Source organism: Pseudomonas sp. BN606 (genome assembly GCF_029873115.1).
Taxonomy (GTDB): domain Bacteria; phylum Pseudomonadota; class Gammaproteobacteria; order Pseudomonadales; family Pseudomonadaceae; genus Metapseudomonas.
In genome coordinates this window covers 1-57,671 of the sequence record NZ_SSOF01000024.1, presented here as the reverse complement: position 1 = coordinate 57,671, position 57,671 = coordinate 1, and the positions used below count along the sequence as shown (strand labels likewise).

Here is a 57,671-nt window from a genome sequence, read left to right as displayed (position 1 = left end):
GCAACGAGTGGATTCCAGCATCGCCCAGGGCGAAGCCGAACGCGCAGAACTGCGCCAGCACATCGCCGAACTCCAGGCCAAGCTGGATGCTATGCAGCAGCAATTGAGCGGCAGCGACCAGCAGATGACCTCGCTGCAGCAGCAAGTCCAGCAGATCACTACTGCCCCGGTGGCAGGTGAGGCTCCGCAAGCTCAGCCAGTACCCGCTCCTGCGATCATTCCTGCCGCCCAGGCCACGGAACGGACTGTGCTGGCGCCGGTGCAAACAGGCAGTTCCGGTATCAGTCCAGTCTGGTGGGCGATCATGGTGTCCGGGCTGGTGCTGTTGTTCCTTCTGGATTGGGTGCTGCTGCGCCGCTCCCGTCGCGAGGCCCAGGAGCAGGAGCTGGAAGAAGCCCAGACCACCGGAAAGGCCAAGGTGGCCTTCCAGCATCGCCACGAAGAGGTACAGCCAGTTGCCCCGGTAATGCCGAAACTGGTGCCGGTCGCAGCCGTCGCAGCATCGCCGATGGTCGTCGCGATGCCCGCTGCCAAGCTCAATCCCGATGCACTGGAAGGCGCCAACATCTATATCGCCTATGGCCGCTGGCGCGAAGCCCTGGCCGTGCTGCGTCCGGCCGTTGCGCTGGAACCCCAGCGCCTGGATCTGCGCTACCGCCTGCTGGAAGTGCTGGGCGAGTTGCGTGACACGGTTGCCTTCACCCTCGAAGAAGCTGCCCTGCGAGACCTGCATGCCGATGCAGGGCGCCTGGCTGCTATTTGTGCCCGTTATGCAGACTTGGGTGCGGTGGCTCCGAGCGAGCCGGTGTTCGTACTGGATGAAGCAGCTCCGGCTCTGGCCGAGGCCAGCAACGCGCACATCGAGAGCGCGCAATCCGATTTCGATGGCTATCCGCTGGATGCCGATTGGGAGCAGGTCAGCCCGTTCAAGACGGCCGAGCCCAAGCGCAAGGCAACTGTGGTCCAGGCCTTCGCGACCGTGGAGGACGACCTGGGCTTCCCGACCAATCTCCAGGAGCTGCCGGAAGTCTTCGAGTTGACCCTGGACGCAGATACCCTGAGCCCCTTCGGCGAGCTGCCAGAGCTGCCACAGGCCGAGAACCTGGACGAGCTCACGGCCGAGTTCGTCGATCCGATGGTCAGCCTGGAAGAACTGGACATGCTGGATGCCCGTCAGGAGAACCTCACCAAGCTGAACCTGGCGCTTGCGTACATCAAGCAAGGCAATATCGAGGCGGCCTGCAGCATCCTCAACCAGGTCATCAGTGAAGGTGACGACCAGCAGAAACAGGAAGCGCGTGACTTGCTGGCGAAGATCGCCTGAAGCGTTTCAGAACCAATGAAAAAGCCCGGCCACAAGCCGGGCTTTTTCTTTTTGCGGCCGGCTCATCCAGCCAGGTTCCAGCTACAAGGTTCGCGACGGCGCAGGTTGTGCCAGCCCCATCATTCGCTTGGCCACCAGCACCAGCCAGCATGCAAGGATAAAGGGAGCGGTCATGGCTGGCAGGCCAAGGGCGGCGAAACCGGGTTGAAGGGCAATGCCCAGTAGGATGCCGGCCAGTGCGCACCAGGGGCGACGCAGATCTTTGCCCAGTGCAAGGGCGATCAGCGCTCCGTTGAGGCTGAACAGTCCAACCAGCACCGCCTGCATCGGCATTCCCTGGAGAAGCGCCAGGACCAGCGCAGTACTGGATCCCAGCAGCGCCCAGAGCCCCACTCGCCATCCCGCTAGGAAAAGAGCTCCCAGTACCAGCGCGCCGGCTGTTGGCTGGTCGAGAAAAATCACCTGGCCGATGCCCCGGATGATCGCCATAGGCGTGTCTATCCACCCGGAATGCAGCGTAGTGCCAGCGGTGGTAGTGGGTGTCAGTTCCAGCGGTCCTCCCAGGGCCAGCAGTATCCAGCCGAGACCGACGAAGGGTGCGGTATAGGCGGGAAGCCAGTTGTGCTGGCGGACTGCCTTGAGCAGGGCGTTGAGCAGCAGGCTGGACAAGCCGCTGGCGCAGAGGATCAGCAGCGCCAGGTAGAGCGAGGGTTCGAAGCGCGCACTCAGTAGCAGGCCAAGCAGCACACCGTTGTAGCCGTAGAGCCCGGCCTCGATGTCGTCGGGGGCATAGCGGCGGCGTACTGCGGTGAGCCAGGAAGCAGCTCCGCCGAGCAGGGCGCCGCCCAGCAAGTTGGGAGCGCCCACCGCGATGGCAAGCAGTATCAGCGCGCCGCAACCGGGGTGGCGCTGGAGGAATATCTGGCTGAAACCGTTCAACTGGGCAGAAGCCCAGCTACGGACTTCGGGTCGTAGGGGCAGTCGGTACATGGCAGCTTGAAAAAAAATGGGGCGCCCCGGTAGAGGGCGCCGATTAACTGGCGGTAGCCAGATGGGATTTCTGTTATCGCCCGGCATCGAAGCCGGTGCGTGGAGCGCGGGTTCTCTTCGGAAACCGTCGCTCCGGATGTTTCACATCAATTCAAGGTCTCGATCCGCAGGCTGTTGGTGCTGCCCGGCTGGCCGAAAGGCACGCCCGCGGTGATCACCACGGTATCGCCACGCTTGGCCATGCCTTGGGCCTGGGCAATCTCCAGTGCAGTGCTGGTGACTTCTTCGACCTTGTGCAGGCGTTCGTTGACGACCGAGTAGATACCCCAGGCCACGGTCAGGCGACGTGCGGTATGGAGATTCGGCGTCAGGCTGAGGATCGGCGCCTTGGGCCGCTCGCGGGAAGCGCGCAGGCTGGAACTGCCGGACTCGGTGTAGTTCACCAGTGCGACTACCGGCAGGATGCTGCTGATTCGGCGGATGGCGCAGCTGATGGCGTCGGACGCGGTAGCTTCGGCCTGCGGGCGGCTGACATCGAGCTGGTTCTGGAAGTCCGGGCCGTTCTCCACCTGGCGAATGATCTTGCTCATCATCTGCACGGTCTCCAGCGGGTAGTCGCCGGAAGCGGTTTCAGCGGACAGCATCACAGCGTCGGTGCCCTCGGCCACGGCGTTGGCGACGTCGGTCACCTCGGCGCGGGTCGGGGCAGGGGAGAAGCGCATGGATTCCAGCATCTGGGTGGCGACTACAACCGGACGGCCCAGTTGGCGGCAGGTGCGGATGATGTCTTTCTGAATGCGCGGCACATTCTCTGCCGGCACTTCGACGCCCAGGTCACCACGGGCGACCATGATGGCGTCACAGAGGCGCGCGATCTCTTCCAGATGCACGACGGCCGAGGGCTTCTCGATCTTGGCCATGAGGAAGGCGCGGCCCTTGATCAGCTCACGAGCTTCGATGATGTCTTCAGGGCGCTGTACGAAGGACAGGGCGACCCAGTCCACACCCAGGTCCAGACCGAAGTCCAGGTCGCGACGGTCCTTGGCGGTCAGCGGCGAGAGCTGCAGCACTGCTTCCGGCACGTTGACGCCCTTGCGATCGGACAGTTCGCCACCGGCGATCACAGTGGTTTCCACTGCATCGGCGTGACTGGCGGTCACTTGCAGGCGCAGGCGACCGTCGTCCAGCAGCAGGTTCATGCCGGGCTCCAGGGCTTCGATGATCTCCGGATGAGGCAGGTTGACTCGGCGAGCGTCGCCGGGAGTGCTGTCCAGATCCAGGCGGAAGGCCTGACCACGCTCAAGGTTGACCTTGCCGTCGGCGAAGCGGCCGACGCGCAGTTTCGGGCCTTGCAGGTCCATCAGGATGCCGATCGGGTAGTTCAGTTGGCGCTCGACCTCACGCACCCACTGATAGCGCTGGGCGTGATCGGCGTGCTCGCCGTGGCTGAAGTTCAGGCGGAACAGGTTGACGCCGGCTTCCACCAGTTGGCGGATGTCGTCGATGCCTTTGATCGCCGGACCGAGGGTGGCGAGGATTTTTACTTTCTTGTCAGGCGTCATTTTCAGGGCTCTCGAGAATCAGGATGGCGCGGAAGTCGTTCACGTTGGTACGGGTCGGTTCAGTGACGATGAGGTCACCGAGTGCGGCGAAATACCCGTATCCGTTGTTGTTGTCCAGTTCGTCGCTGGCGGACAGATCCTGCCTGGCGGCGCGGGCGTAGCTGCAGGGAGTCATGATGGCGCCGGCATTGTCTTCGGAACCGTCGATGCCGTCGGTGTCGCCGGCCAGGGCGTAGACGCCCGGCAGGCCCTTCAGGGCATTGGTCAGGCTCAGCAGGAACTCGGCGTTACGCCCGCCCCGGCCACTGCCGCGTACGGTCACAGTCGTTTCGCCGCCAGAGAGGATCACGCACGGCGGCTTGATCGGCTGGCCATGCAGTACGACCTGGCGGGCGATGCCGGCATGCACCTTGGCGACTTCGCGGGATTCGCCTTCCAGATCGCCGAGGATCAGCGGGGTGAGGCCGGCGGCGCGGACTTTCTCGGCGGCGGCATCGAGGGACTGCTGGGGGGTAGCGATCAACTGGAAGTGACTGCGGGACAGGCAGGGATCACCCGGTTTGACGGTTTCCGAGCGCGGGTCCTGCAGCCAGGCGTGCACGTGGCGTGGTACGTCGATTTCATAGCGGGCGAGGATCGCCAGGGCTTCGGCTGAAGTGGTCGGGTCGGCTACGGTGGGGCCGGAGGCGATCACGGTGGCCTCGTCGCCCGGTACGTCGGAAATCGCGTAGGTATAGACGGTTGCCGGCCAGCAAGCCTTCGCCAGGCGGCCCCCCTTGATCGCCGAGAGGTGTTTGCGCACGCAGTTCATCTCGGAGATGGAGGCGCCGGACCTCAGCAGGGCTTTGTTGATGGCCTGCTTGTCCTTGAGGGTCAGGCCCTCGGCGGGCAGGGCGAGCAGCGAGGAACCGCCGCCGGAGAGCAGGAAGATCACCCGGTCGGATTCGTTGAGGTTGCTCACCAGTTCGAGCACACGCTTGGCGGTTTCCAGGCCGGCGGCGTCAGGTACTGGGTGGGCGGCTTCGACCACTTCGATCTTCTTGCAGTTCGCGCCATGGCCGTAGCGGGTTACCACCAGGCCGGAGATTTCACCCCGCCATTCCTGCTCGATAACCTCTGCCATGGCCGCGGCTGCCTTGCCGGCGCCGATGACGATTACGCGGCTGGAACGGTCGGCGGGCAGGTGGTCGGCCAGGACCTGGCGTGGATGTGCGGCGGCGATGGCAGTGGCGAACAGGTCGCGCAGGAAGGCTTTGGGATCGAGGGACATGGCAGGCTCCGTGGCGCTGGATTCTTGTTGGAACTTGCTCAAGATCGGCTGCGCGTCGGAATAACTGCGTTGAGAGATGACTCCGGACTGCTCATTTACGGCTCGTAAACTCCGCGTCTCCAGCCATTCTCGCCTTGTTCTTCTCTAGCTCGCTCGATCTTGAACAGGTCCTTTGTAGTCTGTCTGCCAGGCATCTGCATACCTGGCCTTCAGGCCGATTACAGTCCCGAACCGCCGCACGCAGCGGTTCGGGACTGGAATCGACCTTCCTGGTCGTTGGCGCCGTGTCACCGCGGACCAGGAGGGTCGAAAGGGGGTCGTAGGACGGGGAAAGCGGGCGCTGGCCATCGCGGGAGCTGCCGGCTCGATGGGCAGCGCTGACGCTCAACCCGTCCTACGAAACATCACTCCTCGCGAATCGAGAAGTTGGACATGTGCTCCAGGCCCTTGATCAGGCCGGAGTGGTCCCAGTTGCTACCACCAAGGGCCGCGCAGGTGCTGAACACTTGCTGGGCATTGGCGGTGTTCGGCAGGTTCAGGCCCAGTTCGCGGGCGCCGGACAGTGCCAGGTTCAGGTCCTTCTGGTGCAGGCTGATGCGGAAGCCCGGATCGAAGGTACCCTTGATCATGCGCTCGCCGTGGACTTCCAGGATCTTGGAGCCAGCGAAGCCACCCATCAGGGCTTCACGTACCTTGGCCGGATCGGCGCCATTTTTGGCGGCGAACAGCAGGGCTTCGGCTACGGCCTGGATGTTCAGGGCAACGATGATCTGGTTGGCCACCTTGGCGGTCTGGCCGTCACCGTTGCCACCCACGCGGGTGATGTTCTTGCCCATGGCCTGGAACAGCGGCAGGGCGCGTTCGAAGGCATTCGGGCAGCCACCGACCATGATGCTCAGGGTCGCGGCCTTGGCACCTACCTCACCGCCGGATACCGGGGCGTCCAGGTAAGCGGCGCCAGTCGCCTTGATTTTCTCGGCGAAGACCTTGGTGGCGGTGGGGGAGATGGAGCTCATGTCGATCACGACCTTGCCGGCGCCAACGCCTTCAGCCACGCCGTCCTTACGGAACAGGACGTCGTCGACCTGGGGGGTGTCCGGCACCATGACGATGATGAATTCGGCTTCCTGGGCAACCTCTTTCGGGTTGGCCAGGGCGATGCCGTTGTCACCCAGCAGGTCGGCCGGAGCCTTGTCGAAGTGCTCGGAGAAGAACAGGGTGTGGCCGGCTTTCTGCAGGTTCTGAGCCATGGGCTTGCCCATGATGCCGGTGCCGATGAATCCGATCTTGGCCATGTGGATTACCTCTTTTTTAGATGGCGTTATGGGTTTTCAGCCAGCCCAGGCCGGCAGCGGTGGTGGTGGCCGGCTTGTATTCACAGCCGATCCAGCCCTGGTAGCCGATGCGGTCCAGGTGCGCGAAGAGGAAGCGGTAGTTGATCTCGCCGGTGCCCGGCTCGTTGCGGCCAGGGTTGTCGGCAAGCTGCACATGGTTGATCGCGGCGAGGTTGGACTCGACGGTACGCGCCAGGTCTCCTTCCATGATCTGCATGTGGTAGATGTCGTACTGCAGGAACAGGTTGGCGCTGCCGACCTTCTCGCGAATGGCCAGCGCCTGCTTGGTGTTGTTCAGGTAGAAGCCGGGGATGTCGCGAGTGTTGATGGCTTCCATCACCAGCTTGATGCCGGCTGCCTGGAGCTTCTCCGCGGCGAACTTGAGGTTTTCAACGAAGGTGTTCTCGACGGTCGCGCAGTCGTAACCCTGCGGACGGATGCCGGCCAGGCAGTTGATCTGGGTATTGCCCAGTACCTTGGCGTAAGCGATGGCCCTGTCCACGCCAGCGCGGAACTCTTCCACGCGGTCAGGGTGGCAGGCGATGCCACGCTCGCCTTTGCCCCAATCACCGGCGGGCAGGTTGAACAGCACCTGTTCCAGCTTGTTGGCGTCCAGACGTGCGCGGATTTCCTCTACCGGGAAGTCGTAGGGGAAGAGGTATTCGACACCGCTGAAGCCGGCTTCGGCGGCAGCGGCGAAACGATCCAGGAAGTCCACTTCGGTGAACAGCATGGACAGGTTGGCGGCAAAACGGGGCATGAATGTCTCCTTCTGGTTCCCCTCTCCCCTAGACGGGAGGAGGGGAGGTGAAAGCCCCTCTCCCACCACGAATAGGAGAGGGGAAGACGGCAATCAATCCAGCAGCGAGATGGCGGTCGGAGCGTCGGCGCCAGACTGGGCCAGCTCCTCGAACTCGTTGATGGCGTTGATCTCGGTACCCATGGAGATGTTGGTGACACGCTCCAGGATGACCTCGACCACGACCGGCACGCGGAACTCTTCCATCAGTTGCTTGGCCTTGGCGAAGGCTGCCTGCAAATCGTTGGCGTCGAACACGCGAATCGCCTTGCAGCCCAGGCCCTCGACCACTGCGACGTGGTCCACGCCGTAGCCGTTGAGTTCCGGAGCGTTGACGTTCTCGAAGGACAGCTGCACGCAGAAGTCGATCTCGAAGCCGCGTTGCGCCTGACGGATCAGGCCCAGGTAGGAGTTGTTCACCAGTACGTGGATGTAGGGCAGGTTGAACTGCGCACCCACGGCCAGCTCTTCGATCATGAACTGGAAGTCATAGTCGCCGGACAGCGCCACGACCGGGCGGGTCGGGTCGGCCTTGACCACGCCTAGGGCGGCCGGAACGGTCCAGCCCAGCGGGCCCGCCTGGCCACAGTTGATCCAGTGGCGCGGCTTGTAGACGTGCAGGAACTGGGCACCGGCGATCTGCGACAGGCCGATGGTGCTGACGTAGCAGGTGTCCTTGCCGAAGAACTCGTTCATCTCTTCGTACACGCGCTGCGGCTTGACCGGCACGTTGTCGAAGTGGGTCTTGCGCTGCATGGTGCGCTTGCGCTCACGGCAGGATTCGACCCAGGCGCTGCGGTCCTTCAGCTTGCCAGCGGCTTTCCACTCGCGGGCGACTTCCAGGAATGCGTCGAGTGCGGAGCCCGCGTCGGAAACGATGCCGAGGTCCGGGGTGAACACGCGGCCGATCTGGGTAGGTTCGATGTCCACGTGGATGAAGCGGCGGCCCTGGGTGTAGACGTCGACGGAACCGGTGTGGCGGTTGGCCCAACGGTTGCCGATGCCGAACACCAGGTCGGATTCCAGCACGGTGGCGTTGCCGTAACGGTGCGAGGTCTGCAGACCACACATGCCCGCCATCAGCGGGTGGTCATCAGGGATGGTGCCCCAGCCCATCAGGGTCGGGATGACCGGTACGCCGGTCAGTTCGGCGAACTCGACCAGCTTGGCAGAGGCGTCGGCATTGATGATGCCGCCACCCGCTACGAGCAGCGGGCGGTCAGCGTCGTTCAGCATGGCCAGGGCCTTCTCGGCCTGGATGCGGCTGGCGGACGGCTTCAGCACCTGCAGCGGCTGATAGGCGTCGATGTCGAATTCGATCTCGGCCATCTGCACGTCGAACGGCAGGTCGATCAGCACCGGGCCCGGACGGCCGCTGCGCATCTCGTAGAAGGCCTTCTGGAACGCATAGGGAACCTGGCCCGGCTCGAGAACGGTGGTTGCCCACTTGGTGACCGGCTTGACGATGCTGGTGATATCGACGGCCTGGAAGTCTTCCTTGTGCAGACGGGCACGCGGAGCCTGGCCGGTGATGCAGAGGATCGGGATGGAGTCGGCGGATGCCGAGTACAGACCGGTGACCATGTCGGTGCCGGCAGGGCCGGAAGTGCCGATGCAGACGCCGATATTACCCGCGTTGGTGCGGGTGTAACCCTCAGCCATGTGCGAGGCGCCTTCGACGTGACGGGCCAGTACATGGTCAATGCCGCCGATCTTGTTCAGGGCTGCGTACAGCGGGTTGATGGCGGCGCCGGGGATGCCGAACGCGGTGTCGATGCCTTCGCGACGCATCACCAGGACGGCAGCCTCGATTGCTCTCATTTTGGCCATGTTTTGTGCCTCTTTCTTGTGAAAATTGTATACAAGCGACGTGGCTCGATTCTATTCATCGTCTGACTGAAGGGTCAAGGCCATTTGTGAGGCTAAAGGTCGCAGGGCGACGACTCTTTTAAAACGCCCGTTTCATGGGCGTCTCCAGCCATAGTCAGAACGCTGATGGAAATACTGTATACAAAAAATGTTGTGATTGTATCTATCTATTGATTTTTTTGTGTTCGGTGGGATAGTGAGATACAGCTTTCGGATGCGTCGCAGGACGGGCTGGAAAATGCCCGCGTGGATACAGGAGTGCGCCAACCCTGGCCCGGACGACGCCGCACAAGGTTCAACCACTCACGAGGAACGCTTGAAAATGACCACCCTGACCCTGGAAACCGCTGTGAGCATTTCCAATCACGCCCTGGCCGTTGGTCGGGAGCTGCGCACCGCGCCGCTGACGATTGCCGTGCTGGATGCTGGCGGCCACCTGATCACCCTGCAGCGCCAGGACGGCGCCAGCATGCTTCGTCCGCAGATCGCCATCGGCAAGGCCTGGGGTGCTGTGGCCCTGGGCAAGGGCTCGCGCCTGATCGCTGCGGACGCTCAGCAGCGCCCGGCCTTCATTGGTGCGGTGAACAACCTGGCCGATGGCAATCTGGTTCCTGCGCCGGGCGGTGTACTGATTCGCGACGGCCAAGGGACCGTGATCGGCGCCATTGGCATCAGCGGCGATACGTCGGATATCGACGAGCAATGCGCAGTCAGTGCCGTGGAATCGGCCGGCCTGAAGGCGGACGCCGGCGCGGCCTGACCGTCAGCAGGGGGCTGCGGCGCAGCCCTCGGCGAATGAGTTCGCCCTCACAGGGTTGGTGCCAACCGGTACCTGTCCTGTGGGGGCGAAATGCTTTTTGTGGGGGCGAATTCATTCGCCAAGCAGTCCGAAGGACTGCCATATCCGGATTATCGGTGTGGAGCGGAGAGGGGTAGGGGGCCGCTGCGCAGCCCTTGGCGAATGAATTCGCCCCTACAGGGTTCCGGTGGTGTCGGTATCAGGCGCTCTTCGCCTGAACCTTCTCTTCCACTTCGCAGCCCTTTATCACCAGGCGGATGATGGTTTCCGCGGCGGCGTCGTAGTCGGCGTCGCTGAGGCTGGATTTACCGGTGACAGTGGAAATCTGCCAGTCGAAGTCAGCGTAGGTCTGGGTTGCGGCCCAGATGCTGAACAGCAAGTGGTGGGGGTCGACCTTGGCCATCAGGCCTTGGTCGATCCAACCTTGGATGCAATCGATGTTGTGCTTGGCCTGCAGGTTGAGCTGCTCGGTCTGTTCCGGCGAGAGGTGCGGCGCGCCATGCATGATTTCGCTGGCGAACACCTTGGATGCGTAGGGCAGGTCGCGGGAGATGCGGATCTTCGAGCGGATGTAGGCCGTGAGTACTTCGTGTGGATGGCCGGCCTGGTTGAAGGGCGCGGACGCCTGCAGGAGCGGCTCGACGATGCTCTCGAGAACTTCGCGGTAGAGGTTCTCTTTCGACTTGAAGTAGTAGTAGACGTTGGGCTTGGGCAGGCCGGCCTTGGCTGCGATGTCGCTCGTCTTGGTGGCGGCGAACCCTTTATCGGCGAATTCCTCGCTGGCCGCGCGCAGGATGAGGTCTCTGTTGCGCTCGCGAATGCTACTCACATCGGCTCCTTTATTGGCTCACCGAAGCGCCAGGAAGGCCGGTCGGAGAGAGGTCGCGCATGGTATCACCGGCATCAAAGGGCTCTCAAGCGAGCCACTGGATGAATTTCCTGTATACAAAATAACTTGATTCTGTTTCCATTCTGCATCCGTCCATGTCATCGGTACCCTGTCCGGTGCGTGTTGCGGCAGACTTCACCCATGCAAGACAACCACTTGCTCGACTCCTTCGGGCGTCGAATTTCCTATCTGCGCCTCTCGGTCACTGACCGATGCGACTTCCGGTGCACCTACTGCATGAGCGAGGACATGGTCTTCGCTCCCCGCGCGCAGATTCTCAGCCTCGAAGAGCTCTATGCGGTCGCCGATGCCTTCATCGGCCTCGGTGTGAAACGCATCCGAATCACTGGCGGCGAGCCGCTGGTGCGCAAGGGGCTGACATCTCTTCTGGCGCGGCTCGGTGCCCGCGAGGAACTGGAAGACCTGGCCATCACCAGCAATGGCTCCCAGCTCGCACACATGGCCGCCGACCTTCGTCGAAGCGGTGTCACCCGTCTGAATATCAGCCTCGACTCCCTGCAGCGCGAGCGCTTTGCCGCTTTTACCCGGCGTGACCGCCTCGACCAGGTGTTGGCAGGGATTGAAGCGGCGCGCAAGGCGGGCTTTCGCCGGATCAAGCTGAACACGGTGGTGCAAAAAGGCCGCAACGATGATGAGGTACAGGACCTCGTCGCCTTCGCGGTCGAGCATGGGCTGGACATCAGTTTCATCGAGGAGATGCCCCTGGGCAGCATCTCCAGCCACGAGCGCAAGGTCACCCTGTGCACCTCGGAAGAAGTGAGTGAGCGCGTTGGCGAGCGCTTCCAGTTGCTGCCCAGCAGCTATCGCACCGGCGGCCCGTCGCGCTACTACCAGGTAATCGGCACTGAAACCCAGGTCGGTTTCATTTCGCCCCATAGCCGCAACTTCTGCGGCGACTGCAACCGTGTGCGCGTTACAGCCGAAGGCAAGCTGGTGCTTTGCCTGGGCCACGAAGGCGCCCTGGACCTCAAGGCACTGATCCGTCGCCATCCCGGAGACCGGGAAAGGCTGCGTGTGGCGCTGATCGATGCCCTCAGGCTCAAGCCCGAACGGCATCACTTCGACGCCGCCGAGCAAGTGCAAGTCGTTCGCTTCATGAGCATGACCGGCGGCTGACCGGAACCCTTTCCCAAGCTCCAAGCTTTATGTACGCCGCGCGTAGGGTGCGCCGTGCGCACCGAAACCCCTCTGTCCGTATAACGGTGCGCATGGCGCACCCTACAAGGAGAGCCGAATGGCAAAGACACTCTTGATCAAGAACGCCGACCTGCTGGTGACCATGGATGGCCAGCGCCGGGAAATCCGGCAGGGCGGGATGTTCATCGAGGACAACCGCATCGTGCAGGTCGGGCCGAGCAGCGAACTGCCGCAGTCCGCCGACGAAGTGCTGGATATGAAGGGCAAGATCGTCATTCCCGGCCTGGTCAACACGCACCACCACATGTACCAGAGCCTGACTCGTGTGGTACCGGCAGCTCAGGATGGCGAGCTGTTCAACTGGCTGACCAACCTCTATCCGATCTGGGCGCGACTGACCCCGGAAATGATCGGCGTTTCTACCCAGACCGCGATGGCCGAGCTGATTCTTTCCGGCTGCACCACCTCCAGCGACCATCTCTATATCTACCCCAACGGCTGCAAGCTGGATGACAGCATCCACGCCGCCGGGGAGATCGGCATGCGCTTCCACGCGGCTCGCGGCAGCATGAGCGTCGGTCGCAGCCAGGGCGGTTTGCCGCCGGACTCCGTGGTGGAGAAGGAAGCGGACATCCTCAAGGAGTCCCAACGCCTGATCGAGGATTACCACGACGCCTCCCACGGCTCGATGTTGCGGGTCGTGGTGGCGCCGTGCTCGCCATTCTCCGTGAGCCGCGACCTGATGCGTGAAGCCGCCGTGCTGGCACGCCACTACGGTGTCTCGCTGCACACCCACCTGGCCGAGAACGTCAACGACATCGCCTACAGCCGCGAGAAGTTCGGTATGACTCCGGCCGAGTACGCCGAGGATCTGGGCTGGGTTGGTCACGACGTTTGGCACGCCCACTGCGTGCAGCTGGACGAACACGGCATCGAGTTGTTCGCGCGGACCGGTACCGGCGTTGCCCACTGCCCCTGCTCGAACATGCGCCTGGCCTCCGGTATCGCCCCGGTGCGCCGTATGCGTGATGCCGGCGTGCCGGTTGGTCTGGGTGTGGACGGTTCCGCCTCCAACGACGGTGCCAGCATGATCGGCGAGGTACGTCAGGCCCTGCTGCTGCAGCGGGTCGGTTTCGGTCCGGACGCCATGACTGCGCGCGAGGCCCTGGAAATCGCCACCCTGGGTGGCGCGAAAGTGCTCAACCGAGATGACATCGGTGCCCTGGCGCCGGGCATGGCGGCCGACTTCGTCGCCTTCGACCTCAATCACATCGCCTATGCAGGCGCGCTCCACGATCCGCTGGCGGCGCTCGTGTTCTGCACCCCGACCCATGTGTCCACCAGTGTGATCAACGGCAAGGTGGTCGTGCGTGATGGCCAGGTGGTGACCGTGGACCTGCCGCGCGTATTGGAGCGCCACAACGAACTGGCGCGCCAACTGGTGCTCGGCGAGTAACCCACAACCGGGAGCGGGCCATCCCGCTCCTGTCTTTCCCGCGCAATGGAAAACAAGGAGGAGGTCATGAAACCTCGGGTTTTCGGCTGGCTGGCTGCCGGCCTTCTGTCCGCGAATGGCGCCCTGGCGCAGACCTACGTGATCGGGGTCGAGCAGCAGTCCTTCCAACCCCACTACTGGGTCAGCGACCAGGGTGAGTACCAGGGCTTTGCCCGCGACTTGCTGGATCTGTTCGCGCGCAGTGCCGGGCTGGATATCCAGTATCAGGCGCTGCCGGTCAATCAACTCACCAAGCATTTGCTCAATGGCAGCATCGATCTGAAGTACCCCGACAACCCCAACTGGGCGGGCGATCTGAAGAACGGCAAGAGCATCAGCTACAGCCAGCCAGTGGTGGAGTACGTGGACGGTGTTCTGGTTGCGCCCAAACGCCAGGGGCAGGGTGTGGACCATCTGGCCAGGCTGGCGGTGGTGGACGGCTGGACGCCCTGGACCTATCAGGACCGCATAGGCGCGGGGCAGACCCAGGTGGTTCGCAGTACGGACCTGGGGCAGATGATCAAGCAGGCCATGAAGCAGGAAGCTGACGGTGCCTATTACAACGTGGTGGTGGCCACCTACTACCTGGACAACATACGTGCCCGACCCGGGGCATTGGTGTTCGACCCGAAACTTCCCCATACCCGCGGCACGTTCAATCTCTCCAGTCTCAAGTACCCGGAACTGATCGCACGCTTCGATCGCTTTCTCGCAGAGCACCGCCAGGAAGTGGATGCACTCAAGGCCCGCTATCAGGTGGAAGCCAACCTGGACTCCGAATACCTCGGGATGGAGCAGTGGAAGATCGATTTCCTGAAGCGCCAGAAAGAGAAGGGAAACCCCTGACGCCTTCCGAACCGGAAGCACCATTCCAGAGGCGCTCCGTGTCTTCTGCGCGAAGATCGCCTGAAATTTTGTACACAATGCTGAAAGAAACTGTTGTTTGAGATGTTCACAGAGTGTATATAATTCGGAAAACCTGACCGCCAGATCAGCTTTTCCTGATGAAGCAACTGCATGAGGGGGCTCACCGCCACCCTGTAAGCCCACGACCGACAAAAACAATAGGCAGGCTTTACCCATGAGTTCATTCGACCTCCGCGAGGTTCGCTACAACCTCAGATGCGGTCCCGACCGCCAGCCGCAGGCGTGGCGATCCCGTTTTTCAAGTCCACACCCTTTGCTTGCGCATCCGTCCGCTATCAGTGCCCTGGCAGCTGACCTTGGCAGCCTGTTCGGCGTCGGCCAGTCGCCCACGTATGCGGGCGTAGACGAACTCGCACTCCTGTCCTCGATTGCCGAGGCCAGACGGAACTCCCTGGACGTAGCCAAACAGCGCAACGCTGAAGACAGCCCGTCCGGCATCGCCCGCCAATACCGCCTCGGCCTGATCGGCTGACGCACGGCGCGCGCAACTCCCTCCAATCCCGAACCTGCCTGCAGCCTGCCCGGAAACCGGGGCGGGCTACGGGTGGGTGCGGGGCGGAAAAACCTGAAACCCACTAAAACAAGGGAAAAACCATGAATGCCAAGTATCTGCCGCACTGCCTCGCCCTCTCGACCGGCCTGCTCGGGGGCGGCCAGGCTATCGCCGGTGACCTTCTGTTCTGGCAGAACAACAGCCTGACCTACCTCTACGGTCAGAACTTCAAGGTCAATCCGGAAATCCAGCAAACCGTCACCTTCGAGCACGCGGATGGCTGGAAGTACGGCGATAACTTCTTCTTCGTGGACAAGATCTTCTACAACGGCGAAAAGGATGCGCAGGTGGGCGACAACACCTACTACGGCGAATTCCAGCCGCGCCTTTCCCTTGGCAAGATCTTCGATCAGAAGATCCAGTTCGGTCCTGTAACCGACGTACTGCTCGCCATGACCTACGAGTTCGGCGAAGGCGATGTCGAGTCCTACCTGATCGGCCCAGGCTTCGACCTCGCCATTCCCGGCTTCGATTACTTCCAGGTCAACTTCTACAACCGCACCACCGATGGCAGCCGTCCCGGCGACAACGTCTGGCAGATCACTCCGGTCTGGAGCTACACCATTCCGGTGGGCAACTCCGACATCCTGATCGACGGTTTCATGGACTGGGTCGTGGACAACGACGAAAACAGCCGCGGCACTTACCACGCGAACCTGCACTTCAATCCGCAGGTGAAATACGACCTGGGCAAGGCCATGGGCTGGGGTGAGAAGCAGCTGTACGTCGGTTTCGAGTACGACTACTGGAAGGACAAGTACGGTATCGACAACGACAGCTTCCTGGGTGACGTCATCCTCGATGGCACCGACCAGAACACCGCCAGCCTGCTGGTCAAGGCGCACTTCTGATTCACCGGGAAAAAGACCGGGGGAGGCGCAATGCGCCATCCCCGCGGTTGAAAGGGGAGGAGAGCCAATCCATGGCACAAGCCTTTCGCAGCAGTGTGGGAGCCGGATCGATCGCGATGCGGGTCTGCGGATTTCCCGGTGTAACGGACCGGGAGCCGCTGTACAGCCCGTCGCGAATCAACTGGCCCTCACGGCGACTGGCCTCCCTCCGGGTCGCAAAGGGGATTGAACGCCTTACGGCGAGACTCGGTTCAGAAAGTGAATTCCAGATTCACCGTCGGCGTCGAGGTGCGGCTGCCACGCCCACCGTCGACGCCGAACTTGTTGTGCCAATACTCGTAGCCGACACCCAGCCACAGGTTCGGCTTGCGCTTGGCGCCGGGCATCGCGGCGACCATGAGCGAGGTACGCATAAGGGTCTCCGGGGCCGTGTCCTTGTCGAAGTAGTCTTCGCCCTTTTCGCCGACGTAGTTGACGAATCCCTGGAACTTGGCGTCGTGGTCGCCGAGCTGGAAAGGCTTGAGCCAGGTCAGGTTGACCATGTAGGTGGCGTCGAAAGTGTGGTCAGGATGCTTGGCGCTGGGGATGCCCGAGTGGTTCTTCTCGCGGTAGTACATCAGGCTCAGGTCGAGAACGGCGGCGCCGTTGAACTTGAGCGTCGGGCCGAACACCAGGGCTCGCTTATTGGCCGAGGCCAGGTTGTTGTTGCGGTTGGCGTCGAAGCCGAAGGTGACGGCGTAGTCCTTGATCAGACCCGTGCCCAGCGGCTGGTCGAACACCCGTGAAGCGTATAGCTGGTGACGATAAACCGCGTAGACCTCACTGCCGCCATGATCGGTGCCTTTGCGCGGGTCGCGGCTGTCGGAGAGAAACACATCCAGGTTGAAGAAGTTGCTGCCGTATTTGTAACCATCGGCGTGGGTAAAGCTGTAGATGCGTTTGGCGAACTTGTTCGGGTTGTTCGGGTTGGTGAACTGCTGGCCATAGCGGAAACCAACGCTGTTGTTCATCCATTCGAAGATCTTGCCGTCCTCGGCGGCGAAGCCGGTCTGGCCAGTGGCCAACAAGGCGGCGCCAAGCGCCAGGCTGGTGTAACGACGCATTCGGGTACTCCTTCTTTTTGTTGTTGAGCTGAAAGCGGAAAAGACCTGTCCTTAACGGCAGCGCGCGAACGCGGCCGTCACCGGGGTTAGGGTTAAAAGAGCCCGCCGGGTAGGCGGGCTTTGGAGTTCCGGCTGCACCTCATGGGGACAGCCGGATGGGAGCAAATTCAGTGCGCAGCGCAGTGCCGGCTACGTTCCTTTTCACCCAGGATGTTGAACAGCAGGTTCAGGGTGAGGGCACTGACAGTGGCCATGGCGATGCCGCTGTGCGTGATGGGCTCCATCCAGTGGGGAAGTTGGGCGAAGAGCTCGGGGCGTACCACCGGTGCCATGCCCATGCCCATGCTCACCGCGACGAGCAGTTGGTTTCTCCGGTCGCTGATGTCCGCCTCGTGAAGGATCTTGATGCCGGTAGCGGCCACCATGCCGAACATCGCCAGACCGGCACCACCCAGTACCGCAGGCGGGATCGATGCGACCAGGAAGGCGGCTTTCGGCAGCAGGCTGAGGCCGATCAGGAAGGCACCGGCGGCGACCGTCACGTAGCGACTGCGTACACCCGTCATCTGCACCAGGCCGATGTTCTGGGCGAACGAAGAATGGGTGAAGGTGTTGAAGAAGCCCGCCAGGAAGGAGGCGCCGGCGTCGCACATCAGGCCACGGCGCAGGGCATTGGGACAGACTTCGCGACCGGTGATCTTGCCCAGGGCCAGGAACATGCCGGTGGACTCGACGAAGATGATCACCACCACCAGACACATCGACAGCACTGAGGCCAGCTCGAACTTCGGCATGCCGAAGTGCATGGGTTCCACGAGCTGGAACCAGGGCGTTTCCTCCAGCCCGTTCAGGTCGACCATCCCGCAGGCGCCGGCAAGGGCATAACCCAGGGCCATGCCGATCAGTACCGAGACATTGACCCAGAAGCCCTTGAGGAAACGGTTTACCAGCAGGATCGTCCCCAGCACCAGAGCGGCGATGGAGAGGTATTCCAGGGCACCGAAATGGGTTGCCGCGTTACCGCCGCCGGCCCAGTTGACTGCTACCGGGAAGAGCGTGAGGCCGATGGAGGTGATCACGGTGCCGGTCACCAGGGGCGGAAAGAAACGCACGATGCGTGACATGAAGGGGGCGAGCAGCAGGCCGAAGAAACCCGCAGCGATGGTGGCACCGAAAATCCCCTGGATACCGACGCCGGGCATTCCGGCCATCACCACCATGCTGCCAACGGCAGCGAAGCTGGCGCCCATCATCACCGGCATGCGGATACCGACCGGGCCGATGCCGATGGACTGGACGATGGTGGCGATACCGGCGACCAGCAGGTCGGCGTTGATCAGGAAGGCGATTTCTTCACGGGAGAGGCCGGCGGCCTGGCCGACGATCAGGGGCACGGCAACGGCGCCACCGTACATAAGCAGGACATGCTGGAAGCCGACAAGCAGCAATTGCATCAGGGGCAGGCGCTGGTCAGCGGGCGAAAGGGCGATTTCTCGCTCTGTCGGAGTGGTCATGCAACACCTCGGGCGCTTTTGTTCTTGTAAGTCGCTTGGCAATGCAGCACCTCGTGGGGGCGGCCTGCCGGGGTATTCATGTTGCAAGCCGGGAGGGTGACTCCCGGCCGGGGTCGTGCGGGTACTGCGAGGAAGAAAAAAAGCCCGCCTGGGGGCAGGCTTGAAAGCGGGTAAAGCTTGGGGCATCACCCGCCGTGGTCGTGCGCGAGGTCCCGGGTTATCAGGAACCTCGCCGTTGCTCAGTTGGTCTTGGCGCCCTGGGCGATCCAGCGGCCGATCAAGTCACGCTCTTCCTGGGTCATCTGAGTGATGTTGCCCAGCGGCATGATCTGGCTGGCGACTGCCTGAGCCTGGATCTTCGGTGCGAGCATCTGGATCTGTTGCGGGGTGTCGAGCATCACGCCGCCCGGCGCCGAGGTGAACATCGGGCTGCTGGGCTTGGCGGAGTGGCAGACGGCGCAACGTTCCTGGATCACGCTGTGGACCTTGCCGAAGTCATTGCCGGTAGTGCTGGCCTGGGCCGGTTTTTCAGCCGGTTGTGCAGGAGCGGCGGCGGTGCTGGTGGTGGGAGCGGCTTGTTCCTGATGGGCCGGCTCAACAGCCAGGCTCGGTTCGGCGGCCTTGTAGTTCGGCGCGGTGACGAACGCCAGGCAGATCATGCCCAGGGCACCGGCCGGCAGGGTCCAGGCGAACTTGTTGCTGTCGTGGCGGGTGTTGAAGTAGTGGCGCACCAGTACCGCGATCACCGCGATCCCGGCCAGGATCAGCCAGTTGTACTGGCTGCCGTAGGTGCTCGGGAAGTGGTTGCTGATCATGATGAACAGCACCGGCAGGGTGAAGTAGTTGTTGTGGCGCGAACGCAACAGGCCCTTGGCCGGCAGGACCGGGTCCGGGGTGCGGTTTTCTTCGATGGCCTTAACCAGGGCGCGCTGTGCGGGCATAATGATGCGGAACACGTTGCCGACCATGATGGTGCCGATCAGGGCGCCGACATGGATGTAGGAGCCACGGCCGCTGAACACATGGGTGAAGCCCCAGGCAGCGCCGATCACCAGCAGGAACAGGACGAGGCCGAGCAGGGCAGGGGTCTTGCCCAGCGGCGAGTCGCAGAGGAAGTCGTAGATGAACCAGCCAGCGATCAGCGAGCCGATGCCGATGGCGACGGCGGCAGCCGGGGCGATGTCCACGCCGGGTGCGATCAGGTACAGGGTCGGGTTCATATAGAACACCACGGTCAGCAGGGCGACGCCCGACAACCAGGTGAAATAGGCTTCCCATTTGAACCAGTGCAGGTTGTCCGGCATTTTCGGCGGAGCGAGCTTGTATTTCTCCAGGTGGTAGATGCCGCCACCGTGGATGGCCCAGAGGTCACCCGACAGACCGTCGCGCGGATTGGCGCGATTCAGGTTGTTCTCCAGCCAGACGAAATAGAAGGATGCGCCGATCCAGGCGATACCGGTGATCATGTGAACCCAGCGAATGCTCAGGTTCAGCCATTCGGTCAAATGTGCTTCCACAGTGTTTACCTCTTTTCCCGCTGACCAGCACGCTGATCATTGGGCTTCTCTTATTAGTGGTGGGGGTCGAGGAGGAGCTGCTCGTCCTCAGTGAAGAAATGCTCATCGCAGTTGTTGCCAGAACCGCTGCGATCAACCACCAGGAAGTCATCCCGCTTTTCGATCGTCAGCACCGGGTGGTGCCAGACGCCGCGATGGTAATTAACGCCCTGCCTGCCATTGGAGAGGAAGGCACGGACCAAACCCGGTACAGGTACATCGCCAAGTGGCGCGACCACGACCAGAAAGGAGTTGCCGAGCAGCGGAATGAAGGCCTGGCTGCCCTGCGGATGTCGTTCCAGCATGCGGATGCGCAGAGGCATCTCAAGGGATTCGGCACTGAAGATGCTGATGATTGCCTTGTCTTCCGGCTGGGCGGTTTCGACCGTCGCCAGCTTGTGATAACGGCGGGTGGAGCCGTTGTTGATCATGAAGTACTCGCTGCCATCGGTTTCGATCACATCTCCGAACGGGGCGAAGGCTTCTTTGGTCAGGGGCTCGATCTTCAGGGTTCGCATGGCTGTTCTACTTGTTCGTTGCTGGTTCCCATCCCCCGAGAGGGAGGGGCCGGTAGGGGAGGTGGTGATTCCATCCTCCCCCCTGGCTCTACTCTGCGGCGGAGAGCCGATGGGCGGGCCGTGGCCTGCCCGGTCTTGAATAGGGGCGGTGCGACTGCGGCTTACATTTGCTGCAGGCGGAACAGCGCGATCTTGTTGATCTCGGCCAGCGCCCTGGAGAATTCGGCTTCGGGAGAGTTGTGGATTCGCTCCTCGAAGGCCGCCAGGATCTGGTGCCGATTGCTGCCTTTCACCGCCATGATGAAAGGAAACCCGAACTTGGCCTTGTAGGCGTCGTTCAGCTCGGTGAAGCGTGCGAACTCTTCAGCCGTGCATTCGTGGATTCCGGCACCGGCCTGTTCGCTGGTGCTGGCTTCGGTCAGCTCGCCTCGGACCGCTGCCTTGCCGGCCAGGTCCGGGTGAGCGTTGATCAGCGCCAGCTGGGCTTCATGGCTGGCACTGAGCAACAGGTCGGCCATGCGCTGGTGCAGGCCATCGATTTCGTTGATGCGGTCGTCCCGGCCGAGGTCGAAGGCTTTCTCGGCGACCCAGGGCGAGTGCTCATAGATGTCGGCGAAGGCTTCTACGAAGGCATCGCGGGACAGGCTGGATGGAGTCAGGGTCTGGAAGCGGCTCATTTCGCTTGCTCTTTGAAAGGGTGGGTGGCGTGCCAGTGGCGTGCGATGTCGGCGCGGCGGGCGAACCAGACTTGATCGAAGCCTTTCACGTAGTCGATGAAGCGTGCCAGGGACGCGAGGCGCGCCGGACGGCCCAGCAGGCGGCAGTGCATGCCGATGGACAGCATCTTCGGCGCGCCGGCGGCACCTTCTGCGTAGAGCACGTCGAAGGCATCCTTGAGGTATTCGAAGAAGTCATCGCCCTTGTTGAAACCCTGCACCTGGGTGAATCGCATGTCGTTGGTGTCCAGGGTGTAGGGAATGACCAGGTGCGGTTTTTCCGCGGTGCTGGCGGCGTCCCAGTAGGGCAGGTCGTCGTCGTAGGTGTCGGAGTCGTAGAGGAAGCCGCCTTCCTCCATCACCAGGCGACGGGTGTTCGGGCCAGTGCGGCCGGTGTACCAGCCTACCGGGCGTTCACCGGTCAGTTCGGTGAGAATGCGGATGGCCTCGAGCATGTGTTCGCGCTCCTGGGCCTCGTCCATGTACTGGTAGTCGATCCAGCGATAGCCGTGGCTGCAGATCTCGTGGCCGGCCTCGACCATGGCGCGGATCACATCCGGATGACGCTGGGCAGCCATCGCCACGGCGAAGATGGTCAGCGGGATGTCGTGTTTCTTGAACAGGTTAAGCAGGCGCCAGACGCCAGCGCGGCTGCCGTACTCGTAGAGGGATTCCATGCTCATGTTGCGCACGCCCTGCAACGGTTGGGCTGCCACCATTTCGGACAGGAAGGCTTCGGATTCCTTGTCGCCATGGAGCACGTTGCGCTCACCGCCTTCTTCGTAGTTGAGAACGAAGGACAGGGCGATGCGGGCTTCGCCAGGCCAGTGCGGATGGGGTGGGTTGTTGCCGTAACCGATCAGGTCGCGTGGGTACTCAGCGCTCACTGCAGTCTTCCTTCTCGTCTGTTGAATCGATCAGCGACAGCCCGGGAAAGTGGTGCGCGACCGTGGATGGGGTGATTGTATACAAACTGTCATGCGTTTTGTAAATCAAAAATTCGCTGAATTCGTCAACCGGGGTGGTAGCAAGAAACCTGCCCATATGGTCAGGTGTCGAGGAGCAAAGGCCCAGAGGACGGTGGCTACATGAAAATCCCCTGCTAGCGCGGATCGGCAATGGTTGATCCGAATTTGATGTTATTATTGTGTACAATTTTTTTGATTTATGTCTTACATTCTGTGGGGCGCATGTTATTCTGCGCACCGTACAGGGGCCTAGGCCCCTGACCACGCACCTATATGAACAAACAGAGGAGGTGTGGCGTTCCGATCGCGGCCAGAGCAACGGCCCGGTGGACGCCCAGCGAGCAATGGGACGTTTGACCACGCATGTACTGGATGCCGCCCACGGCTGCCCTGGCCGTGACATCAAGATCGAGCTCTACCGCGTCGAGAGCGCAGGCCTGGAGCTGGTTGCCACTACCACTACCAACGATGATGGCCGCTGCGACGCGCCCCTGCTGCAGGGTGCCGATTACCAGAGCGGCGTCTACCAGATCCATTTTCACGCTGGCGACTATTACCGCGCCCGTGGCGTGAAGCTGGCCGAGCCGGCTTTCCTGGATGTGGTCGTCCTGCGCTTCGGCATTTCCTCCGAGCAGGATCACTACCACGTCCCGCTGCTGATCTCCCCCTATAGCTACTCCACCTACCGCGGTAGCTAGTTCACCTTTCTCGTTACCCTCGACTCACTGGAGTCTTTACGGCCCGTTCACACTGCGGGCCTTTTTTATGCCTGCAAGAAACTGCGGCGTAAAAAAAAAGCCCGGCACAAGGCCGGGCTTAAGCGCATCACGGGGAGATGCGCAAGGGAGCAATAAACGACAAGACAGAAGCGGTGCGCCAGCCCCGAAGGGGGCTGCGCAGGTGCATGGGCGAATGTCGGATCAGGGAAGAGTCTAGACGGCAACTGGCATGTTGTTGGCCAGTGGTCGTAAATCGCTTCGCTCCGTCGCCGTCAGACAACGCGGCGGTCCCGCGTCGAGCTCTGGAAGCCAGCACTCCGGGATGGCGCTGCATGAGTCCCCTTTGGTCGCGCTATCGATTGCCCTGCAGGAGCGCGCTCGTCATACACGGCTCGCGCTCGAACTGTTCGCGAGCAGAGCTCGCTCCTACGGGAAGTATCGGGGGGTAGCGAGTAGGGTAGCTGGCACATGACTGCGCCTTCTCTATACAAATGAAAAGGCCCTGGCGCAGAGCGACAGGGCCTGGTGAAGCGGTGCCTGTGATTACAGGAAGATGAACTTGGCCACGAAGATGGCGCACAGCGCATACAGGCTCACCGACACATCCTTGTACTTGCCGGTGAAGGCCTTCATTGCCACGTAGGTCACGAAGCCCAGGGCGATGCCGTCGGCGACCGAGAAGGTCAGCGGCATCATGATCACAGTGACGATGGCCGGGATGGTCTCGGTGTGTTCCTTCCAGTCGATGTGGGCCATGCCGCCCATCATCAGCATCGCAACGTAGATCAGGGCACCCGCGGTGGCGTAGGCGGGGATCATGCCGGCCAGGGGCGCGAAGAACATGGCGGCGACGAACAGGATGCCCACTGTCACGGCGGTCAGGCCGGTGCGGCCACCAGCGGCCACGCCTGCGGCACTTTCCACGTAGCTGGTCACCGGCGGCACACCGAGCACGCCACCGAACACGCTGGAGGCACTGTCCGCCTTCATGGCCCGGGAGAGGTTCTCGATGCGCCCGTCTTCCTGCACCAGGTTGGCACGTTGGGCCACACCCATCAGGGTGCCGGCGGTGTCGAACATGTGTACGAAGAGGAAGGCGAGGATCACGCTCACCATGGTCACATTGAACGCGCCGGTGATGTCCATGGCCATGAAGGTCGGGGCCAGGCTCGGGGGCATGGAGAACACGCCGCCGAACTTGACGATGCCCAGGCCAACACCGATCAGGGTAACGGTGAGGATGCTGATCAGGATGCCGCCGAACACGCGGCGGTACTCCAGTACGGCGATCATCAGGAAGCAGATGGCGGCCAGCAGCGGACCGGGGGAGGTCAGGTCGCCGATGTGCACCAGGGTCGCCGGATGGGCGACGACGATGCCGGCGGTCTTCAGGCCGATCAGCCCGAGGAACAGGCCGACACCCGCGCCCATGGCAAATCGCAGGCTGCTCGGAATGCTGTTCAGCAGCCATTCACGAATGCGCGAGAAGGTCAGGATCATGAACAGCACGCCGGAGAGGAACACCGCCCCGAGGGCGATTTGCCAGCTGTAGCCCATGGTGTTGACGACGGTGTAGGTGAAGAAGGCGTTCAGGCCCATGCCCGGGGCGAGGCCTACCGGCCAGTTGGCATAGAGGCCCATGAGGAGGCAACCGAAGGCTGCGGCAAGGCAGGTGGCAACGAAGGCTGCGCCATGATCGATCCCGGCATCGGCCATGATGTTCGGGTTGACGAAAATGATGTAGGCCATGGTGATGAAGGTGGTCAGTCCGGCAGCCAGTTCGGTCTTCACGGTGGTGCCGTGAAGGCTGAGCTTGAATAGACGTTCAAGCAGACCGTTGGCGGGCGGTGTTGCGGCGTACGTTCCTTGTTCTTGTTGTTTGATGCTTTCCACAGCGTGGTACTCCTCATCTCTTTTGTTTTGTTCACCCAGAGCCTGGAGTTGGCTCCGGACTAACTGAGGCGGATGGCGTGAGTGGTGCACTTCCTCCAATACTTGACCGCTGGGTCAGGAAGTCACGGCGCGATTATGCCTTTGTATACAAAAAAAACAAATAATGTTTTCAATGTTCGAAAAAACGCACCAATCCGTAAAGCTGACTCATTGGTTAGGTTTTGTTGCGACAATTTGCAGCCTAACGAACTAATCAAGTCGTTTAAAAACAAAGAGTTATGAGAATTTTCGAATGAGGGATGGCTGCCTGACGATGGCGTCGAAAGCACGAAATGGCACCGTGCGAGACGTGCTTATGACAAAAAAATGTAGGGAAACCGCTGTATTGAGGCTCTAGCCGATCCTCGACACGCAAATCGAGAACTGCTGGAAAAACCTGTGCAACCGGTCAGGAATGGGGTTCGAGCTGCGGCGAAACTGTTCAAGGTGCGATGATTGTGTACAATATCATTCGCTTTTTCCCTGATTTCCCTCGCTGATCCACCCGTTCAGCCCGGCGGAAAGGGGCAAAAAGGGCCCTGGAAGACCGCCGACCCCCTTTGACGCGAGCCCCCATGAACGAACAGTTGCAGCCACTCAAGAAGCAGCCGCGCACCGCCAAAAGCACCCGCAGCGGCACCCAGGACGACATCGTCTACGCACATATTTTCGATGCCATTCTCGAGCAGCGCCTCGCGCCCGGTACCAAGCTGAGCGAAGAAGCCTTGGGAGAGATTTTCGGCGTCAGCCGCACGATCATCCGTCGTGCCCTCTCGCGACTCGCCCATGAAGGCGTAGTGCTGCTGCGGCCGAATCGTGGCGCCGTAGTGGCCAGTCCCAGCGTCGAGGAAGCCCGGCAGATTTTCTACGCCCGCCGTCTGGTGGAGCGTGCCATCACCGAGCTCGCGGTAGAGCACGCCACTGCCGAGCAATTGCAGGAACTGCGGCAAATGGTCCTCGAGGAGCAGGCCTGCTTCTCCCGTGGTGATCGTGGCGCCGGTATCCGTCTTTCCGGCGAGTTCCACCTGAAACTGGCCGAGGCGGCGAAGAACGCCCCGCTGGTGAGCTTCCAGCGCAGCCTCGTGTCCCAGACCTCGCTCATCATTGCCCAGTACGAAAGTGGCAGTCGTTCGCACTGTTCCTTTGATGAACACAATCGCCTGATCGACGCTATCGAGTCCCGCGACGCAGAGCGCGCCGTGATGCTGATGATGCATCACATGGATCACATCGACGACAAGCTGAACCTGGACGAAAGCGGTGCTTCGGACGACCTGCACGCGGTGTTCTCGCACCTGTTGCAGACCAAGAAGAAGCCCGGTCGCGGCACGCCCCGCAGCGCCTGATTCCGGCTCGGAAAAGAAAGCCCCGCAGATGCGGGGCTTTTTGTTTTGGGGGCTGGCGGGCAATGAATTGTGCCGTTTTCGTCGCGAATGAATTCGCTACAGGATTACGCGCCAATGCCACGCTGTTGGAGAGCGAATTCATTCGCGAATCCGGAGCCCAAAAGAAAACCCCGCCGAAGCGAGGTTCTCTCATCGCGCTGCCCCTCAGCTGCGTTGATGCACGCTGCGGCCGGCTGCAAAGGTTTCCTTCACGGTACGGTCGTCACCGAGGATGGTCAGGGCAAACAGCTTTTCCGGAAGGCTCCGGGCCTGCTGCATGCGGTAATCCAGCAGCGGGGTGGCCTTGTAGTCGAGGACCACGAAATCCGCGTCCTTGCCGGCCTGGAAGTTGCCGATCTTGTCGTCTAGGTAGAGCGAGCGGGCGCCACCCAGAGTGGCCAGGTAGAGGGATTTGAACGGGTCGAGCTTCTTGCCCTGGAGCTGCATAACCTTGTAGGCCTCGTTCAGTGACTGCAGCTGGGAGAAGCTGGTGCCGGCGCCGACATCGGTGCCCAGTCCCACACGTACGCCGTGCTCTTCGAGTTTCTGCAGGTCGAACAAGCCGCTGCCGAGGAACATGTTGGAGGTGGGGCAGAAAGCTACTGCCGAGCCGGTTTCCGCCAATCGTTTGCACTCGTCGTCGCAGAGATGCACGCCGTGGGCGAACACCGAGCGCTGGCCTATCAGCTTGTAATGGTCATACACATCGAGGTAGCCCTTGCGCTCGGGGAACAGCTCCTTGACCCATTCGATTTCCTTGCGGTTCTCGGACAAGTGGGTGTGCATGTACAGGCCCGGGTACTCAGCGTACAGCTTGCCGGCCAGCTCCAATTGCTCCGGGGTGCTGGTGGGGGCGAAGCGCGGGGTTACCGCATAGTGCAGTCGGCCCTTGCCGTGCCAGCGCTCGATCAGCTCCTTGCTGTCGGCGTAGCCGGACTCGGCGGTGTCGGTGAGGTAGTCCGGGGCATTGCGGTCCATCAGCACCTTGCCGGCGATCATCCGCAGGTCGAGCGCTTGCGCAGCCTCGAAGAAGGCGTCCACCGATTCCTTGTGCACGGTGCCGAACACCAGCGCAGTGGTAGTGCCGTTGCGCAGCAGTTCCTTGATGAAAATGCCGGCGACGTCAGCGGCATGGGCCTTGTCGGCGAACTGTTTCTCGGTGGGGAAGGTGTAGGTGTTCAGCCAGTCCAGCAGTTGCTCGCCGTAGGAGGCGATCATGCCGGTCTGCGGGAAGTGGATGTGGGTATCGATAAAGCCGGGAGTGATCAGGGCATCGCGGTACTCGTGCACCTCGACGCCGGCGTCCAGGCCCGGCAGCATGGACTTGGCGTCGCCCAGGGCCTTGATGCGGCCGTCTTCCACCACCAGCAGGCCGTCCTCGAAATACTGATAGGACTGCTCGACGCCGACCAGGGCGGGGTCGGCGATGCTGTGCAGGATGGCGGAGCGGTAGGCGGTTACGTGGCTGGTCATGTCAGTCTCGTTCGTTAGCGTTGCGATTCTTGCGTTCTCGCCTGAGGGAGGGGCCGGAGTAGGGGGCGCCTTGTCACGCGGCTCCCCCTACCCGGCATTACGCGTCACCTTCTCCCGATGGGCGAAGGAAAATTTCAGGCCTGTTCCCGGCGCGAGGCGGGGACCAGCTTGGCGACCGTTTCGCCTTTCTTCACTTCGGCACCGAAGTTGGCGTTATAGGTGGCGACGACTTCTCCGGCGATCGATATGGCGATCTCCACCGGCAGTTTGCCTTTGACCTCTTGTATGCCCATCGGGCAGCGCATGCGTTGCATGGTTTCGGCGGCGAAGCCGCGTTCGCGCAGCCGATGCTCGAACTTGACGCGCTTGGTCTTCGAGCCGATCAGGCCAAAGTAGGCGAAGTCATCGCGCTTGAGGATCTCGGCGGTCAGTTCAAGGTCCAGTTGGTGGTTGTGTGTCATGACGATGAAGTAGCTGCCCTTGGGCATCTCGTCGATCTCGTCGATCACTTCCTCGTTGACCACTTTCTCCACGCCAGACGGAATCTGCTCGGGGAATTCGTTTTCCCGCGAGTCGATCCAGCGCACTTTGCAGGGCAGGCTGGCAAGCAGCGGAACCAGCGCACGGCCGACATGGCCGGCGCCGAATACGGCGATATGTGCCTGGGGCTGGCCCATGGGTTCGAACAACAGTACGGTGGCGCCACCGCAGCATTGGCCGAGGCTGGCGCCCAGGCTGAAGCGCTCCAGGCGCGTGTCCTGGCTGCGATTCTCGAGCATCTCGCGGGCGATCTCCATCGCCTTGAACTCGAGATGACCGCCACCGATGGTCTCGAAGATCCGCTCGGCGGTGACGACCATCTTCGAGCCGGCGTTGCGCGGAGTCGAGCCACGCTCTTCGATGATGGTCACCAGCACGCAGGGTTCACCACGGTGCTGAAGGTCGGCGAGGGCGCTGATCCAGCTCATTTGCTCAGTCTCCAGCTACGCAGTGGCCTGGTGGTCCGCGACAGCCTCCAGTCGTCCTTGGGACGAACCGGGGCCGGCAGCGTTTCCAGCAGCACGGCATCGCCGTCCTGCTGTTTGGTCTTCGTTTGATCGGTGGATGTTGTCATTGTTCTGCACCGTTTTTTCTATGTAGGAGCCAGCTTGCTGGCGAATCGCTTTCGCCAGAAAGCCGGCTCCTGCGGGTTACGCGAGCTCGGTCTCCGCCTGGGCGGCGGCCTGAGCCGGCTGTTGGAGTTTGCGCATCTGCTCGACGCCCCAGAGAACCCGCTCGGGAGTGGCCGGCGCATCGATGTTCGGCTGCACCTTGTAGTCCCCCAGGCTCGCCACGGCGTCCTTGATGGCGCACCAGACGGCAATGCCGAGCATGAAGGGCGGCTCGCCCACGGCCTTGGAGTGGAACACCGTCTGTTCGGGGTTCTTGCGGTTTTCCACCAGTTTCACCCGCAGGTCGATGGGCATGTCGGCGATGGCCGGGATCTTGTAGCTCGCCGGGCCGCTGGTCATCAGCTTGCCCTTGGCGTTCCACACCAGCTCTTCCATGGTCAGCCAGCCCATGCCCTGGACGAAGGCACCTTCAACCTGGCCGATGTCGATGGCCGGGTTCAGCGAGGCGCCCACGTCATGCAGGATGTCGGTGCGCAGCATCTTGTACTCGCCGGTCAGGGTGTCGACGATGACCTCGGCACAGGCCATGCCATAGGCGAAGTAATAGAAGGGGCGGCCGGAAGCTTTATCGCGGTCGTAGAAAATCTTCGGCGTGCGATAGAACCCGGTGCTGGAGAGCGAAATCTGGTTGAAGTAGGCGAGCTGGATCATTTCCTCGAAGGAGAGGAAGTGGTCGCGAACGCGTACCTGGTCGTTCTTGAACTGCACGTCCTCGGTGGTCGCCTTGAAGTAATTGGCGAGGAACTCCACCAGACGACCCTTGATGGTTTCAGCGGCGTTCTGCGCTGCCTTGCCATTCAAGTCAGTGCCGCTGGAAGCGGCGGTCGGCGAAGTGTTAGGCACTTTGTCGGTGTTGGTCGCGGTGATCTGGATGCGCGAGATATCCACCTGGAAGACTTCGGCCACCACCTGGGCGACCTTGGTGTTCAGGCCTTGGCCCATCTCGGTCCCGCCGTGGTTCAGGTGGATGCTGCCATCGGTGTAGATGTGCACCAACGCACCGGCCTGGTTGAGGAAGGTGGCGGTGAAGCTGATACCGAATTTCACCGGGGTCATCGCCAGGCCTTTCTTCAACACCGGGCTCTTGGCGTTGAAGGCGCGGATTTCTTCGCGGCGCTTGGCGTACTCGCTGCTGGCCTCCAGCTCCTCGGTCATCTCGGCGAGCATGTTGTGCTCAACGGTCTGGTAATAGTGGGTGACGTTGCGCTCGTCCTTGCCGTAGTAGTTCAGCTTGCGGACTTCGAGCGGGTCCTTGCCCAGATGGCGCGAGATCGCATCCATGATCTCTTCGATCGCGACCATCCCCTGCGGGCCGCCAAACCCGCGATAAGCGGTGTTCGAGGCGGTGTTGGTCTTGCAACGGTGACCATTGATAGTGGCGTTTTCGAGGAAATAGGCGTTGTCCGAATGGAACATCGCGCGGTCGACGATGGAGCCGGACAGGTCGGGCGAATAGCCGCAGTTGCCCGCCAGTTCCAGCTGGATGCCGCTGAGCAGACCGTTGTCGTCGAAGCCCACGTCGTATTCGACATAGAAGGGGTGACGCTTGCCGGTAATGGTCATGTCTTCCATGCGTGGCAGGCGCATCTTGGTCGGGCGACCGGTCAGGTGTGCGATCACTGCGCACAGGCAGGCCGGGCCGGCAGCTTGGGTCTCTTTGCCGCCAAAGCCACCGCCCATGCGGCGCATGTCGATGACGATCTTGTTCATCGGCACGCCCAGTACCTCGGCCACCAGCTTTTGCACTTCGGTGGCGTTCTGGGTGGACGTGTAGACGATCATGCCGCCGTCTTCGGTGGGCATGACGGAGGAGATCTGGGTCTCGAGGTAGAAGTGTTCCTGGCCACCGATGTGCAAGGTGCCCTGGATGCGGTTCTTCGCCCCGGCCAGCGCGGTGGCGGAATCACCACGCTTGTGTTGGTGGCTGTCCAGCACGAAATGCTTTTTGCGCAGCGCGTCGACTACGTCCAGTACGGGTTCCAGGTCCTCGTACTCGACAATCGCGGCCATGGCCGCCTTGCGGGCGGTTTCCAGGCTGTCGGCGCCTACGGCCAGTACTACCTGGCCAACGTACTCGACCTTGCCGTCCGCCAGCAGCGGGTCGCCGGCGACCACCGGGCCGATGTCCAACTGGCCGGGCACATCTTCGGCAGTGATAGCGATGGCCACGCCCGGGAACTGGTAGCAAGGGCTGGTATCGATGCGGGTAATGCGCGCATGGGCGCGATCGCTCATGCGTGCATAAACGTGCAGCTGGTTGGGGAATTCCAGGCGGTCGTCGACGTACACGGCTTCACCCGAGACGTGCTTGGGCGCGCTCTCGTGCTTGACGCTGCGGCCCACGCCGGTGGTGATGTCGGCACGGAACAGCTCCGCCAGTTCTTCCTGGGTCTTGTGATGGAAATGGTTAGACATAAGCGGTCACCCGGGTTTCGACTTCTGGGGATTGCAGCTCGAGGAAGAACTTGCGCAGCAGGTTCTGGGCGGTCAGCAGGCGGTATTCCTTGCTGGCGCGGAAGTCAGAGAGCGGGGTGAAGTCCTTGGCCAGGGCCTCGCAGGCGCGCTCGACGGTACCCGGGTACCAGGCGGCGCCGATCAGGGCCTGCTCACAGGCGCTGGCGCGCTTGGGAATGCCGGCCATGCCACCAAAGGCGACGCGGGCCTTGCGCACGACACCGTTTTCGATCACCAGATTGAAGGCTGCGCAGACGGCGGAAATGTCGTCGTCCAGGCGCTTGGACACCTTGTAGGCGCGGAAAGCCTGGTTATTGCGGGCGCGCGGCACGCGCACTTTCTCGATGAATTCGGACTCCTGGCGGGCGGTGACCTTGTAATCGAGGAAGTACTCGTCCAGCGGCAGGATGCGGGTCTGGTTGCCCTTGCGCAGGACGATCTCGGCGCCTAGGGCGATCAGCAGCGGCGGGGCATCACCAATGGGCGAGGCGTTACCGATGTTGCCGCCCAGGGTGCCCTGGTTGCGGATCTGCAGGGAGGCGAAGCGGTGCAGCAGTTCGCCGAAGTCCGGGTACTCGCGGGAGAGCGTTTCGTAGCAGTCGGACAGCGGGGTAGCGGCGCCGATCTCGATGAAGTTGCCGTTCTCCTCGATGCGCTTCATGGACTCGATATGGCCGACGTAGATCATCACCGGCAGTTCACGGTGGAACTGGGTGACTTCCAGGGCCAGGTCGGTGCCGCCGGCCAGCAGGCGGGCCTGCGGGTTGGAGACGTAGAAGTCGGCCAGGTCGGCGACCGTCAGCGGAACCAGGCAGCGCTTGTCACCGCTGTTCAGTTCAGCGGTATCGCGCGGTGCAATGGACTTCAGCTGGGCAACGGTCTGGGCTTCGGCGGCATCGAACTGGTCGGGCTGCTTCTGGCAGCAGGCCTGTTCGGCGGCGTCGATGATCGGGCGGTAGCCAGTGCAGCGGCACAGGTTGCCGGCCAGGGCTTCCATGGTCTGGGCCTTGTCGAAGCCATCACTGTTCTTCTGCAGGGCGAACAGCGACATGACGAAGCCAGGGGTGCAGAAACCGCACTGGGAACCGTGGCAATCCACCATTGCCTGCTGCACGGAGTGCAGTTGACCACGGTGCTTGAGGTCTTCGACGGTAATGAGTTGCTTGCCGTGCAGCGAGGATACGAAAGTCAGGCAGGAGTTGAGCGTGCGGTAACGGACGCGATCACCGTCAAGCTCACCGACAACCACGGTGCAGGCGCCGCAGTCGCCCGAGGCGCAGCCTTCTTTGGTACCGGGTTTGCCGACATGCTCACGCAGGTAGTTGAGCACCGTGACATTAGGATCGAGGGCATGCTCGGTGCGCAGCTCCCGATTGAGTAAAAACTGGATCAAGGACGACCTCCAGGCACTTTATTGTTTTTACGAGGGCTCGTATGACGGCAAATTTAGAGAGGTCTGACTTTTGGGTCAATAAATATTTGACTCGAAAGTCAGGAAATCTTCATCTGTTTCGGTTATTAGCACGCTGCGTCCGCTCTGTCTCAGGGCGCAGGCGCATTTCGTGCCACCTGTCTTAAGTGTAGGTAAGGGCCGGCAGGGTGCTTTTCGTAGGGGCGAATTCGTTCGCCATGCAGGCAGGAGGCCCGCCCTTGAGTCGGGTGGGGCCGGTCGGTGGCGATTGGTGAGTGAATTCGCCGCTGCGAGAGCTGCTGTCTCCTTGTGATAGACTGCGGGCCCTGTCCGCGTCCTGCGGCAGAGTCGGAAATTTCCCCTGTTCGCTCTTGCACCCACTGCCCGTACCCGTAGTACTGTCAGCGCCTGAGCTTTGGCGCGGGAAAGCTCCAGCGCAGCGCACAATGTTCCCCAGTTCAAAGGAAAACCATGACGTTCAAGGCACCGGACAGCCTCTCCGAGCAGATTGCCCAGCATTTGGCCGAGCGCATCATTCGCGGCGAGCTGAAAGAACGTGAGCGCATCCAGGAACAGAAAGTCACCCTGGCCATGAATGTCAGCCGAGGGTCGGTACGCGAAGCGCTGCTGATCCTGGAGCGCCGTCACCTGATCACCATCCTGCCGCGTCGTGGCGCCCAGGTGTCCGAGTTGACCCAGCAGCATGTGCGCAGCCTCTATACCCTGGTGATGGAGCTTTACATCCTCCTGGGCTACGCGGTTGCCGAGCACTGGCGTAGCGAGGAAGACCTCGCGCCGTTCCGAGCGATCCAGCAGCGCCTTGTCGAAGCGCGTCAGCGGGAAGACATCCTCGCGTTCGTCGACTCCAGCTTCGCCATCATGCAGGCGGCTTATCCCTTCGCCGACAACCCGTACCTGCAACAGACCCTGGACAACCTGCAGCCGGCCATCGCCCGCACCTACTACATGGCCCTGGAGCGTCGTCGCGGCCAGATGGGCAACCTCGGCGCGGTGTTCGATGACCTGCTGCTGGCAGTGATCGCCCGCGACCAGGCGAAGATCCGTGAAGTGCTGCTGGGTTACGGCAAGCAGAACTGTGAGCTGGTGCTCGCAGCCCTGGCCGAACGTTGAGCGGAGCACACCGATGCGGCTGAAGTGCATCAAGCTAGCCGGATTCAAGTCCTTCGTGGACCCGACCACCGTCAGCTTCCCCAGCAATATGGCCGCCGTGGTGGGGCCCAATGGTTGCGGCAAGTCGAACATCATCGATGCTGTTCGCTGGGTAATGGGTGAGAGTTCGGCGAAGAACCTTCGTGGCGAATCGATGACCGACGTCATCTTCAATGGCTCCAATACGCGCAAGCCCGTCGCCCAGGCCAGCATCGAGCTGATCTTCGACAACTCCGACAACACCCTGGTGGGCGAATACGCCGCCTTCGCCGAGATTTCCATTCGCCGCCGCGTCAGCCGCGACGGCCAGAACACCTACTTCCTCAATGGTACAAAGTGCCGCCGCCGGGATATCACCGATATCTTCCTCGGCACAGGTCTCGGCCCCCGCAGCTACTCGATCATCGAGCAGGGGATGATCTCCAAGCTGATCGAAGCCAAGCCTGAGGACCTGCGCAATTTCATCGAAGAAGCCGCCGGCATTTCCAAATACAAGGAGCGCCGTCGCGAGACAGAAAGCCGAATTCGCCGCACCCAGGAAAACCTCGCTCGCCTGACCGACCTGCGCGAGGAGCTGGAGCGCCAGCTGGAGCGCCTGCACCGGCAGGCCCAGTCCGCCGAGAAGTACCAGGAGTACAAGGCCGAAGAGCGCCAGCTCAAGGCCCAGCTCGCCGCCTTGAAATGGCGGGCGCTGAACGAGCAGGTTGGCCAGCGCGAAGCGGTAATCGGCAACCAGGAAATCAGCTTCGAGGCCTTGGTGGCCGAGCAGCGCAACGCAGACGCCAGCATCGAGCGCCTGCGCGATGGACACCACGAACTGTCCGAACGCTTCAACCTGGTGCAGGGGCGCTTCTATTCCGTGGGCGGCGATATCGCCCGTGTGGAGCAAAGCATCCAGCACGGCCAGCAGCGCCTGCGGCAGTTGCAGGACGACCTGCGTGAGGCCGAGCGCGCCCGCCAGGAAACCGAATCCCATCTGGGCCACGACCGCACGCTGCTCGCCACGCTGGGCGAAGAGCTGGACATGCTTGGCCCTGAGCAGGAAATGAGCGCTGCCGCGGCCGAAGAGGCTGCCGCCCAGCTCGAAGAGTCCGAAACCGGCATGCACGCCTGGCAGGAGCAGTGGGATGGCTTCAACCAGCGCAGCGCGGAGCCGCGTCGCCAGGCGGAGGTCCAGCAGTCGCGCATCCAGCAACTGGAGCACAGCCTGGAGCGCCTGCTGGATCGCGAACGTCGCCTGAATGACGAAGCTTCCCAACTGGCGGCCGACCCGGAAGATGCCGCAATCCAGGAGATGCTCGAGGAGCTCGCGGTAGGCGAGATGCGCCTGGAGGAGCTCCAGGCTGCCGAGCAAGGTTTGATGGAGCGCCTGGAGGCTCTGCGCGAAGAATTGCAGCAGGCCAGCCAGGCCCAGCAGCAGGCCCAGGGTGAACTACAGCGCCTGAATGGCCGTATCGCGTCGCTGGAAGCCCTGCAGCAAGCCGCGCTCAACCCGGGAAAGGGCGCCGCCGAATGGTTGCGCGAGCAGCAACTGGCAGAGCGCCCGCGACTGGCTGAGGGCCTGCGGGTGGAGCAGGGCTGGGAGCTGGCGGTGGAAACCGTACTCGGCGCCGATCTACAGGCAGTGCTGCTGGATGATTTCAATGACCTCGACCTGTCCGGCTTCAGTCAGGGCGAGTTGCGTCTGGCCAGCGCTGGCAAGGGCGGGGCACGAGTGCCTGGCAGCTTGCTGGACAAGGTCGAGACGTCGGTGGACCTGGCGCCTTGGCTGGCAAAGGTCCTGCCGGTGGAAACTCTGGAGCAGGCACTCGCCCGTCGCGGCAGTCTGGGAGACGGCGAAAGCCTGATCAGCCGCGATGGTTACTGGGTCGGGCGCAACTTCCTTCGGGTACGCCGAGCCAGTGAGGCAGAGAGTGGCCTGCTGGCGCGTGGCCAGGAACTCGAGCGTCTGCACGCCGAGCGCGAAGAGCGTGAAGCCGCCCTGGAACAATTGGACGAGCGCCTGCAGCAGCTTCGCGACGGCCAGCGCCAACAGGAAGAGTCCCGCGAGCAGCAGCGCCGCCAGTTGCAAGACGAATCTCGCAGTCTGGGTGAGCTCAAGGCTCGACTGTCCGCTCAGCAGGCGAAAGTCGAGCAGTTGGCGCTGCGTCGCCGCCGCCTGGAGGAAGAACTTCGCGAGCTGGGTGAACAGCGCGCCCTGGAGCACGAGCAACTGGGTGAGGCTCGCCTCACCTTGCAGGATGCGCTGGACGCCATGGCCAGCGACACGGAACAGCGGGAAAAATTGCTGGCCGAGCGCGATGGCCTGCGTGAACGCCTCGACCGTATCCGCCAGGAGGCGCGTCAGCACAAGGATCACGCTCACCAGTTGGCAGTGCGCGTCGGCTCGCTCAAGGCACAACACGACTCCACGCGTCAGGCCCTCGAGCGCCTCAGCCTGCAGTTCGAGCGCCTCAATGAGCGTCGCGAGCAACTCAGCCTCAATCTTGAGGAGGGCGCCGCGCCGCTGGAGGAGCTGCGTCTGAAACTGGAGGAGCTGCTGGAGAAGCGGCTGGGCGTTGAGGAAGAACTGAAGCTGGCCCGGCTGGCCCTGGAAGATGCGGATCGCGAACTGCGCGACGCCGAGAAGCGCCGTACTCAGGCCGAGCAGCAGTCTCAGCTGCTGCGCGGCCAACTGGAACAGCAGCGTTTGGAGTGGCAGGCGCTGACGGTCCGTCGCAAGACTTTGCAGGACCAGCTCCATGAGGATGGCTACGACCTGCATGGGGTGCTCGCGACCTTGGTTGCCGATGCCAGCGAAAGCGCCTGGGAAGAGGAGCTCGAGCGACTTGCCGCGCGTATCCAGCGTCTCGGCCCGATCAACCTCGCCGCCATCGACGAATACCAGCAGCAATCCGAGCGCAAACGCTACCTGGACGCGCAGAACGATGACCTGGTAGAGGCCCTGGAAACGCTGGAAAACGTCATTCGCAAGATCGACAAGGAAACCCGTAACCGCTTCAAGGAAACCTTTGACCAGATCAACGCCGGGCTGCAGGCGCTTTTCCCGAAGGTATTTGGCGGCGGCCATGCCTACCTGGAGCTGACGGGCGAGGACCTGCTGGATACCGGGGTGGCGATCATGGCGCGTCCACCCGGCAAGAAGAACAGCACCATCCATCTGCTGTCCGGCGGCGAGAAAGCGCTCACCGCGCTGGCGCTGGTGTTCGCTATCTTCCAGCTCAATCCCGCCCCCTTCTGCATGCTGGACGAGGTGGATGCGCCACTGGATGACGCCAACGTGGGTCGTTACGCGCGTCTGGTGAAGGAAATGTCCGAGAAAGTGCAGTTCATTTATATCACCCACAACAAGATCGCCATGGAAATGGCCGATCAGCTGATGGGTGTGACCATGCACGAGCCCGGTTGCTCGCGCCTGGTGGCGGTGGATGTGGAGGAGGCAATGTCGATGGTAGAGGCCTAGTTGCCCGGCGGATGCGAACTCCGGGTACGACCGGAGATCAAATTCGCGTTGGCTTCGGAGTAAGCCTCTATCAGAGGTTTCTCTGCTGGGCTGGTCGTGCTAGCTTTATGCCCAATTTTGTCGCACGTGGAAAACGCCATTCAGAACATGGAGTTGGGCGCCACGTTTCAGGGGACGGGATGTCCTTTCTTCACCATCGTTTGTTTGCATTTTCACTAGGGGACACAGGACTACATGGATATCGGTCTGCGCGAGTGGCTGATCGTCATTGGCATCATCGTAATTGCCGGCATTCTGTTCGATGGCTGGCGCCGCATGAGTGGTGGTAAGGGGAAACTCAAGTTCAAGCTGGATCGCAGCTTCTCCAATGCCGCGGATGACGATGAAGATCCGAACCTCCTCGGCCCGTCACGGGTCAAGGATCGCTCACATCAGGAGCCTTCCCTGGATGAGGAAGACCTGCCTTCCCTGAGCGCCCGCGAGGCCGGGAAACGCCGCGGCGAGCCGCAGCAGGGCGACCTGAACCTCGACGAGCCGGTGCCGACCCTGCTCAACCCCGTCGATGAAGGCAAGAAGAACGGCAAGGCCCATCCGCAGATGCAGGCTCAGGAAGTTCCGGTCGAGGAAGTCCTGGTCATAAACGTCGTTGCCCGCGACGAAGCTGGCTTCAAAGGCCCGGCCCTGCTGCAGAACATTCTGGAAAGTGGCCTGCGCTTCGGCTCCATGGACATCTTCCATCGCCACGAAAGCATGGCCGGTAATGGCGAGGTGCTGTTCTCCATGGCTAACGGCGTCAAGCCCGGCACGTTCGACCTGGATGACATCGACCACTTCAGCACTCGCGCCGTGAGCTTCTTCCTCGGCCTGCCGGGTCCACGGCATCCGAAGCAGGCCTTCGATGTAATGGTTGCCGCCGCGCGCAAGCTCTCCCAGGAGCTGAATGGCGAGCTGAAGGATGACCAGCGCAGTGTGATGACTGCGCAAACGATTGAGCATTACCGCCAGCGCATCGTCGAATTCGAGCGCAAGCACCTGACCCAGAAGCGCTGATCCGTCGCGCAGTCAACGAAAGAGCAGCCCCGGCTGCTCTTTTTGTTTCAAGAGAAAGAGCTAGAACCATGACCGATGCCCAAACCGCCGCCGAACGCATCCTCGCGCTGCGCGCCGAGCTGGATGCGCACAACTACCGTTACTACGTGCTGGACGAGCCGAGCGTGCCCGATGCCGAGTACGACCGTCTGTTCCGCGAACTGCAAGCCCTGGAGGCTGAACATCCCGAGCTGGTGACGCCGGATTCCCCGACCCAGCGGGTCAGCGGCGCGGCCTTGTCGGCCTTCGGTGAAGTGCGCCATGAGGTGCCCATGCTCAGCCTGGGCAACGCATTCGAAGAGCAGGATCTGCAGGATTTCGATCGCCGCGTGCGCGAGGGGCTGGGTGAGCTCCTGCCGGGTGGCGACCTGTTCGGGGATGGTCCGCAAGTGGAGTACACCTGCGAACCCAAGCTGGATGGCCTGGCGGTGAGCCTGCTCTACGAGAACGGCGTGCTGGTGCGTGGCGCGACCCGTGGCGATGGCACCACGGGAGAAGACATCAGCAGCAACGTGCGCACCATCCGCAATGTGCCGCTAAAGCTGCAGGGAACTGGCTGGCCGGCCGTCCTGGAGGTGCGTGGCGAGGTCTACATGTCCAAGGCCGGCTTCGATGCGCTCAACGCACGCAACCTCGAACTGGGTGCCAAGACCTTTGCCAACCCGCGCAATGCTGCGGCGGGCAGCCTGCGTCAGCTGGACTCGAAGATCACCGCGAGTCGCCCCCTGGAGTTCTGCACCTATGGGTTTGGGCGGGTCGAGGGTGAGCTGCCGGACGATCAGTACGCCGTTCTCCAGGCGCTCAAGGGTTGGGGATTGCCCATCAGTCGTGAGCTGAAGCTGGTGAAAGGTGCTCAGGGTTGCCTGGATTACTACCGCGACATCGGCGAGCGCCGTGACGGCCTGGCCTATGAGATAGATGGCGTGGTCTACAAGCTAAACAACCTGGCCTGGCAGCGGGAGTTGGGTTTCCGCGCCCGCGAGCCGCGCTGGGCGCTGGCCCACAAGTTCCCGGCGCGCGAAGAGCTCACTGAACTGCTGGGCGTGGAATTCCAGGTTGGCCGTACCGGCGCCGTAACGCCGGTCGCGCGCCTGAAGCCGGTGCAGGTGGCCGGTGTCACCGTGTCCAATGCCACTTTGCACAACATGGATGAAGTCGAGCGCCTGGGCCTGATGATCGGCGACACCGTGATCATCCGTCGCGCGGGCGACGTGATCCCGCAAGTGATGCAGGTGGTACTGGAGCGGCGTCCGGCCGATGCGCGTCCGGTGCATATCCCTGAGCAATGCCCGGTCTGCGGTTCTGCGGTGGAACGCACGCAGCTCATCAAGCGTGGCAAGGGCAAGGAGACGACCAGCGAAGGTTCTGTGTATCGCTGCGTCGGTCGTCTGGCCTGTGGCGCCCAGTTGAAGCAGGCGATCATCCACTTCGCCTCGCGCCGAGCCCTGGACATCGAGGGGCTGGGTGACAAGATCGTCGAGCAACTGGTGGACGTTGGCCTGGTTGCCTCGCCGGCTGATCTCTACACCCTCAAGTACGAGCAGGTGGTGGAGCTGGAAGGTTTTGCCGACCTTTCTACCCGCAATCTGCTGGCCGCAATTGCCGACAGTCGCAAGCCGCCGCTAGCGCGCTTCATCTATGCACTGGGTATTCCTGATGTGGGTGAGGAAACTGCCAAGCTGCTGGCTCGCGCCCTGGGGTCCCTTGCGCGTATCCAGCAGGCCCTGCCGGACGTACTCACCTACTTGCCGGACGTGGGGTTGGAAGTTGCCCACGAAATCCACGCGTTCTTCTCCGATGACCACAACCAGAAGGTGATTCGCAGCTTGCTGGAGCGTGGCGTCGAGTTGCAGGAAGAGGGCGGTCTCAGCCCGGAATTTGCCGCCTGTGCCACCTTTGCCGGCTTCATCGAAAAGCTCAATGTCTCCGGCATTGCCAGCACTGGCGCGAAGAACCTTGCGGATAAGACCGGCAGCCTGGAAGGCCTCATAGTCCTTAGTCGCGACTGGCTGGACCTGAGTGTGATGAAGGGCCTGAACGAAAAGGCCAAGCAGGCGCTGCGCGAGTACTTTGCCGTCGACGAGAATGTCCTTCGCGCCCAGGCAATCGAAGCCCAGTTACGTGAATTCGGCATGCACTGGGATAGCGAGAGGAAAGCGGTGGAAGGACTGCCTCTTGCCGGGCAGACCTGGGTGCTCACCGGCACCCTGGAAGTCATGAGCCGGGATGTGGCCAAGGAAAAGCTGGAGGCGCTGGGCGCCAAGGTGGCGGGTTCGGTGTCGGCGCGTACCCACTGCGTGGTGGCCGGTCCCGGTGCCGGCTCCAAGCTGGCCAAGGCCAATGAGCTGGGGGTCCGGGTGCTGGATGAGGAACAATTCCTGGCAGAACTGGCCAGTTTGAGCTGATCCGTACTTCCGGGCATGAGAAGGGGCGGGCCAGATGGTCCGCCCCTTTTTTATTTACTTGTTGACCGCGTCAGTCAGGGCCTTGGCCGGAACGAACTTGACCACCTTCTTCGCGGCGATCTCGATGGCCTTGCCGGTTTGCGGGTTGCGGCCGGTGCGGGCCGGACGCTCGCCTACCTTCAGCTTGCCGATGCCCGGCAGGGTGATCTCATCGCTGTTCTCCAGGGAATCGCTGACGATCTCGCTGAGCTGTTCCAGCATGGCGCGCACGGCGGCCTTGGTGGTGTCGGTGGCTTCTGCGATGTCAGAGATCAGCTGGTCTTTGGTGAGTGCCATGGTGTTGCTCCATTCAATAAGTGTCTGGCTTGTGGCCGGGCCGGTCGCGCCGGCCCTGATGAGACCAGCGGAGCGACTGGAAGTGCGGCACGGGTTGTAGCTGCGAGCCGCGACCGCTGGGCAAGCTAGCACAAAAGGGCCAGTGAGCCTGTGCTCGATGCCCGGCTTTGCGTCGATTTGACGCAACCTGCCGTCGGTCTCGGCAGCCGACGACAGGTCGTCACTGGCATCTCTGGACCAACGTCTCCAAATCTCGAAGTCCGCAGCGTCGCTCGTGGGCCCTGAACTCTCTTGAGCGACTACGCTTGCCCTAGATGTAACAAGCGCTAAGGAGAGCCGCCATGCTACGTGCCTTTGCCAACCTGGGTTTCCGCTGGAAAGTCGCCTTGCCGATCCTGGTGCTGGCCCTTCTCATGGTGCTGGTAGGCGGTCTCGGTATGCAGGGAATTGGCAAGGTGGCCGACTCGAGCAAGCGACTGACCAATCGTTACCTGCCTGCCATCAGTCTGCTGCTCAATGCCGACCGCGATCTCTACCAGGCCTTCATCGCCGAGCGCAGCTTACTGGACGAGGCGGCCGGTGAACACGCACAGGCACTCAAGGCCGGCCATGCCGAAAATCTGCAGCAGGCCTATGACCGGGTGCACAAGTACGCCGCGATGGATTCCAGTCCCGAGGCCCAGCAATTGGTGGCCCAGTTCGATCGTGGCTACTCCCAGTGGAAGGCGACTTCGCAGCAGGTGGTGAGCCTGTCTGCCCAGGACCCGTTTGCGGCCAGTGCTCTCAGTTTCGGTGACAGCGAGCGTCAGTTCGCGTCCATGCGCGATGCCATCGACAAACTCGGAGAGTTGGAAGACAAGGCCGCCAACGTCGAAGGGCAGGCGGCTATCTCGCAGGGGGAGGCCCGCACCTGGCAGCAGGGGCTGGCCATCGCCTTCGGCCTGGTTCTTTGCGTCGTGTTAGTCATCGGCTTCCCGATGCTGGTGACCCGGCCGTTACACAACTTGCTGGAGCGCATCGAGCAGATTGCCGATGGGGACGGCGACCTTCGTGTGCGCCTGGAGGTCTTGTCGCGGGACGAGCTGGGCAAGCTCAGCCAAGCCTTCAACCGTTTCCTCGACAAGCTTCAACCGCTGATCCGTGAAGTCAGCCGTGTGACTGGAGAAGTAGCCGATTCGGCGCGCAGCCTGGCCGGGCTCGCGGCGGCGAACGATCGCCTGATCAGCAGCGAGCATGCTGCCGTGGATCAGGTAAGCACCGCCGCCACTGAAATGAGCGCGGCCGTTCACGAAGTGGCGCGCAATGCCCAGAACGCGGCGGATGCGGCGCGTTTCGCCGAGGAGCAGTCCCGGGAGGGAGCGCAGGTGGTAGGGGCTACTGTCGCCGTCATCCGCCAACTGGCGATGGAGGTGGAGAACGCATCTGCAACCATCAGCACGTTGGAGCAGGAAACCGCCAACATCGGTGCCGTACTCGCGGTAATCAAGGGCATCGCTGACCAGACCAACCTGCTAGCGCTGAATGCCGCCATTGAAGCCGCGCGGGCCGGCGAGCAAGGACGGGGGTTCGCCGTGGTTGCAGACGAGGTGCGAGCCCTGGCGGCCCGGACGCAGGATTCAACCAAGGACATCCAATTGATGATCGAGCGTCTTCAGGCTGGCGTGCAGGAAGCAGTCAAGGCCATGCGCACGGGTAGCCTGAAAGCGAGGGACAGCGTAGAGCGCGCGGCTGGTGTCGACCAGGCGCTGACGGATACTGGCGACTCGGTTCAGCGGATCAACGACATGGCGGCTCAGATCGCCACTGCCTGCGAAGAGCAGAGCAGCGTTACCGAAGAGATCGCCCGCAATATCAGCGATATCCGCGACCTCTCCAACGAGGCTGCGCAAACCTCGGAACAGAGCACCCAGGCCAGCCAGCACCTTTCCCAGCTTTCCAGCGGCCTGGCCCAGTTGGTGGGGCGCTTCCAGGTCTGATTCGCAAGTGCTTGTAAGGAAACCGTTTTTAGCGGTTGTAAGTTGGCGAAGAGCCGGTACAATGGCGCGGCTCGCCGATCTGGCGAGCTGTGTGATGGTGGCCCTGCCGGTCCCCCCGCAACGATCAGCCGTGAACCCGGTCAGGCCCGGAAGGGAGCAGCCGCAGCGGTGAAATCGTGTGCCGGGGTGTGGCTGGTGGGGTCACCTCCAATCTCCCCAGTTACCAATTTTCATTGGTAGCGCGCCAGAATCTCATCGATCTCCCCTGATTCCTTCATCTGCACCAGCGTGCGGAGGATGCGTTGCGCCGGAATCGCAGGGTCATTTCGGATCAGGCAGCCCACCGGTTCTTCGTCCAAAGTGCCGACGCTCACCAGACGGTCCGAGTCTGGTAGGTCGCGATTGAACCAGCCCAGTGCCAACTCATTGCTTACTGCGTACTTGTAGCGGCCGGCCAGAAGCTTCTGTAGCACCAACTCCTGGTTGCGTGCCTCATCGCGCAGCAGGGAGCCGCGATCGAACAAATGCTGCAGGCGCGGATAGGCGTAGCCCAGCACGGTGCCGACGCTCTCCCCCGAAATGGCGTCGGGGCTGGCCAGGTGTTCGCTTCCCTGGCGCGACACGATCAGGTCGCGCTGGTAGAGGAGGGGCACGCTCCAGAGGAATTCGGTGCTGTTGGTGATCCACTTCGGGCTGACGTAGCAGCGCACGTCGATCTCTCCCTGTTTCAAGGCCAGTTCCACGCGGTTGCGGGGAAGGACCTGGATCTGTGCGGGGATATCGAGGCGTTGCGCCAGACGATTGATCAGGTCGTGGAGAATGCCGCCTGTCAGATGGTTGTCCTTGAACTCGGCCAGCGGCATGGCCCAGCTGTCAACCGCCGAGAAGCGCAGGACGGCCGGCACAGCGTTGCCGAAGGAGCTCCAGCAGAGCAGAAGGGCGAGGACAAATGAGCGCATCAGGCTCCCTCGTCTGGGTGGGCGGTGCCTCACAATGCCTGTTGCCGAGCGGATTGAACAGGGCGCCGTTCGCATCGGATGCAATTTGCGCATCGCTCCGCTAGCATTAGCTCCTTCTGCTCTCCAGACGCGATGGTTTTCAATGAGTTATCAGGTCCTTGCACGTAAATGGCGTCCGCGCTCGTTCCGCGAAATGGTCGGCCAGACCCATGTGCTGAAGGCTTTGATCAACGCCCTGGACAATCAGCGCCTGCATCACGCGTACCTGTTTACCGGTACGCGCGGCGTGGGCAAGACCACCATCGCGCGAATTCTCGCCAAGTGCCTGAACTGCGAGACCGGTATCAGCTCCACGCCCTGCGGCCAATGTTCGGTGTGCCGGGAGATCGATGAGGGGCGTTTCGTCGATCTGATCGAAGTGGACGCCGCAAGCCGCACCAAGGTGGAGGACACCCGCGAGCTGCTCGATAACGTGCAGTACGCGCCTAGCCGCGGTCGTTACAAGGTCTACCTGATCGACGAAGTGCACATGCTCTCCACGCACTCGTTCAACGCGCTGCTGAAGACCCTTGAAGAGCCGCCACCCCACGTCAAGTTCCTGCTGGCCACCACCGACCCGCAGAAGCTGCCCGTTACCATTCTTTCGCGCTGCTTGCAGTTTTCACTGAAGAACATGCCGCCGGAGCGCGTGGTCGAGCATCTGACCCACGTACTCGGGGCCGAAAACGTACCCTTCGAGGCTGATGCGCTCTGGTTGCTGGGCCGCGCCGCCGATGGCTCGATGCGTGATGCCATGAGCCTCACCGACCAGGCCATCGCCTTCGGTGAAGGCAAGGTGCTGGCCGCCGATGTGCGCGCCATGCTCGGTACCCTCGATCATGGCCAGGTCTATGGCGTACTCCATGCGCTACTGCAGGGTGATGCCCGTGCGCTGCTGGAGGCCGTGCGTCAGTTGGCCGAACAAGGGCCGGACTGGAATGGCGTGCTTTCCGAAATGCTCAATGTGCTGCACCGAGTGGCTATTGCCCAGGTGTTGCCGGACGCTGTCGACAACGGCCAGGGCGACCGAGAGCGCGTACTGGCGCTGGCACAGGCTCTTCCTGGCGAAGATGTGCAGTTCTATTACCAGATGGGGCTGATCGGCCGTCGCGACTTGCCGTTGGCACCCGATCCCCGTAGCGGCTTCGAGATGGTGCTGCTGCGTATGTTGGCCTTCCGTCCGGCAGATGCCGATGGTGCACCCCGGGTCCAGCTAAAGGACCCGGGGATCAGCCAGGCCACGGTTGATCCCCAGACGAACCCAGTGGCCGGAGCCGCCTCGCCGGCTTCGGTAGCCATTGCCGCGCCGCAGCCTGTTCCCGTTCAGGTTTCCGCACCAGTGGTTGCCCCTGCTCCAGCATCAATCCAGCCTGTTGCGGCCCCGGCCCCGGTCGTTGAGGCGCCTGCGCCTGTTCCGGCAGTCGAAACGCCTGCTGCGGCTGCGGTCGAGGAAGTTGTTCCTGCGAATGTTGTCGAACCCGCTCCCGAGCCGGTTGCAGAGCCCGTGGTGGAAGAACCGGTAGCTGTAGTCGAGAAACCTGCTGAGGTGGTTGACCTGCCGTGGGAGGAATCTGCGGTCCCGGTCGCTTTCGCGGCAGTGGTCGAGCCCCCGGCTGATCCCGAGCCGGCGCCTGTGGTCGAGACCGTTCCGATTGTTGACGCTGCCGTTGTCCAGCCAGTGGCTGAAGCCCAGGCTGCTGCGCCTACTGACGAATCTGACGACGAGCCGCCGCCCGGCGACTACGACGACTACTACGAAGGCGACGCTGACAGCATTGCCTACATGGAAGACTTCGGGCCGGCGGAAGAACCCGTCGCAGCAGTCGAGGTGCTGCCCGCGGCGCAGCCGGCCACCGGCCTGGCGGCCGAATGGCTGGACTTGTTCCCGCGCCTGGGGCTGTCGGGCATGACCGGCAATATCGGCGCCAACTGCACCTTGGTGGCGGTGGAGGACGATGTCTGGCGCCTGCACCTGGACCCGGCGCAGAGCGCGCTGTTCAACGCGAACCAGCAGCGCCGCCTGAACGATGCGCTGAACCAGTACCACGGCCGTACCCTGAAACTCGAAGTTGAAGTGCGTCGTCCTGAGCAGGAAACCCCGGCCCAGGCTGCCGCACGCAAGCGCGCCGCTCGTCAGCGGCAGGCCGAAGAGGCCATTGCAAGCGATCCGCTGGTGCTGAAAATGATCGAACTGTTCGGTGCCCAGGTGCGCGCCGACACCATTGAACCCCTTGACCGCTGAGGACAATCACCATGATGAAGGGTGGTATGGCAGGCCTGATGAAACAGGCCCAACAGATGCAAGAAAAGATGCAGAAGATGCAGGAAGAGCTGGCCAATGCCGAGGTTACCGGCCAGTCCGGCGCCGGCCTGGTGAGCGTGGTGATGACTGGCCGTCATGACGTCAAGCGCGTCTCCCTGGATGACAGTCTGATGCAGGAAGACAAGGAAATCCTGGAAGACCTGATCGCTGCTGCGGTGAACGACGCCGTGCGCAAGATCGAGCAGAACAACCAGGAGAAGATGGCAGGCATGACTGCGGGGATGCAGTTGCCCCCCGGCTTCAAGATGCCTTTCTGAGTGAGTGACGCCCAGCCGGCACGCGTTACTGCGTTGCGCTAGGCGCCGGGCATCCTCGTTAACAGACGTAGACTCCGGTGCCTGAGGCCGCTCGCGCCTTGTGCCGCATATCATCTGGTCGCCCCGGTCGATGCTGCCGGGCGGCACTGGAGTTTCTCCAATTTATCCGCACCTCGAGACGCCAATGAGCTTCAGCCCGCTGATCCGCCAACTGATCGATGCCCTGCGCATTCTGCCCGGCGTGGGCCAGAAGACGGCCCAGCGCATGGCGCTGCAGATGCTGGAGCGTGACCGCACTGGCGGCTTGCGCCTGGCTCAAGCGCTGACGGCTGCGATGGAGGGTGTTGGGCATTGCACGCAATGCCGCACCTTGAGCGAGGAAGCGCTCTGCCCGCAGTGCGCTGATCCACGTCGCGACGATTCCCTGCTCTGTGTGGTGGAAGGTCCTCTGGATGTCTTCGCCGTGGAGCAGACCGGCTATCGCGGTCGCTTCTTCGTACTCAAGGGGCATTTGTCGCCCCTGGATGGTCTGGGACCAGAGGCGATTGGCATCCCGGAGCTGATGGCGCGCATCGAAGCGGGCCAGTTCGTCGAGGTGATCCTCGCCACCAACCCTACGGTGGAGGGCGAAGCCACCGCCCACTACATCGCCCAGCTGCTGGCACCCAAATCCATCATGGTCTCCCGTATCGCCCATGGCGTACCGCTGGGCGGCGAGCTGGAGTTGGTAGACGGCGGCACCCTGGCCCATGCGCTCGCAGGGCGTCGTCCTATCGGGCTTTGAGTTTGGGGGGGCGCGGCTGATACGGCCGCGTCGATGGCACAAGTCTCGCCTTGAAAACCAAGCAAGCGCTCGGTAAGTTCGTTCGATCTTACCGGGGAGTCTTGCCATGTCTGCCTACCAGGAATACTTCGACGAATCCCATCAACTGGTCCGGGATTCGGTGCGTCGTTTCGTCGAGCGGGAAATCCTGCCCCATATCGCCGAGTGGGAAGAGACTGAGGAGTTTCCCCGCGAGCTCTACCTCAAGGCCGGCACCGCCGGCATCCTCGGTATCGGTTACCCGGAAGAGTTCGGCGGCAGCCATGAAGGTGACGTGTTCGCCAAGGTGGCGGCCAGTGAAGAGTTGATGCGTTGCGGTTCCGGCGGGCTGGTGGCTGGGCTGGGTTCGCTGGATATCGGCCTGCCGCCGGTTATCAAGTGGGGGCGCGCCGAGCTCCGCGAGCGTGTCGTGCCTGAGGTACTGGCCGGCGAGAAGATCATGGCGCTGGCAGTGACTGAGCCTTCCGGCGGTTCGGATGTGGCCAATCTCAAGACACGTGCTGTGCGCGATGGCGATTTCTATCGCGTCTCCGGCAGCAAGACCTTTATCACCAGCGGTGTGCGCGCCGACTACTACACGGTGGCAGTGCGTACCGGTGGCGAAGGTTTTGGTGGGGTGAGTCTGTTGCTGGTGGAGAAGGACACTCCGGGCTTCACCGTCGGCCGCAAGCTGAAGAAGATGGGCTGGTGGGCCTCAGACACTGCCGAGCTGTTCTTCGACGATTGCAAGGTCCCGGTGGAGAACCTGATTGGCATGGAAAACATGGGCTTCGCCTGCATCATGGCCAACTTCCAGAGCGAACGCCTGGCGCTGGCCATCATGGCCAATATGACTGCGCAACTCGCATTGGAGGAGTCGCTCGGCTGGGCGCGCGAACGCGAAGCCTTTGGTAAGCCCATTGGCCGCTTTCAGGTGCTTCGCCACCGAATGGCGGAAATGGCCACGCAGCTTGAGGTATCCCGCGAGTTCACTTACCGCCAGGCGGCGAAGATGGCGGCGGGAAAGAGTGTGATCAAGGAAATCTCCATGGCGAAGAACTTCGCCACCGACATCGCCGACCGCCTCACCTATGACGCTGTGCAGATCCTGGGCGGCATGGGCTATATGCGCGAAAGCCTGGTGGAGCGGCTTTATCGCGACAACCGGATCCTTTCCATAGGCGGCGGTACGCGGGAGATCATGAACGAGATCATCGCCAAGCAGATGAACCTCTGATCCGAACCGGAACTTCCGAAAGGGCGTTCCGGTTTTCTTTGGCTGAGATATATTACGAGCGACATTCAATATATTCGTGCGATCCAGGAGATGACCCTATGAGCGATCTGTCCCGAGAAGAGAAACTTCAAGTCTGGCTGGCAGCAGAGGCTGAGATTCGTGCCCGTTTGAAACCCGGCACCATGAGCATTGCGGAGGTGGCGATGCTCAGTCCTCTGGAGTTCTTCGATGGTATCGGCCGTGGAGACTTGCCAGCGCCGCCCATCGGCGAGCTGATGGGGTTCGTGCCTGTCGAGTGGTCGAAGGAGCGCTTCGTCTTCCAGGGAGTGCCGCAGATGCAGCACTACAATCCGATCGGGTCGGTGCATGGTGGCTACGCCGCGACCTTGCTGGATTCGTGCATGGGTTGCGCCATTCACGCCAACCTGGAGAAAGGGCAGGGCTATACGACCACCGACTTGCGTATCAGCTATGTCCGTGCCTTGACCACAAAGACTGGTCCGGTGCGTGCCGAGGGGCGGATCATCCATGTCGGTCGCTCTACCGCGTTGGCCGAAGGGCGTATCTATGACGTGGATGGCAAGCTCTATGCGACTGGCTCCACGACCTGCTTGATCCTGGGTGGCAAGTAGCTCCTGCGATGACCTGTAGGGGCGAATTCATTCGCCAAGCAGGCCGAAGGCCTGCCCTGGCGGGCAAAAAAGAAGGGGGCACGCTTGTGGCGTGCCCCCCGTTGCCGTCAGCGATGACAGCCAACCGTCGAAGTGAGATGGGCGAAGTCGCCCGGTAAGGCGGTTCGCCTGGAGGTCAGGCCTCCGGTGTTGCGACCGCCGCCCGCCTTGTGAGCGCGCGACGGGTGAAGCCGGGCCGCGCCCGAGGGCGCGGCGGTGTGTCAGCCGATGGTCATCAAGCTGGCGTTGCCGCCAGCAGCGGCAGTGTTGACGCTGATGGCGCGTTCGATCAGCAGGCGCTCCAGCGGTACCGCGGTCTCGCCGCGGGACAGGCCCTGGACGCCGATGATCGGGCCCTTGCGGGAAGCGACTTGCCGGCAAACGGTACCCAGTTGGTCCGAGTCGCCATGGTGGAGAACCGCATCGAACACCACTTCCGACTGTGTCCAGTCGGCTACCAGCTGGATGCGGGCCTGCACGGCCTTCGGTAGGGCGGCGCGCAGTTTGCCGGTCAGCTCGCTGGTGGCCCAGAGTGCGCTGCTACCAACGGCCAGTGTCGCGGCCAGCTGGGTAAGCAGGTCGGTTTCGTCATCAGCCAGGCAGAGCACAGCCTCGCGCGGCAGCAGCACGTAGGTGTTGCGCTCGCCGGTCGGGCCGGGAAGCACGCGGCTCAGGCCACTCTGGGACTGCTCGGCGAAGCTGTCACAGACATTGGCCAGACCATCCTTGCCGTTCTTCGCGGCCCAGGCCTTGAGGGCTTCCAGGGGGTTGCCCTGACGATCCTGCAGGGTGTTGCGCTGCTGGGTGTCGGCGACATTCTGGCCATCCAGGCGCTGGAAGGTGCGGCTCACGCCATCTGCCGGACGAGTGGCGAGCAGGCGGTACATGTACAACGGGCCGCCGGCTTTCGGACCAGTGCCGGACAAGCCTTCACCGCCAAAGGGCTGCACGCCGACCACGGCGCCAACCATGTTGCGGTTGACGTAGAGGTTGCCTGCGTGGGCCTTGTCCACCACCTTGGCGATGGTTTCGTCGATGCGGGTGTGCACGCCGAGGGTCAGGCCGTAGCCGGTGGCATTGATCTCGTCGAGCAGGGCGTCCATGTCCTCTCGCTTGTAGCGCAGCAGGTGCAATACCGGGCCGAAGATTTCACGCTCCAGGTCGGCGAGGCTGTCCAGTTCGATCAGGGTCGGCATCACGAAGGTGCCGCGCTGCATCACATCACCCTCGGTGCGGGCGATCTGGAACACGCTGCGGCCTTTGCTGCGCATGGCCTGGATGTGCTTATCGATGTTGGCCTTGGCCTCGGCGTCGATGACCGGGCCGATATCCACGTTCAGGTGTTCGGGGTTGCCGATGCGGCACTCGGCCATGGCGCCCTTGAGCATTTCCACGACGCGGTCAGCCACGTCTTCCTGGACGCATAGCACGCGCAGTGCGGAGCAGCGCTGGCCGGCACTGTCGAAGGCGGAGGCGATCACGTCCGTCACCACCTGCTCGGCAAGGGCGGAGGAGTCCACGATCATGGCGTTCTGGCCGCCGGTTTCGGCGATCAGCGGAATCGGGCGACCCTGCGCGTCCAGGCGGCCGGCAACGTTGCGAGCCAGGATGCCGGCCACTTCGGTGGAGCCGGTGAACATCACGCCCTTCACACGCTCATCGCTCACCAGGGCGGCGCCTACGGTGTGGCCGAGGCCCGGCAGCAGCTGCACCACGCCTTCTGGAATGCCGGCCTGGAGCATGATGCGCACGGCCTGGGCGGCGATCAGCGGGGTCTGTTCGGCAGGTTTGGCAAGCACGGTGTTGCCGGCGGCCAGCGCGGCGGCTACCTGGCCGGCGAAGATCGCCAGAGGGAAGTTCCACGGGCTGATGCACACCACCGGGCCCAATGGGCGGTGGGTATCGTTGGCGAAGTCGTGGCGGGCCTGGGCGGCGTAATAGCGCAGGAAGTCAACGGCTTCGCGCACTTCGGCGATCGCGTTGGCGAAGGTCTTGCCGGCTTCGCGGACAAGGATGCCCATCAGCGACTGCATTTCGCTTTCCATCAGGTCGGCGGCGCGATCCAGGGCGGCGGCGCGCTCCACTGGCGGGGTGGATTGCCAGATCGGCGCAGCGGTGATGGAGGCCAGTACGGCATTTCCGACGTCTGCAGTGGTGGCGTTCTGCACGTGGCCAACCACATCGCGGTGATCCGCCGGGTTCAGCACGGGTTCAGCCACGCCTTCGCTGGTCGGGCAGCCGAGCATGGGCTGGGCGCGCCAGTCGGCATGGCCGGAGCTCAGCAGGGCGCTGGATAGCGAGGCCAGGCGATGTTCGTTGGCCATGTCGATGCCGCTGGAGTTGACGCGGGCTTCGCCGTACAGGGCCTTGGGCTGCGGGATGCGCGGATGCGGCAGGCCAAGGGCGCCTTCTACGCTGGCCATGGATTCGGCACTGGTCACCGGGTCTTCCACCAGATCCTTGATGGAGATGCTGTGGTCGGCGATACGGTTGACGAAGCTGGTGTTGGCGCCGTTTTCCAGCAGGCGGCGAACCAGGTAGGCCAGCAGGGTTTCATGGGTGCCGACCGGTGCGTAGATACGGCACGGGCGGTTCAACTTGCCGTCGGCGACCTTGCCCACCACTTGTTCGTAAAGGGGTTCGCCCATGCCGTGCAGGCACTGGAATTCATACTGGCCCGGGTAGTAGTTCTGGCCGGCGATCTGGTAGATGGCCGACAGGGTGTGGGCGTTGTGGGTGGCGAACTGCGGGTAGATCGCGTCCGGAACGCCCAGCAGCTTGCGGGCGCAAGCGATGTAGGAAATGTCGGTGTACACCTTGCGGCTGTAGACCGGGAAGCCTTCCAGGCCATCAACCTGGGCGCGCTTGATCTCGCTGTCCCAATAGGCGCCTTTCACCAGGCGGATCATCAGGCGATGCTGGCTGCGGCGGGCGAGATCGATCACGTAGTCGATCACGTATGGGCAGCGCTTCTGGTAGGCCTGGATGACGAAGCCGATGCCGTTCCAACCCTTCAGGCTTGGCTCGAAGCAGAGGCGCTCGAGCAGGTCGAGGGAGATTTCCAGGCGGTCGGCTTCTTCGGCGTCGATGTTCAGGCCGATGTCGTACTGCTTGGCCAGGAGGGTCAGGGACAGCAGGCGCGGGTAAAGCTCGCCCATCATGCGCTCGTACTGGGCGCGGCTGTAGCGCGGGTGCAGGGCCGACAGCTTGATGGAGATGCCCGGGCCTTCATAGATACCGCGGCCGTGGGAGGCCTTGCCGATGGCATGGATGGCCTGCTCATAGGAGGCGTAGTAGCGCTGGGCGTCTTCCTCGGTCAGCGCGGCTTCGCCGAGCATGTCGTAGGAGTAGCGGAAGCCCTTGGCTTCGAAGTTGGTGGCGTTGGCCAGCGCCTCGGCGATGGTTTCGCCGGTGACGAATTGCTCACCCATCAAGCGCATGGCCATGTCCACGCCCTTGCGGATCACCGGCTCACCACTCTTGCCGATGATGCGGTTCAGCGAGGACGACAGGCCGGCTTCGTTGTGGGTGGACACCAGCTTGCCGGTGATCAGCAGACCCCAGGAAGCGGCGTTGACGAACATCGACGGGCTCTGGCCCAGGTGCTGCTGCCAGTTGCCGGTGCTGATCTTGTCGCGAATCAGGGCGTCGCGGGTGCCTTTGTCCGGGATTCGCAGCAGGGCTTCGGCCAGGCACATCAGCGCCACGCCTTCCTGGGAAGACAGGGAGAACTCCTGCAGCAGGCCCTGGACGATACCGGCACGACCGCCGGCGCTCTTCTGGTTGCGCAGCTTCTCGGCGATACCGTAGGCCAGCTTGTAGGCGGCGTCGGACATCTCGGCGGGCAGGCGCGCCTGCTCCAGCAGCATGGGCACGGCTTCCTGCTCGGGGCGGCGGTAGGCGGCAGTAATGGCCGCGCGCAGCACGGACTGCGGCAGGATGCTTTCGGCGAATTCGAGGAACGGCTGATGCGTGGATTCGGGCAGGGCTTCGAGGGCGTCGTGGTCACCTTCGGCCAGACGCTGGGCGATGCCTTGGAGTTCCGGCAGGGTCATGCCGCTTTCCAGTGCCTCGAGGTAGCTGAAGATCGCTTGCTTGATCAGCCAATGCGGGGTGCGCTCGATCCTGCGCGCAGCTTCCTTGAGACGATCGCGGGTAGCTTCGTCCAGTTTCACGCCAAGGGTGGTGCTCGTAGCCATTTCTTGTCCTCTTCTCGGCCGTGGTCGCACGGCATTAGCGGCGCAAAGAGTAGCGATGTCCTACAAGGGGTGCAACCTGGTGCAACCAAAGGTCGTAAGACTGGCGGTATTCTCCTGATGAAAGGTCACATTGATGACTCGGAAAAGTTGCACCTGATCGCTGCCGAGGCACAGAAGTACTGGCGTTCAGCAGGGTATGAGCGGCTGTAGAGGGAAGGGTGCAACCCAGGTGCAGCCGGTTTCGGTCCTACCTGGAAAGCATAGGCTGCCCTCGGTGGATGCCGAGGGCGGCGACGGATGGCAGGGTCGTCAGGCCCTGGTGGCCTGGGCAGCCTCTACCTGGGAGAGGAGGGTGGCGCGGGCACTTTCGAGTATGCGGTCTGACAGTTCCTCGCTGGCCACGCTGCGGGCCAGTGTCAGAGCGCCCACCAAGGTAGACAGCATGGTCAGGCTCTGCTCAGCACTGCCGGTTTCCTTAGTCACCAGTTCCAGCAGGTTGTTCAGCACACTGTCGGTGATGGCGCTGGCATTGCCGCGCTGTCCCAGTTCCGCCGACATGGTGGGCAGCGGGCAACCTTGTTCGGGGTGGGCACGATGCTGCGGGGAGAGGTAGCGCTCGAAGAAGGTCTTCAGCGGCTGGTCCTTGGCGAATGCCTTGACCCATTGGGCGTTGGCGTCGTTCGCTGCTGCCTGGAGGGCCTCTTCCACCAGGGCATCCTTGGATTTGAAGTGTGCATAGAAGCCGCCGTGGGTCAGGCCGAGGGCCTTCATCAGCGGTTGCAGGCCGGTGGCGTCGATGCCTTCGGAGCGAAAACGACGGGACGCCTCGGCGACGATGCGTTTGTGGGTTTCGGCTTTGTGATCTTCGGGGTAGCGCATGTCGGTCGCCTCGTTCGCAAGATTGATATGGCGATTGTAATTCACATCCCTTGTCGCGCTAGCGGTAATCGACCACGGCACGGACGAGGTGCCGTGGTCGATCGATCAGACGCGCTCCAGAAGGGTGGCCACGCCTTGGCCGCCGCCAATGCACTGGGTGGCGACGGCGTATCGGCCACCGGTGCGTTTGAGCAGGCTCGCAGCCTTGCCGGTGATGCGCGCGCCGGTGGCGCCCAGCGGATGGCCGATGGCCATGGCGCCGCCGTCCAGGTTGACCTTGGCCGGATCGAGATCCAGCTCGCGTATGCAGGCCAGGGCCTGACTGGCGAAGGCTTCGTTGATTTCGAACAGGTCGATGTCACCGATCACAAGGCCGGTGCGTTGCAGCAGTTTGCGGGTGGCATAGAGCGGTCCCATGCCCATGATTTCCGGCGGGCAGCCAACCACGGCAACGGCCTTGATCCGCGCCATGACGTCCAGGCTCCAGCGCTTTGCGAAATCCTCGGTGCAGACGAATACCGCCGCTGCGCCATCGGTCAGGGGCGAAGCGGTGCCGGCGGTTACGCTACCGCCGAAGGCCGGCTTAAGTTGCGCCAGTGCTTCCGGGGTGGTCGCCGGACGGATGCAACCGTCTTCGTTTACCAGACCGTCGGGCGTTTCGATGGCGATGAGCTCGTCCTGCAAGCGGCCTTGTTCCCGTGCCTGGGTAGCCTTGCGGTGGGACTCCACAGCCATGGCCTCCTGGTCGACTCGGGAAATGTCGTAGCGCCCGGCGACCACTTCAGCGGTGTGACCCATGGCCATGTACGCCTGTGGGTAGCCGTCCACCAGCTTGGGATTCGGTGAAATGTTGAATCCGCCCATGGGCACGCGGGTCATCGACTCCACGCCGCCACAGATAAAGGCCTCGCCCGCACCCAGCATGATCTGTCCGGCGGCGAAGTGGATTGCGCTCATGGAGGAACCGCAGAAGCGATTCACCGTGGCACCGGCGACGGTTTCCGGCAAACCGGCGAGGAAGCCGGTGATACGCGCCAGGTTCATGCCTTGCTCGGCTTCGGGGTAAGCGCAACCTAGGATCAGGTCCTCGATTTGCCGGGGATCGATATCCAGGCGATCCACCAGGCCCTTCACCACCTGGGCCGCGAGGTCGTCCGGGCGGAGGTTGATCAGTCCGCCTTTCTTGGCGAAGTGGAAAGGCGAGCGGGCGTAACCGGCAATGACGATGGATTGCATGGAGGGCTCCTGTGGGAGGGCGTTGGCCTCGATGCGTTAAATGATATGCGTAATTCAAAAAGACGTACATGATGGTCGTAATACAAATTTGCTATGACGACGATCGGTCAACCAGAAGCCAGGGCTTGCTCGGTTTTCACCGCATTGATGAAGGCTTGCATGGCGGAGGGATTCGCCCCGGCAATCGCCGGGGCTTTTTCAGGCTGACGCCAGGGCCAGGTCGGCCAGTACGCCAGTGAGGATGAGACGGAAACCGTCAAGCATGTCGAACATGGGAGGCTCCTGGTGGTTTGCAGCGTGGGTTAATTCCTGTGGGGGCGATTTCAATCGCTAAGGGCAGCGTAGCTGCGCCAGGGTTTCTCTGGGCAGGCCTGCTCAGCGACTTGAGTGGCCCCACAGGATCTCGGTCAAGGACAGCGCAGCTGCCCCCGGTTATTTCCGGTTGGGCCTGGCGCCCCAATCGCGAATGAATTCGCTCCCACAAGGCGCTGGCCGAAGCCAGCCCATTAATGCTTGAACATCACGTGGCGAATGGCGGTGTAGTCCTCCAACCCATACATGGACATGTCCTTGCCGTAGCCGGAGTGCTTGACGCCGCCGTGGGGCATTTCGCTGACCAGCATGAAATGAGTGTTGACCCAGGTGCAGCCGTACTGCAGGCGCGCGGACAGGCGGTGGGCGCGGCCGACGTCGGCGGTCCAGAGGGAAGAGGCCAGGCCGTAGTCGGAATCGTTGGCCCACTCCAGCACCTGCTCCTCGCTATCGAACTCGGTGACCGAGACCACCGGGCCGAACACTTCGCGGCGGACGATCTCGTCGTCCTGGCGGGCGCCGGCGAGCACGGTGGGCTGGAAGAAGAAACCCGGGCCGTCGACACGCTTGCCGCCGGTGACCACCTGGATGTGCGGCACGGCGGCAGCGCGCTGGACGAAGCCCTCGACGCGCTCCAGGTGCTGCTCGGTGATCAGCGGGCCGAGTTCGGTATTCGGGTCGTCCTGCAGGCCGGTCCGGATGCTGCCGACGGCTTCGCCGAGCTTGGCGACGAACTTCTCGTAGATGCCTTTCTGCGCGTAGATGCGGCAGGCGGCGGTGCAGTCCTGGCCGGCGTTGTAGAAGCCGAAGGTGCGAATGCCTTCCACGGCGGCGTCGATGTCGGCGTCGTCGAAGATGATCACCGGGGCCTTGCCGCCCAGTTCCATGTGCATGCGTTTCACGCTGTCGGCGGTGCCGGCGATGATGCGCGAGCCGGTGGCGACCGAGCCGGTGAGGGAGACCATGCGCACCTTCGGGTGGGTGGTCAGCGGTTCACCGACGCTCGGGCCGCGGCCGAAGACCATGTTCACCACGCCGGCGGGGAAGATCTCGGCGATGTACTCGGCGAGCTTCAGGGCGGTCAGCGGGGTCTGCTCGGAGGGTTTCAGTACCACGGTGTTGCCGGCGGCCAGGGCCGGGCCGAGTTTCCAGGCGGCCATCATCAGCGGGTAGTTCCACGGCGCGATGGAAGCGACCACGCCGACCGGGTCGCGGCGGATCATCGAGGTATGGCCGGGCAGGTACTCACCGGCGGCGGAACCGCTCATGCAGCGGCTGGCGCCGGCGAAGAAGCGGAACACGTCGGCGATGGCCGGCAGTTCGTCGTTCAGCGCGGCGGCGTAGGGCTTGCCGCAGTTCTGCGATTCCAGGCGGGCCAGTTCTTCGGCGTGGGCGTCGATGCGGTCGGCGAGCTTGAGCAGGAGGGTGGAGCGGTCTTTCGGCGAGGTCTGCGACCAGGCCGGGAAGGCGGCGTCGGCGGCGCGCACGGCGGCATCGACCTGGGCCGGGCTGGCCTCGGCGATTTCCACCAGGGCGGTGCCCAGGGACGGGTTGAGCACGGCGAGGCTGGGGCCTTC

General features: G+C 62.6%; 44 protein-coding genes and 1 other RNA gene (1 of these 45 running past the window's edge). 20 read left to right on the top strand and 25 right to left on the bottom strand.

Features of this window, described 5'->3' with window-relative positions:
• Window positions 1-1,324, top strand: the 3' portion of a protein-coding gene (locus tag E8E75_RS00855; protein ID WP_256672519.1) for a FimV/HubP family polar landmark protein. Its footprint begins 716 nt before the window's first position; 1,324 of the gene's 2,040 nt are visible here — the last part of the coding sequence; its start codon lies off the left edge, out of view; its stop codon occupies window positions 1,322-1,324.
• Window positions 1,325-1,405: 81 nt separating this feature from the next.
• On the opposite strand, the gene E8E75_RS00850 is transcribed toward E8E75_RS00855, so the two are convergent.
• The 6 genes from E8E75_RS00850 to gcl all read right to left on the bottom strand — a co-directional run bounded on the left by E8E75_RS00850 (window position 1,406) and on the right by gcl (window position 9,109).
• Window positions 1,406-2,314 (bottom strand): urea transporter, encoded by a 909-nt coding sequence (locus E8E75_RS00850; RefSeq protein WP_120651873.1) that lies wholly within the window; start codon window positions 2,312-2,314, stop codon window positions 1,406-1,408.
• 146 nt (window positions 2,315-2,460) lie between these two features.
• On the bottom strand, window positions 2,461-3,876 hold the full coding sequence (gene pyk / locus E8E75_RS00845) for a pyruvate kinase (RefSeq protein ID WP_153917097.1): 1,416 nt from the start codon (window positions 3,874-3,876) through the stop codon (window positions 2,461-2,463).
• The gene (locus E8E75_RS00840; RefSeq protein WP_153917095.1) at window positions 3,866-5,146 is read right to left on the bottom strand and encodes a glycerate kinase; all 1,281 of its coding nucleotides are present in this window, start codon (window positions 5,144-5,146) and stop codon (window positions 3,866-3,868) included. The genes pyk and E8E75_RS00840 overlap by 11 nt, the downstream gene beginning before the upstream one ends.
• Before the next feature lie 404 nt (window positions 5,147-5,550).
• Entirely contained in the window at window positions 5,551-6,441 is an 891-nt protein-coding gene (locus E8E75_RS00835) for a 2-hydroxy-3-oxopropionate reductase (RefSeq protein ID WP_153917093.1), read from the bottom strand.
• A 16-nt stretch (window positions 6,442-6,457) separates the two neighbouring features.
• Complete coding sequence (gene hyi, locus E8E75_RS00830) at window positions 6,458-7,240, bottom strand: hydroxypyruvate isomerase (RefSeq protein ID WP_120651869.1); 783 nt, start codon at window positions 7,238-7,240, stop codon at window positions 6,458-6,460.
• 93 nt (window positions 7,241-7,333) lie between these two features.
• Window positions 7,334-9,109 carry a glyoxylate carboligase gene (gcl, locus tag E8E75_RS00825; protein WP_120651868.1) on the bottom strand — a complete coding sequence of 592 codons (1,776 nt, stop codon included), beginning with the start codon at window positions 9,107-9,109 and terminating at the stop codon, window positions 7,334-7,336.
• Between the two features lie 361 nt (window positions 9,110-9,470).
• On the opposite strand from gcl, the gene E8E75_RS00820 reads away from it, so the two are divergent.
• A complete protein-coding gene (locus E8E75_RS00820) occupies window positions 9,471-9,908 on the top strand; it encodes a heme-binding protein (protein WP_120651867.1) in 438 nt (145 codons plus the stop codon).
• Window positions 9,909-10,146: 238 nt separating this feature from the next.
• Here E8E75_RS00820 and E8E75_RS00815 read toward each other — a convergent pair whose 3' ends face one another.
• On the bottom strand, window positions 10,147-10,776 hold the full coding sequence (locus E8E75_RS00815) for a TetR/AcrR family transcriptional regulator (protein WP_120651866.1): 630 nt from the start codon (window positions 10,774-10,776) through the stop codon (window positions 10,147-10,149).
• Between the two features lie 201 nt (window positions 10,777-10,977).
• Here E8E75_RS00815 and moaA point away from each other — a divergent pair, with 201 nt between their 5' ends.
• From moaA to E8E75_RS00790, 5 genes are all read left to right on the top strand, one after another.
• Window positions 10,978-11,973, top strand: a complete 996-nt coding sequence (gene moaA, locus E8E75_RS00810; protein ID WP_153917091.1) for a GTP 3',8-cyclase MoaA — start codon at window positions 10,978-10,980, stop codon at window positions 11,971-11,973.
• 118 nt (window positions 11,974-12,091) lie between these two features.
• Complete coding sequence (locus tag E8E75_RS00805) at window positions 12,092-13,450, top strand: 8-oxoguanine deaminase (protein ID WP_120651864.1); 1,359 nt, start codon at window positions 12,092-12,094, stop codon at window positions 13,448-13,450.
• 66 nt (window positions 13,451-13,516) lie between these two features.
• Window positions 13,517-14,335 carry a transporter substrate-binding domain-containing protein gene (locus tag E8E75_RS00800; protein ID WP_153917089.1) on the top strand — a complete coding sequence of 273 codons (819 nt, stop codon included), beginning with the start codon at window positions 13,517-13,519 and terminating at the stop codon, window positions 14,333-14,335.
• A gap of 235 nt (window positions 14,336-14,570) precedes the next feature.
• Complete coding sequence (locus E8E75_RS00795; protein ID WP_153917087.1) at window positions 14,571-14,888, top strand: hypothetical protein; 318 nt, start codon at window positions 14,571-14,573, stop codon at window positions 14,886-14,888.
• A 122-nt stretch (window positions 14,889-15,010) separates the two neighbouring features.
• Window positions 15,011-15,820: an outer membrane protein OmpK gene (locus E8E75_RS00790; RefSeq protein ID WP_120651861.1), complete on the top strand. Its 810-nt coding sequence runs from the start codon at window positions 15,011-15,013 to the stop codon at window positions 15,818-15,820.
• A gap of 251 nt (window positions 15,821-16,071) precedes the next feature.
• Here E8E75_RS00790 and E8E75_RS00785 read toward each other — a convergent pair whose 3' ends face one another.
• The 6 genes from E8E75_RS00785 to puuE form a co-directional block, all read right to left on the bottom strand.
• Window positions 16,072-16,923 carry a nucleoside-binding protein gene (locus E8E75_RS00785; protein ID WP_153917085.1) on the bottom strand — a complete coding sequence of 284 codons (852 nt, stop codon included), beginning with the start codon at window positions 16,921-16,923 and terminating at the stop codon, window positions 16,072-16,074.
• Window positions 16,924-17,090: 167 nt separating this feature from the next.
• Window positions 17,091-18,437, bottom strand: a complete 1,347-nt coding sequence (locus E8E75_RS00780; RefSeq protein ID WP_120651859.1) for a nucleobase:cation symporter-2 family protein — start codon at window positions 18,435-18,437, stop codon at window positions 17,091-17,093.
• 239 nt (window positions 18,438-18,676) lie between these two features.
• Entirely contained in the window at window positions 18,677-19,954 is a 1,278-nt protein-coding gene (locus tag E8E75_RS00775; protein ID WP_120651858.1) for a urate hydroxylase PuuD, read from the bottom strand.
• Window positions 19,955-20,007: 53 nt separating this feature from the next.
• Window positions 20,008-20,511, bottom strand: coding sequence for an ureidoglycolate lyase (locus E8E75_RS00770; RefSeq protein WP_120651857.1), 504 nt, complete (start codon window positions 20,509-20,511; stop codon window positions 20,008-20,010).
• Between the two features lie 161 nt (window positions 20,512-20,672).
• Entirely contained in the window at window positions 20,673-21,188 is a 516-nt protein-coding gene (gene uraD / locus E8E75_RS00765; protein ID WP_120651856.1) for a 2-oxo-4-hydroxy-4-carboxy-5-ureidoimidazoline decarboxylase, read from the bottom strand.
• On the bottom strand, window positions 21,185-22,114 hold the full coding sequence (gene puuE, locus E8E75_RS00760) for an allantoinase PuuE (protein WP_280357722.1): 930 nt from the start codon (window positions 22,112-22,114) through the stop codon (window positions 21,185-21,187). The genes uraD and puuE overlap by 4 nt, the downstream gene beginning before the upstream one ends.
• A gap of 425 nt (window positions 22,115-22,539) precedes the next feature.
• Here puuE and uraH point away from each other — a divergent pair, with 425 nt between their 5' ends.
• Window positions 22,540-22,893, top strand: coding sequence for a hydroxyisourate hydrolase (gene uraH / locus E8E75_RS00755; RefSeq protein WP_120655236.1), 354 nt, complete (start codon window positions 22,540-22,542; stop codon window positions 22,891-22,893).
• A gap of 564 nt (window positions 22,894-23,457) precedes the next feature.
• On the opposite strand, the gene E8E75_RS00750 is transcribed toward uraH, so the two are convergent.
• The gene (locus E8E75_RS00750; RefSeq protein ID WP_120651854.1) at window positions 23,458-24,807 is read right to left on the bottom strand and encodes an NCS2 family permease; all 1,350 of its coding nucleotides are present in this window, start codon (window positions 24,805-24,807) and stop codon (window positions 23,458-23,460) included.
• 614 nt (window positions 24,808-25,421) lie between these two features.
• Between E8E75_RS00750 and E8E75_RS00745 the strand changes: the two genes are divergently transcribed.
• Complete coding sequence (locus E8E75_RS00745) at window positions 25,422-26,192, top strand: GntR family transcriptional regulator (RefSeq protein ID WP_120651853.1); 771 nt, start codon at window positions 25,422-25,424, stop codon at window positions 26,190-26,192.
• Window positions 26,193-26,396: 204 nt separating this feature from the next.
• Here the strand turns inward: E8E75_RS00745 and guaD are convergent, their stop codons facing one another.
• From guaD to xdhA, 5 genes are all read right to left on the bottom strand, one after another.
• The gene (guaD, locus tag E8E75_RS00740) at window positions 26,397-27,704 is read right to left on the bottom strand and encodes a guanine deaminase (RefSeq protein ID WP_120651852.1); all 1,308 of its coding nucleotides are present in this window, start codon (window positions 27,702-27,704) and stop codon (window positions 26,397-26,399) included.
• 134 nt (window positions 27,705-27,838) lie between these two features.
• Window positions 27,839-28,672, bottom strand: coding sequence for a xanthine dehydrogenase accessory protein XdhC (gene xdhC / locus E8E75_RS00735; RefSeq protein WP_120651851.1), 834 nt, complete (start codon window positions 28,670-28,672; stop codon window positions 27,839-27,841).
• Complete coding sequence (locus E8E75_RS00730) at window positions 28,669-28,818, bottom strand: hypothetical protein (RefSeq protein ID WP_153917083.1); 150 nt, start codon at window positions 28,816-28,818, stop codon at window positions 28,669-28,671. The genes xdhC and E8E75_RS00730 overlap by 4 nt, the downstream gene beginning before the upstream one ends.
• A 76-nt stretch (window positions 28,819-28,894) precedes the next feature.
• A complete protein-coding gene (gene xdhB, locus E8E75_RS00725; RefSeq protein WP_153917080.1) occupies window positions 28,895-31,291 on the bottom strand; it encodes a xanthine dehydrogenase molybdopterin binding subunit in 2,397 nt (798 codons plus the stop codon).
• Window positions 31,284-32,723, bottom strand: a complete 1,440-nt coding sequence (xdhA, locus tag E8E75_RS00720) for a xanthine dehydrogenase small subunit (protein WP_153917078.1) — start codon at window positions 32,721-32,723, stop codon at window positions 31,284-31,286. The genes xdhB and xdhA overlap by 8 nt, the downstream gene beginning before the upstream one ends.
• Before the next feature lie 489 nt (window positions 32,724-33,212).
• Here xdhA and E8E75_RS00715 point away from each other — a divergent pair, with 489 nt between their 5' ends.
• From E8E75_RS00715 to ligA, 4 genes are all read left to right on the top strand, one after another.
• On the top strand, window positions 33,213-33,872 hold the full coding sequence (locus E8E75_RS00715) for a GntR family transcriptional regulator (RefSeq protein ID WP_120651848.1): 660 nt from the start codon (window positions 33,213-33,215) through the stop codon (window positions 33,870-33,872).
• Between the two features lie 13 nt (window positions 33,873-33,885).
• The gene (smc, locus tag E8E75_RS00710; RefSeq protein WP_120651847.1) at window positions 33,886-37,374 is read left to right on the top strand and encodes a chromosome segregation protein SMC; all 3,489 of its coding nucleotides are present in this window, start codon (window positions 33,886-33,888) and stop codon (window positions 37,372-37,374) included.
• 234 nt (window positions 37,375-37,608) lie between these two features.
• Complete coding sequence (gene zipA / locus E8E75_RS00705) at window positions 37,609-38,424, top strand: cell division protein ZipA (protein ID WP_120651846.1); 816 nt, start codon at window positions 37,609-37,611, stop codon at window positions 38,422-38,424.
• 68 nt (window positions 38,425-38,492) lie between these two features.
• Window positions 38,493-40,868 (top strand): NAD-dependent DNA ligase LigA, encoded by a 2,376-nt coding sequence (gene ligA, locus E8E75_RS00700; protein WP_120651845.1) that lies wholly within the window; start codon window positions 38,493-38,495, stop codon window positions 40,866-40,868.
• Between the two features lie 54 nt (window positions 40,869-40,922).
• On the opposite strand, the gene E8E75_RS00695 is transcribed toward ligA, so the two are convergent.
• On the bottom strand, window positions 40,923-41,204 hold the full coding sequence (locus E8E75_RS00695) for an HU family DNA-binding protein (protein ID WP_120651844.1): 282 nt from the start codon (window positions 41,202-41,204) through the stop codon (window positions 40,923-40,925).
• A 341-nt stretch (window positions 41,205-41,545) separates the two neighbouring features.
• Between E8E75_RS00695 and E8E75_RS00690 the strand changes: the two genes are divergently transcribed.
• Window positions 41,546-43,180, top strand: coding sequence for a methyl-accepting chemotaxis protein (locus E8E75_RS00690; protein WP_153917076.1), 1,635 nt, complete (start codon window positions 41,546-41,548; stop codon window positions 43,178-43,180).
• Window positions 43,181-43,284: 104 nt separating this feature from the next.
• An RNA gene (gene ffs / locus E8E75_RS00685) (signal recognition particle sRNA small type) lies at window positions 43,285-43,381 on the top strand.
• 29 nt (window positions 43,382-43,410) lie between these two features.
• Here the strand turns inward: ffs and E8E75_RS00680 are convergent.
• Entirely contained in the window at window positions 43,411-44,139 is a 729-nt protein-coding gene (locus tag E8E75_RS00680) for a transporter substrate-binding domain-containing protein (RefSeq protein WP_153917074.1), read from the bottom strand.
• Window positions 44,140-44,281: 142 nt separating this feature from the next.
• Between E8E75_RS00680 and dnaX the strand changes: the two genes are divergently transcribed.
• The 5 genes from dnaX to E8E75_RS00655 all read left to right on the top strand — a co-directional run bounded on the left by dnaX (window position 44,282) and on the right by E8E75_RS00655 (window position 49,429).
• Window positions 44,282-46,420 carry a DNA polymerase III subunit gamma/tau gene (gene dnaX / locus E8E75_RS00675; protein ID WP_153917072.1) on the top strand — a complete coding sequence of 713 codons (2,139 nt, stop codon included), beginning with the start codon at window positions 44,282-44,284 and terminating at the stop codon, window positions 46,418-46,420.
• An 11-nt stretch (window positions 46,421-46,431) separates the two neighbouring features.
• Entirely contained in the window at window positions 46,432-46,758 is a 327-nt protein-coding gene (locus E8E75_RS00670) for a YbaB/EbfC family nucleoid-associated protein (protein ID WP_009619439.1), read from the top strand.
• Window positions 46,759-46,942: 184 nt separating this feature from the next.
• A complete protein-coding gene (gene recR, locus E8E75_RS00665) occupies window positions 46,943-47,542 on the top strand; it encodes a recombination mediator RecR (RefSeq protein ID WP_120651831.1) in 600 nt (199 codons plus the stop codon).
• 106 nt (window positions 47,543-47,648) lie between these two features.
• Window positions 47,649-48,797, top strand: coding sequence for an acyl-CoA dehydrogenase family protein (locus E8E75_RS00660; protein ID WP_153917070.1), 1,149 nt, complete (start codon window positions 47,649-47,651; stop codon window positions 48,795-48,797).
• 98 nt (window positions 48,798-48,895) lie between these two features.
• Entirely contained in the window at window positions 48,896-49,429 is a 534-nt protein-coding gene (locus tag E8E75_RS00655; protein WP_120651829.1) for a PaaI family thioesterase, read from the top strand.
• A 260-nt stretch (window positions 49,430-49,689) separates the two neighbouring features.
• On the opposite strand, the gene putA is transcribed toward E8E75_RS00655, so the two are convergent.
• The 4 genes from putA to E8E75_RS00635 all read right to left on the bottom strand — a co-directional run.
• Window positions 49,690-53,667 carry a trifunctional transcriptional regulator/proline dehydrogenase/L-glutamate gamma-semialdehyde dehydrogenase gene (gene putA, locus E8E75_RS00650; protein ID WP_120651828.1) on the bottom strand — a complete coding sequence of 1,326 codons (3,978 nt, stop codon included), beginning with the start codon at window positions 53,665-53,667 and terminating at the stop codon, window positions 49,690-49,692.
• Between the two features lie 309 nt (window positions 53,668-53,976).
• Window positions 53,977-54,546: a TetR/AcrR family transcriptional regulator gene (locus E8E75_RS00645; RefSeq protein ID WP_120651827.1), complete on the bottom strand. Its 570-nt coding sequence runs from the start codon at window positions 54,544-54,546 to the stop codon at window positions 53,977-53,979.
• A gap of 105 nt (window positions 54,547-54,651) precedes the next feature.
• Window positions 54,652-55,782 carry a thiolase family protein gene (locus E8E75_RS00640; protein ID WP_153917068.1) on the bottom strand — a complete coding sequence of 377 codons (1,131 nt, stop codon included), beginning with the start codon at window positions 55,780-55,782 and terminating at the stop codon, window positions 54,652-54,654.
• A gap of 506 nt (window positions 55,783-56,288) precedes the next feature.
• A partial coding sequence (locus E8E75_RS00635; RefSeq protein WP_280357711.1) for a gamma-aminobutyraldehyde dehydrogenase occupies window positions 56,289-57,671 on the bottom strand: 1,383 nt, incomplete at its 5' end.

Excerpts from the sequence above, each read along its gene's own strand:
- E8E75_RS00850 (WP_120651873.1), bottom strand. The coding sequence starts at position 2,314 with ATGTACCGACTGCCCCTACGACCCGAAGTCCGTAGCTGGGCTTCTGCC.
- pyk (WP_153917097.1), bottom strand. The coding sequence starts at position 3,876 with ATGACGCCTGACAAGAAAGTAAAAATCCTCGCCACCCTCGGTCCGGCG.
- E8E75_RS00840 (WP_153917095.1), bottom strand. The coding sequence starts at position 5,146 with ATGTCCCTCGATCCCAAAGCCTTCCTGCGCGACCTGTTCGCCACTGCC.
- E8E75_RS00835 (WP_153917093.1), bottom strand. The coding sequence starts at position 6,441 with ATGGCCAAGATCGGATTCATCGGCACCGGCATCATGGGCAAGCCCATG.
- hyi (WP_120651869.1), bottom strand. The coding sequence starts at position 7,240 with ATGCCCCGTTTTGCCGCCAACCTGTCCATGCTGTTCACCGAAGTGGAC.
- gcl (WP_120651868.1), bottom strand. The coding sequence starts at position 9,109 with ATGGCCAAAATGAGAGCAATCGAGGCTGCCGTCCTGGTGATGCGTCGC.
- E8E75_RS00820 (WP_120651867.1), top strand. The coding sequence starts at position 9,471 with ATGACCACCCTGACCCTGGAAACCGCTGTGAGCATTTCCAATCACGCC.
- moaA (WP_153917091.1), top strand. The coding sequence starts at position 10,978 with ATGCAAGACAACCACTTGCTCGACTCCTTCGGGCGTCGAATTTCCTAT.
- E8E75_RS00805 (WP_120651864.1), top strand. The coding sequence starts at position 12,092 with ATGGCAAAGACACTCTTGATCAAGAACGCCGACCTGCTGGTGACCATG.
- E8E75_RS00800 (WP_153917089.1), top strand. The coding sequence starts at position 13,517 with ATGAAACCTCGGGTTTTCGGCTGGCTGGCTGCCGGCCTTCTGTCCGCG.
- E8E75_RS00795 (WP_153917087.1), top strand. The coding sequence starts at position 14,571 with ATGAGTTCATTCGACCTCCGCGAGGTTCGCTACAACCTCAGATGCGGT.
- E8E75_RS00790 (WP_120651861.1), top strand. The coding sequence starts at position 15,011 with ATGAATGCCAAGTATCTGCCGCACTGCCTCGCCCTCTCGACCGGCCTG.
- E8E75_RS00785 (WP_153917085.1), bottom strand. The coding sequence starts at position 16,923 with ATGCGTCGTTACACCAGCCTGGCGCTTGGCGCCGCCTTGTTGGCCACT.
- E8E75_RS00780 (WP_120651859.1), bottom strand. The coding sequence starts at position 18,437 with ATGACCACTCCGACAGAGCGAGAAATCGCCCTTTCGCCCGCTGACCAG.
- E8E75_RS00770 (WP_120651857.1), bottom strand. The coding sequence starts at position 20,511 with ATGCGAACCCTGAAGATCGAGCCCCTGACCAAAGAAGCCTTCGCCCCG.
- uraD (WP_120651856.1), bottom strand. The coding sequence starts at position 21,188 with ATGAGCCGCTTCCAGACCCTGACTCCATCCAGCCTGTCCCGCGATGCC.
- uraH (WP_120655236.1), top strand. The coding sequence starts at position 22,540 with ATGGGACGTTTGACCACGCATGTACTGGATGCCGCCCACGGCTGCCCT.
- E8E75_RS00745 (WP_120651853.1), top strand. The coding sequence starts at position 25,422 with ATGAACGAACAGTTGCAGCCACTCAAGAAGCAGCCGCGCACCGCCAAA.
- guaD (WP_120651852.1), bottom strand. The coding sequence starts at position 27,704 with ATGACCAGCCACGTAACCGCCTACCGCTCCGCCATCCTGCACAGCATC.
- xdhC (WP_120651851.1), bottom strand. The coding sequence starts at position 28,672 with ATGAGCTGGATCAGCGCCCTCGCCGACCTTCAGCACCGTGGTGAACCC.
- E8E75_RS00730 (WP_153917083.1), bottom strand. The coding sequence starts at position 28,818 with ATGACAACATCCACCGATCAAACGAAGACCAAACAGCAGGACGGCGAT.
- xdhB (WP_153917080.1), bottom strand. The coding sequence starts at position 31,291 with ATGTCTAACCATTTCCATCACAAGACCCAGGAAGAACTGGCGGAGCTG.
- E8E75_RS00715 (WP_120651848.1), top strand. The coding sequence starts at position 33,213 with ATGACGTTCAAGGCACCGGACAGCCTCTCCGAGCAGATTGCCCAGCAT.
- smc (WP_120651847.1), top strand. The coding sequence starts at position 33,886 with ATGCGGCTGAAGTGCATCAAGCTAGCCGGATTCAAGTCCTTCGTGGAC.
- zipA (WP_120651846.1), top strand. The coding sequence starts at position 37,609 with ATGGATATCGGTCTGCGCGAGTGGCTGATCGTCATTGGCATCATCGTA.
- ligA (WP_120651845.1), top strand. The coding sequence starts at position 38,493 with ATGACCGATGCCCAAACCGCCGCCGAACGCATCCTCGCGCTGCGCGCC.
- E8E75_RS00695 (WP_120651844.1), bottom strand. The coding sequence starts at position 41,204 with ATGGCACTCACCAAAGACCAGCTGATCTCTGACATCGCAGAAGCCACC.
- E8E75_RS00690 (WP_153917076.1), top strand. The coding sequence starts at position 41,546 with ATGCTACGTGCCTTTGCCAACCTGGGTTTCCGCTGGAAAGTCGCCTTG.
- E8E75_RS00680 (WP_153917074.1), bottom strand. The coding sequence starts at position 44,139 with ATGCGCTCATTTGTCCTCGCCCTTCTGCTCTGCTGGAGCTCCTTCGGC.
- dnaX (WP_153917072.1), top strand. The coding sequence starts at position 44,282 with ATGAGTTATCAGGTCCTTGCACGTAAATGGCGTCCGCGCTCGTTCCGC.
- E8E75_RS00670 (WP_009619439.1), top strand. The coding sequence starts at position 46,432 with ATGATGAAGGGTGGTATGGCAGGCCTGATGAAACAGGCCCAACAGATG.
- recR (WP_120651831.1), top strand. The coding sequence starts at position 46,943 with ATGAGCTTCAGCCCGCTGATCCGCCAACTGATCGATGCCCTGCGCATT.
- E8E75_RS00660 (WP_153917070.1), top strand. The coding sequence starts at position 47,649 with ATGTCTGCCTACCAGGAATACTTCGACGAATCCCATCAACTGGTCCGG.
- E8E75_RS00655 (WP_120651829.1), top strand. The coding sequence starts at position 48,896 with ATGAGCGATCTGTCCCGAGAAGAGAAACTTCAAGTCTGGCTGGCAGCA.
- putA (WP_120651828.1), bottom strand. The coding sequence starts at position 53,667 with ATGGCTACGAGCACCACCCTTGGCGTGAAACTGGACGAAGCTACCCGC.
- E8E75_RS00645 (WP_120651827.1), bottom strand. The coding sequence starts at position 54,546 with ATGCGCTACCCCGAAGATCACAAAGCCGAAACCCACAAACGCATCGTC.
- E8E75_RS00640 (WP_153917068.1), bottom strand. The coding sequence starts at position 55,782 with ATGCAATCCATCGTCATTGCCGGTTACGCCCGCTCGCCTTTCCACTTC.